Source organism: Pseudonocardia nantongensis (genome assembly GCF_046546495.1).
GTDB classification, from domain to species: Bacteria; Actinomycetota; Actinomycetes; order Mycobacteriales; family Pseudonocardiaceae; genus Pseudonocardia; species Pseudonocardia nantongensis.
On sequence record NZ_JBKGXT010000029.1, the window covers coordinates 1 to 56,666 of the forward strand.

At 73.6% G+C, this 56,666-nt stretch carries 53 protein-coding genes, 1 tRNA gene, 1 rRNA gene and 1 pseudogene (1 of these 56 running past the window's edge); 40 read left to right on the top strand and 16 right to left on the bottom strand.

Annotated features, from left to right (window positions below):
- The first annotated feature begins 7 nt into the window (after positions 1 to 7).
- From rrf to ACLFMI_RS24495, 11 genes are all read left to right on the top strand, one after another.
- Positions 8 to 124: ribosomal RNA gene (gene rrf / locus ACLFMI_RS24445) — 5S ribosomal RNA — on the top strand.
- Between the two features lie 1,565 nt (positions 125 to 1,689).
- The gene (locus tag ACLFMI_RS24450; protein ID WP_410950299.1) at positions 1,690 to 2,607 is read left to right on the top strand and encodes a tetratricopeptide repeat protein; all 918 of its coding nucleotides are present in this window, start codon (positions 1,690 to 1,692) and stop codon (positions 2,605 to 2,607) included.
- Positions 2,604 to 3,608, top strand: coding sequence for an HAD-IIA family hydrolase (locus ACLFMI_RS24455; protein WP_410950300.1), 1,005 nt, complete (start codon positions 2,604 to 2,606; stop codon positions 3,606 to 3,608). The genes ACLFMI_RS24450 and ACLFMI_RS24455 overlap by 4 nt, the downstream gene beginning before the upstream one ends.
- Before the next feature lie 139 nt (positions 3,609 to 3,747).
- Positions 3,748 to 3,957, top strand: a complete 210-nt coding sequence (locus ACLFMI_RS24460) for a hypothetical protein (protein WP_410950301.1) — start codon at positions 3,748 to 3,750, stop codon at positions 3,955 to 3,957.
- 1 nt (position 3,958) lies between these two features.
- Positions 3,959 to 4,768 carry a TlyA family RNA methyltransferase gene (locus ACLFMI_RS24465; protein WP_410950302.1) on the top strand — a complete coding sequence of 270 codons (810 nt, stop codon included), beginning with the start codon at positions 3,959 to 3,961 and terminating at the stop codon, positions 4,766 to 4,768.
- Entirely contained in the window at positions 4,765 to 5,877 is a 1,113-nt protein-coding gene (locus tag ACLFMI_RS24470) for an NAD kinase (RefSeq protein WP_410950303.1), read from the top strand. The genes ACLFMI_RS24465 and ACLFMI_RS24470 overlap by 4 nt, the downstream gene beginning before the upstream one ends.
- 123 nt (positions 5,878 to 6,000) lie before the next feature.
- A complete protein-coding gene (recN, locus tag ACLFMI_RS24475; protein ID WP_410950304.1) occupies positions 6,001 to 7,998 on the top strand; it encodes a DNA repair protein RecN in 1,998 nt (665 codons plus the stop codon).
- A 119-nt stretch (positions 7,999 to 8,117) separates the two neighbouring features.
- Positions 8,118 to 9,290: a putative cytokinetic ring protein SteA gene (gene steA, locus ACLFMI_RS24480; protein ID WP_410950305.1), complete on the top strand. Its 1,173-nt coding sequence runs from the start codon at positions 8,118 to 8,120 to the stop codon at positions 9,288 to 9,290.
- A complete protein-coding gene (locus ACLFMI_RS24485) occupies positions 9,287 to 10,258 on the top strand; it encodes a copper transporter (RefSeq protein ID WP_410950306.1) in 972 nt (323 codons plus the stop codon). Before steA ends, ACLFMI_RS24485 begins: the two co-directional genes overlap by 4 nt.
- 6 nt (positions 10,259 to 10,264) lie before the next feature.
- Positions 10,265 to 12,046: a CTP synthase gene (locus ACLFMI_RS24490; protein ID WP_410950307.1), complete on the top strand. Its 1,782-nt coding sequence runs from the start codon at positions 10,265 to 10,267 to the stop codon at positions 12,044 to 12,046.
- 107 nt (positions 12,047 to 12,153) lie between these two features.
- Positions 12,154 to 12,792 (top strand): NUDIX domain-containing protein, encoded by a 639-nt coding sequence (locus ACLFMI_RS24495; protein ID WP_410950308.1) that lies wholly within the window; start codon positions 12,154 to 12,156, stop codon positions 12,790 to 12,792.
- Positions 12,793 to 12,926: 134 nt separating this feature from the next.
- Here the strand turns inward: ACLFMI_RS24495 and ACLFMI_RS24500 are convergent, their stop codons facing one another.
- Positions 12,927 to 13,946 carry a DUF1707 domain-containing protein gene (locus ACLFMI_RS24500; RefSeq protein WP_410950309.1) on the bottom strand — a complete coding sequence of 340 codons (1,020 nt, stop codon included), beginning with the start codon at positions 13,944 to 13,946 and terminating at the stop codon, positions 12,927 to 12,929.
- A 137-nt stretch (positions 13,947 to 14,083) separates the two neighbouring features.
- Here ACLFMI_RS24500 and ACLFMI_RS24505 point away from each other — a divergent pair, with 137 nt between their 5' ends.
- Both ACLFMI_RS24505 and ACLFMI_RS24510 read left to right on the top strand, forming a co-directional pair.
- Entirely contained in the window at positions 14,084 to 15,076 is a 993-nt protein-coding gene (locus tag ACLFMI_RS24505; RefSeq protein WP_410950310.1) for an LLM class F420-dependent oxidoreductase, read from the top strand.
- Positions 15,077 to 15,086: 10 nt separating this feature from the next.
- Complete coding sequence (locus ACLFMI_RS24510; protein ID WP_410950311.1) at positions 15,087 to 16,010, top strand: site-specific tyrosine recombinase XerD; 924 nt, start codon at positions 15,087 to 15,089, stop codon at positions 16,008 to 16,010.
- 58 nt (positions 16,011 to 16,068) lie between these two features.
- On the opposite strand, the gene ACLFMI_RS24515 is transcribed toward ACLFMI_RS24510, so the two are convergent.
- Complete coding sequence (locus tag ACLFMI_RS24515) at positions 16,069 to 16,932, bottom strand: type IV toxin-antitoxin system AbiEi family antitoxin domain-containing protein (RefSeq protein ID WP_410950312.1); 864 nt, start codon at positions 16,930 to 16,932, stop codon at positions 16,069 to 16,071.
- A 148-nt stretch (positions 16,933 to 17,080) separates the two neighbouring features.
- Here ACLFMI_RS24515 and ACLFMI_RS24520 point away from each other — a divergent pair, with 148 nt between their 5' ends.
- From ACLFMI_RS24520 to ACLFMI_RS24585, 14 genes and pseudogenes are all read left to right on the top strand, one after another.
- Positions 17,081 to 17,770 (top strand): DUF4097 family beta strand repeat-containing protein, encoded by a 690-nt coding sequence (locus ACLFMI_RS24520; RefSeq protein WP_410950313.1) that lies wholly within the window; start codon positions 17,081 to 17,083, stop codon positions 17,768 to 17,770.
- A gap of 190 nt (positions 17,771 to 17,960) precedes the next feature.
- Positions 17,961 to 18,848, top strand: a complete 888-nt coding sequence (locus ACLFMI_RS24525; RefSeq protein WP_410950314.1) for a ParA family protein — start codon at positions 17,961 to 17,963, stop codon at positions 18,846 to 18,848.
- A pseudogene (locus tag ACLFMI_RS24530) lies at positions 18,845 to 19,732 on the top strand (segregation and condensation protein A); the annotation flags it as partial. The gene ACLFMI_RS24525 and the pseudogene ACLFMI_RS24530, both read left to right, overlap by 4 nt.
- 151 nt (positions 19,733 to 19,883) lie before the next feature.
- A complete protein-coding gene (scpB, locus tag ACLFMI_RS24535) occupies positions 19,884 to 20,873 on the top strand; it encodes an SMC-Scp complex subunit ScpB (protein ID WP_410950315.1) in 990 nt (329 codons plus the stop codon).
- A gap of 7 nt (positions 20,874 to 20,880) precedes the next feature.
- Positions 20,881 to 21,642, top strand: a complete 762-nt coding sequence (locus ACLFMI_RS24540; RefSeq protein WP_410950316.1) for a pseudouridine synthase — start codon at positions 20,881 to 20,883, stop codon at positions 21,640 to 21,642.
- 2 nt (positions 21,643 to 21,644) lie between these two features.
- Positions 21,645 to 22,007, top strand: coding sequence for a chorismate mutase (aroH, locus tag ACLFMI_RS24545; RefSeq protein WP_410950317.1), 363 nt, complete (start codon positions 21,645 to 21,647; stop codon positions 22,005 to 22,007).
- Between the two features lie 51 nt (positions 22,008 to 22,058).
- Positions 22,059 to 22,784 (top strand): (d)CMP kinase, encoded by a 726-nt coding sequence (cmk, locus tag ACLFMI_RS24550; protein ID WP_410950318.1) that lies wholly within the window; start codon positions 22,059 to 22,061, stop codon positions 22,782 to 22,784.
- Complete coding sequence (locus tag ACLFMI_RS24555) at positions 22,781 to 23,458, top strand: lysophospholipid acyltransferase family protein (protein WP_410950319.1); 678 nt, start codon at positions 22,781 to 22,783, stop codon at positions 23,456 to 23,458. Before cmk ends, ACLFMI_RS24555 begins: the two co-directional genes overlap by 4 nt.
- 102 nt (positions 23,459 to 23,560) lie before the next feature.
- Complete coding sequence (gene der, locus ACLFMI_RS24560) at positions 23,561 to 24,973, top strand: ribosome biogenesis GTPase Der (protein ID WP_410950357.1); 1,413 nt, start codon at positions 23,561 to 23,563, stop codon at positions 24,971 to 24,973.
- 109 nt (positions 24,974 to 25,082) lie between these two features.
- Complete coding sequence (locus ACLFMI_RS24565; RefSeq protein WP_410950320.1) at positions 25,083 to 25,355, top strand: hypothetical protein; 273 nt, start codon at positions 25,083 to 25,085, stop codon at positions 25,353 to 25,355.
- Between the two features lie 4 nt (positions 25,356 to 25,359).
- Positions 25,360 to 28,416 (top strand): helix-turn-helix transcriptional regulator, encoded by a 3,057-nt coding sequence (locus tag ACLFMI_RS24570; RefSeq protein WP_410950321.1) that lies wholly within the window; start codon positions 25,360 to 25,362, stop codon positions 28,414 to 28,416.
- A gap of 123 nt (positions 28,417 to 28,539) precedes the next feature.
- Positions 28,540 to 29,325, top strand: coding sequence for a DUF5995 family protein (locus tag ACLFMI_RS24575; protein WP_410950322.1), 786 nt, complete (start codon positions 28,540 to 28,542; stop codon positions 29,323 to 29,325).
- An 80-nt stretch (positions 29,326 to 29,405) separates the two neighbouring features.
- Complete coding sequence (locus tag ACLFMI_RS24580; protein ID WP_410950323.1) at positions 29,406 to 30,089, top strand: LuxR C-terminal-related transcriptional regulator; 684 nt, start codon at positions 29,406 to 29,408, stop codon at positions 30,087 to 30,089.
- Between the two features lie 26 nt (positions 30,090 to 30,115).
- Positions 30,116 to 30,189: transfer RNA gene (locus tag ACLFMI_RS24585), tRNA-Pro, on the top strand.
- Between the two features lie 158 nt (positions 30,190 to 30,347).
- On the opposite strand, the gene ACLFMI_RS24590 is transcribed toward ACLFMI_RS24585, so the two are convergent.
- From ACLFMI_RS24590 to ACLFMI_RS24625, 8 genes are all read right to left on the bottom strand, one after another.
- Positions 30,348 to 30,932: a site-specific integrase gene (locus ACLFMI_RS24590; RefSeq protein ID WP_410950324.1), complete on the bottom strand. Its 585-nt coding sequence runs from the start codon at positions 30,930 to 30,932 to the stop codon at positions 30,348 to 30,350.
- A gap of 637 nt (positions 30,933 to 31,569) precedes the next feature.
- Positions 31,570 to 31,893 (bottom strand): DMT family transporter, encoded by a 324-nt coding sequence (locus tag ACLFMI_RS24595; protein WP_410950325.1) that lies wholly within the window; start codon positions 31,891 to 31,893, stop codon positions 31,570 to 31,572.
- A 3-nt stretch (positions 31,894 to 31,896) separates the two neighbouring features.
- Positions 31,897 to 32,277, bottom strand: a complete 381-nt coding sequence (locus ACLFMI_RS24600) for an alpha/beta hydrolase family protein (RefSeq protein WP_410950326.1) — start codon at positions 32,275 to 32,277, stop codon at positions 31,897 to 31,899.
- Complete coding sequence (locus ACLFMI_RS24605) at positions 32,217 to 32,414, bottom strand: alpha/beta hydrolase family protein (protein WP_410950327.1); 198 nt, start codon at positions 32,412 to 32,414, stop codon at positions 32,217 to 32,219. The genes ACLFMI_RS24600 and ACLFMI_RS24605 overlap by 61 nt, the downstream gene beginning before the upstream one ends.
- A 7-nt stretch (positions 32,415 to 32,421) precedes the next feature.
- The gene (locus tag ACLFMI_RS24610) at positions 32,422 to 33,510 is read right to left on the bottom strand and encodes a DUF418 domain-containing protein (protein ID WP_410950358.1); all 1,089 of its coding nucleotides are present in this window, start codon (positions 33,508 to 33,510) and stop codon (positions 32,422 to 32,424) included.
- A gap of 119 nt (positions 33,511 to 33,629) precedes the next feature.
- Positions 33,630 to 35,873: a S9 family peptidase gene (locus ACLFMI_RS24615; protein WP_410950328.1), complete on the bottom strand. Its 2,244-nt coding sequence runs from the start codon at positions 35,871 to 35,873 to the stop codon at positions 33,630 to 33,632.
- Between the two features lie 912 nt (positions 35,874 to 36,785).
- On the bottom strand, positions 36,786 to 37,286 hold the full coding sequence (locus ACLFMI_RS24620) for a polyketide cyclase (protein WP_410950329.1): 501 nt from the start codon (positions 37,284 to 37,286) through the stop codon (positions 36,786 to 36,788).
- A gap of 562 nt (positions 37,287 to 37,848) precedes the next feature.
- Positions 37,849 to 38,370: a tyrosine-type recombinase/integrase gene (locus ACLFMI_RS24625; protein ID WP_410950330.1), complete on the bottom strand. Its 522-nt coding sequence runs from the start codon at positions 38,368 to 38,370 to the stop codon at positions 37,849 to 37,851.
- Between the two features lie 398 nt (positions 38,371 to 38,768).
- Here ACLFMI_RS24625 and ACLFMI_RS24630 point away from each other — a divergent pair, with 398 nt between their 5' ends.
- Positions 38,769 to 39,452: a DsbA family oxidoreductase gene (locus tag ACLFMI_RS24630; RefSeq protein ID WP_410950331.1), complete on the top strand. Its 684-nt coding sequence runs from the start codon at positions 38,769 to 38,771 to the stop codon at positions 39,450 to 39,452.
- A gap of 86 nt (positions 39,453 to 39,538) precedes the next feature.
- On the opposite strand, the gene ACLFMI_RS24635 is transcribed toward ACLFMI_RS24630, so the two are convergent.
- Positions 39,539 to 39,961: a winged helix-turn-helix transcriptional regulator gene (locus tag ACLFMI_RS24635; protein WP_410950332.1), complete on the bottom strand. Its 423-nt coding sequence runs from the start codon at positions 39,959 to 39,961 to the stop codon at positions 39,539 to 39,541.
- Positions 39,962 to 40,095: 134 nt separating this feature from the next.
- Here ACLFMI_RS24635 and ACLFMI_RS24640 point away from each other — a divergent pair, with 134 nt between their 5' ends.
- Complete coding sequence (locus ACLFMI_RS24640) at positions 40,096 to 40,740, top strand: FMN-dependent NADH-azoreductase (RefSeq protein WP_410950333.1); 645 nt, start codon at positions 40,096 to 40,098, stop codon at positions 40,738 to 40,740.
- A 9-nt stretch (positions 40,741 to 40,749) separates the two neighbouring features.
- On the opposite strand, the gene ACLFMI_RS24645 is transcribed toward ACLFMI_RS24640, so the two are convergent.
- Positions 40,750 to 41,331: a hypothetical protein gene (locus tag ACLFMI_RS24645; RefSeq protein ID WP_410950334.1), complete on the bottom strand. Its 582-nt coding sequence runs from the start codon at positions 41,329 to 41,331 to the stop codon at positions 40,750 to 40,752.
- Positions 41,332 to 41,435: 104 nt separating this feature from the next.
- Between ACLFMI_RS24645 and ACLFMI_RS24650 the strand changes: the two genes are divergently transcribed.
- Both ACLFMI_RS24650 and ACLFMI_RS24655 read left to right on the top strand, forming a co-directional pair.
- A complete protein-coding gene (locus tag ACLFMI_RS24650; RefSeq protein WP_410950335.1) occupies positions 41,436 to 41,669 on the top strand; it encodes a hypothetical protein in 234 nt (77 codons plus the stop codon).
- 853 nt (positions 41,670 to 42,522) lie between these two features.
- Positions 42,523 to 42,675 carry a hypothetical protein gene (locus tag ACLFMI_RS24655; RefSeq protein ID WP_410950336.1) on the top strand — a complete coding sequence of 51 codons (153 nt, stop codon included), beginning with the start codon at positions 42,523 to 42,525 and terminating at the stop codon, positions 42,673 to 42,675.
- A gap of 3 nt (positions 42,676 to 42,678) precedes the next feature.
- Here ACLFMI_RS24655 and ACLFMI_RS24660 read toward each other — a convergent pair whose 3' ends face one another.
- Positions 42,679 to 43,332 (bottom strand): TetR/AcrR family transcriptional regulator, encoded by a 654-nt coding sequence (locus ACLFMI_RS24660; protein WP_410950337.1) that lies wholly within the window; start codon positions 43,330 to 43,332, stop codon positions 42,679 to 42,681.
- Positions 43,333 to 43,473: 141 nt separating this feature from the next.
- On the opposite strand from ACLFMI_RS24660, the gene ACLFMI_RS24665 reads away from it, so the two are divergent.
- The 5 genes from ACLFMI_RS24665 to ACLFMI_RS24685 are packed head-to-tail and all read left to right on the top strand — an operon-like array spanning position 43,474 to position 49,377.
- Entirely contained in the window at positions 43,474 to 44,613 is a 1,140-nt protein-coding gene (locus tag ACLFMI_RS24665; RefSeq protein WP_410950338.1) for an acyl-CoA dehydrogenase family protein, read from the top strand.
- Complete coding sequence (locus tag ACLFMI_RS24670; RefSeq protein WP_410950339.1) at positions 44,610 to 46,139, top strand: acyl-CoA carboxylase subunit beta; 1,530 nt, start codon at positions 44,610 to 44,612, stop codon at positions 46,137 to 46,139. The genes ACLFMI_RS24665 and ACLFMI_RS24670 overlap by 4 nt, the downstream gene beginning before the upstream one ends.
- A 20-nt stretch (positions 46,140 to 46,159) precedes the next feature.
- Positions 46,160 to 48,094, top strand: coding sequence for an AMP-binding protein (locus ACLFMI_RS24675; protein ID WP_410950340.1), 1,935 nt, complete (start codon positions 46,160 to 46,162; stop codon positions 48,092 to 48,094).
- Positions 48,095 to 48,547, top strand: a complete 453-nt coding sequence (locus tag ACLFMI_RS24680) for a MaoC family dehydratase (RefSeq protein WP_410950341.1) — start codon at positions 48,095 to 48,097, stop codon at positions 48,545 to 48,547.
- The gene (locus tag ACLFMI_RS24685; protein ID WP_410950342.1) at positions 48,544 to 49,377 is read left to right on the top strand and encodes an HpcH/HpaI aldolase/citrate lyase family protein; all 834 of its coding nucleotides are present in this window, start codon (positions 48,544 to 48,546) and stop codon (positions 49,375 to 49,377) included. Before ACLFMI_RS24680 ends, ACLFMI_RS24685 begins: the two co-directional genes overlap by 4 nt.
- Positions 49,378 to 49,453: 76 nt before the next feature.
- Here ACLFMI_RS24685 and ACLFMI_RS24690 read toward each other — a convergent pair whose 3' ends face one another.
- On the bottom strand, positions 49,454 to 49,906 hold the full coding sequence (locus tag ACLFMI_RS24690) for a riboflavin biosynthesis protein RibD (protein ID WP_410950343.1): 453 nt from the start codon (positions 49,904 to 49,906) through the stop codon (positions 49,454 to 49,456).
- 150 nt (positions 49,907 to 50,056) lie between these two features.
- Between ACLFMI_RS24690 and ACLFMI_RS24695 the strand changes: the two genes are divergently transcribed.
- Positions 50,057 to 52,603 (top strand): FUSC family protein, encoded by a 2,547-nt coding sequence (locus tag ACLFMI_RS24695; protein WP_410950344.1) that lies wholly within the window; start codon positions 50,057 to 50,059, stop codon positions 52,601 to 52,603.
- A 603-nt stretch (positions 52,604 to 53,206) separates the two neighbouring features.
- Here ACLFMI_RS24695 and ACLFMI_RS24700 read toward each other — a convergent pair.
- Together ACLFMI_RS24700 and ACLFMI_RS24705 are read right to left on the bottom strand one after the other, a co-directional pair.
- Positions 53,207 to 53,941 (bottom strand): FAD-binding protein, encoded by a 735-nt coding sequence (locus ACLFMI_RS24700; protein ID WP_410950345.1) that lies wholly within the window; start codon positions 53,939 to 53,941, stop codon positions 53,207 to 53,209.
- Positions 53,938 to 54,066, bottom strand: a complete 129-nt coding sequence (locus ACLFMI_RS24705) for a hypothetical protein (protein ID WP_410950346.1) — start codon at positions 54,064 to 54,066, stop codon at positions 53,938 to 53,940. The genes ACLFMI_RS24700 and ACLFMI_RS24705 overlap by 4 nt, the downstream gene beginning before the upstream one ends.
- Before the next feature lie 93 nt (positions 54,067 to 54,159).
- Here ACLFMI_RS24705 and ACLFMI_RS24710 point away from each other — a divergent pair, with 93 nt between their 5' ends.
- The 3 genes in view from ACLFMI_RS24710 to ACLFMI_RS24720 are tightly spaced (at most 1 nt apart) and all read left to right on the top strand, a layout consistent with a single transcriptional unit that may run on beyond the window.
- Positions 54,160 to 55,191: a tripartite tricarboxylate transporter substrate binding protein gene (locus ACLFMI_RS24710; protein ID WP_410950347.1), complete on the top strand. Its 1,032-nt coding sequence runs from the start codon at positions 54,160 to 54,162 to the stop codon at positions 55,189 to 55,191.
- Entirely contained in the window at positions 55,188 to 55,712 is a 525-nt protein-coding gene (locus ACLFMI_RS24715; RefSeq protein ID WP_410950348.1) for a tripartite tricarboxylate transporter TctB family protein, read from the top strand. Before ACLFMI_RS24710 ends, ACLFMI_RS24715 begins: the two co-directional genes overlap by 4 nt.
- Position 55,713: 1 nt before the next feature.
- Positions 55,714 to 56,666, top strand: partial view of a tripartite tricarboxylate transporter permease gene (locus ACLFMI_RS24720; RefSeq protein WP_410950349.1) — the 5' portion only. It continues 562 nt past the right edge of the window; the window shows 953 of its 1,515 coding nt (coding positions 1-953); its start codon is at positions 55,714 to 55,716; the stop codon falls past the right edge of the window.

Below are 56,666 nucleotides of genomic sequence, written 5' to 3' on the forward strand. Positions count from 1 at the left end.
TAGTGTTGTCGGTGGTCATAGCGGTAGGGGAACGCCCGGTCCCATTCCGAACCCGGTAGCTAAGCCTTCCTGCGCCGATGGTACTGCACTCGTCAGGGTGTGGGAGAGTAGGTCGCCGCCGACATTCAACATTTCAGAAGGGGAGCCCGTCCCGGTCATAGTACCGTGCGGGCTCCCCCTTTTTTTCGTGTATCTGCGGCCGTTCCCGGCGGGGTCGGGTCCGGCGGGTTCGGTGCGGTCGTCGACCGCGGAAGTGACGGTGTTCGTTTGTACCCTGAGCGCGTGACGGACGGGGAACGTCCCGGCGGGGACCGAGCGGGAGACGGCGGTCGGCGGCCCGAGCAGGGCGGACGCACACCGGGGACCGGGGCGGGTCGGCCCCGTGGGGGTGGTGATCGCGGCCGGGATCCTCGGGACGATCGGGGACCGCGGCAGGACGAGACGCGAGCCGAACGGCGAGGCCGGGACGATCGGCCGGACCGCGGGGATCGTGGCCCCCGCGACGGGGCGCGAGGCGGCGGCCGTCCGCGCGACGACCGGTCCGGGGGCTACCGGGGCCGCGCCGAGGGTGGCGGCCCCCGCGGTGACCGTGACGGCGGCCGACGTGACGACCGGGGCGGCTTCCGTCAGGATGACCGGCCCGACGGCGGCCGTGGCGGCGGGTACCGGAACGATGACCGCGGCCGTGGTGACCGCGGTGGAGCTCCGCGGCCCGGTGGCAGGGACCGGGACGACCGTGGAGGAGCGCGGGGGGCCGACCGGGGTAGCAGTGGCTCCGGCGGCTACCGCCGTGACGACCGCTCCGGCGGCGACCGCCGGCGGGACGACCGCGGTGGGGTCGGTGCCGGGGAACGGTCCGGTGGCGGGTGGCGTCGGGACGAGCGCGACGGCGCCCGGGGCGCGGACCGCGAACGCGACGACCGCGGCGGCTCCCGTGGGGGCCCGCGGGGTGACCAGCGGAGCGGCGGGGGCCCGCGGGGCGACCGCGACCGTGGGGGCGCAGGGCGCGACCAGCGTGGCGGGACGCGCGGCGACTACCGCGGCTCGCGGCAGGGCCGTGACGACCGGGGCCGTGACGACCGGCCCGGGGGCGGTGGCCGCGGTGGCGCCGGTGGCTCCGGTGGGCGGTCCGGGTACCGGCGGGACGATCGGGGTCCGGCCGGCCGGCCGTCGTCGGACCGGGACGGTCGCCGGTCGGATGACGACCGTGGCGGCTTCCGCGCCGGGGCCCGCAGGGACGGCCCGAGCGATGGCGGCCGGGGCGGACGTCCCTACCGAGGGGACGACCGTCCGCAGGCGGACCGTCCCGCGCGCGACCGGGGACCCGGCGGCCGCGGCGATCGTCCGGGGCCCCGCGGTGACCGTCGTGAACGGGACGTCGGTGGCGGCGCTGGTGACCGCCCCGGGTACGACAGGGAGACCCGCGGGCCGCGTGACAGCGGGGAGCGCCGCGGGCCGGGAACCCCACGGGACGGTGGCGCCCGTCGCGGGCCCGGCACGGATCGGCGGGACGACCGGCGCGGTCCGGGCAGCACCGCCGGCTACCGTAACGACGACAGGGGCCGTGGCGACCGGGGTGGTGCTCCGCGGACCGGCGGCCGGGATCGCGACGACCGGCGTCCGGCCGCTCGTGACGACCGCCGGCCGGCCGGCCGTGACCAGGCCGGCGACCGGCGGATGCCCGGGCGCGTGCCCGAGTCGGCCGAGCGCAGCTTCGTCGCGGAGCCCGCACTTCCGGACTCGATCGACGCCGCCGAGCTGGACCCGAGCGTCCGGCGGGATCTGCGCGGGCTCCAGAAGGAGACCGCGGAGGTCGTCGCACGCCACCTGGTGGCCGCGGGCGTGCTCGTCGACGAGGATCCCGCGCTGGCGCTGCAGCACGTTCGCTATGCCCGCAAGCGGGCCTCGCGGATCGCGGTGGTCCGTGAGGCGGCGGGCATCGTCGCCTACCACGCGGGGGAGTGGAACGAGGCGCTCGGCGAGTTCCGCGCCGCCCGGCGGATGGGCGGTGGACCCGGTCACGTGCCGGTGATGGCCGACATCGAGCGTGCCCTCGGCCGTCCCGAGCGGGCGCTCGACCTCGCCCGCAGTCCCGAGGCCAAGGACCTCGGCCAGGAGGAGCGGGTCGAGCTGCTGATCGTCGCTGCTGGCGCCCGCCGGGACCTCGGCGAGCTCGACGCCGCCGTGGTCGGGCTGCAGAGCGCCGAGCTCGATGCGAAGCGGCGTGACCCGTGGAGCGCGCGGCTCTTCTACGCCTACGCCGACAACCTGCTCGCGGCCGGTCGGGAGTCCGAGGCGGTGCAGTGGTTCGTGCACGCCCACGACGCCGACACCGACAGGCAGACCGACGCGGCGGACCGGATCGCCGAACTGACCGGGGAGGAACTGCCCGGGGCGGTGGACGAGGGTGTCAGCATCGGGTACGAGGACGTCCCGGTGGACGAGCGCCACGATGCCGAGGCCGGTGCCGAGTTCGACCGGGCGGGCGAGGACCGCGCCCGCAGTGCGGACGAGGCGCCCGCGACCGGCGACACGTCGCTCAGCGAGGAGACGCCGGCCACGGACCGGACCTCGGACGACGCTGCCGTGGAGCCGGGGGACCGGTGACCGACGACCTCCTGTCCCGGTTCGACGTCCTGCTCGCCGACCTCGACGGCACGCTCTACCGGGGACCCGACCCGATCCCCGGTGCCGCCGAGGCGATTCGCGCGGCGGGCGAGCGCGGGGTGTCGACGGTGTATGTCACCAACAACGCCTCCCGCAGTCCCGCCGACGTCGCGACCCAGCTCGCCGGGCTCGGCTTCCCGGCCGGCGACGGCGACGTCCGCACCAGCTCGCAGGCCGGCGCGACGATGCTCGCCGAGCAGCTGCCGTCCGGCGCGGCGGTGCTGGTGGTCGGCACCGCGGCCCTCGCCGACGAGGTCCGGGTCCGTGGGCTGACCGTCGTCGACGCCGCCGCGGAGGCGGCCGCCGTCGTCCAGGGGCACTCGCCGGACACCGGCTGGCGGGAGCTGGCCGAGGCCGTCGTCGCGATCCGCGGCGGGGCGTTGTGGGTGGCCACGAACGTCGACCGAACCCTGCCCACCGAGCGCGGGCCGCTGCCCGGCAACGGTGCGATGGTGCAGGTGGTGCGGACGGCCTCCGGGGCCGAGCCGCAGGTCGCCGGGAAGCCGGCGGCCCGGCTGCTGCGCGAGGCGCAGGGCGACCACGTCCGGCCGCTGGTCGTCGGGGATCGCCTCGACACCGACATCGAAGGCGCCAACGCGCTCGGCGCGCCGTCGCTGCTGGTCCTGACCGGGGTCAGCGACGCCGCGGAACTGCTGACCGCACCGCCGGAGCTGCGCCCCGACTACATCGGCGCCGACCTGGCCGCGCTCACCCGCCGTCCGGACGAGCTGTCCCCCGGACCGCGTCCCGGCTGGACGGTCCAGCGGGACGCCGCAGGCCTGCTGCTCACCGGCACCGGCGACGGCTCCGCCGACCCCGTGCACGACGCCCTGCGGGCACTGTGCGCGGCAGCCTGGGACGGCCGCCCGCCGGGCGGCGTGCGGGCAGACGGTGACGCGGCGGCGTCCGTCCTGCGTGAGCTGGGGTTCACCGGCGGCTGAACAGGTACGACGCCGCCCGCACGGCCGGCCCCGGCGGGCCGCCGGTCCCGCTCGCTCGGGCGGGCCCCGGCCGCCGCCTCCGACGACCGTCGGAGGGTTCGGCTACCGTGACCGCGAGTCCCTCGTCCACGGAGATCGAATGACCGTCCCCCCGCCCGGCGCACCCCCGCCCGGCGATCCTCGGCCGCCCGAGCAGCAGCCGGTCTCGGCGCTGCGCGCGGACGTCGAGCAGGCCGTCGCCGCGCTGGCCGACCTGTCCGACCGGCCGATCACCGAGCATCCGGCCACGTTCGAGCGGGTGCACGCCGCGCTGGGCCGCGCGCTGAGCGCCGGCTCGGAGCGGACCTGAGGTGGCCGTCACCCGCGCCCGGCTGGACGCCGAGCTGGTCCGCCGCAAGCTCGCCCGCTCGCGGGGCCAGGCGGCCGAGCTGATCGCCGCCGGCCGCGTCACGGTGAACGGGATGCCGGCCGCGAAGCCGGCCACCTTCGTCGAGCGGGACACCCCGGTCGTCGTCGCGGACGACGACGGGCCGGACTGGGCCTCGCGCGGGGCCAAGAAGCTGCTCGGCGCGCTGGAGGCGTTCCCGGGCGTCGACCCGGCCGGGTGGCGCTGCCTGGACGCGGGGGCCTCCACCGGTGGGTTCACCGACGTGCTCCTGCACCGCGGAGCGCACGAGGTGGTGGCCGTCGACGTCGGGTACGGCCAGCTGATCTGGCGGCTGCAGAGCGACGAGCGGGTCCGGGTGCACGACCGCACCAACGTCCGCACCCTGACCCCGGACGACATCGGCGGCCCGGCCGAGCTCACCGTCGCCGACCTGTCGTTCATCTCGCTGCGGACCGTGCTGCCCGCGCTCGCCGCGTGCACCGCGCCGGGCGGGGACCTGCTACCGATGGTGAAGCCGCAGTTCGAGGTCGGGAGGTCCCGGCTCGGTGCCGGTGGGGTCGTCCGGGATCCGGACCTGCGGACCGCGGCGCTGCGCGAGGTCGTGGACGTCGCCGCGCGGCTGGGACTGGCCGTGCGCGGTGCCGCCGCCAGCCCGCTGCCCGGGCCGTCCGGGAACGTCGAGTACTTCCTGCACCTGCAGCACACCGGTGCCGGAGCAGGCACCGACGTCGAGCGGATGCTCGCCACCGCCGTCGCGGAGGGACCGGCATGAGGGAGATCCTGCTGGTCCTGCACACCGGCCGGCCGGACAACCGGCGGACGGCACTGCACGTCATCACCGAACTCGGCCGGCTCGGGGTGCGCACCCGGGTGCTCGCGGACGAGTGGGCGGTGCTCGGCGAGGAACCGGCCCTGCCGGACGATCTCGCCCCGCTCCCGGTGCCGGTCGGCCCGGACTGCGCCGGTGGCGCCGAGGCGGTGCTGGTGCTCGGCGGCGACGGCACCCTGCTGCGCGCCGCCGACCTCGCCCGCCCGGCCGGTGTGCCGCTGCTCGGGGTCAACCTCGGGCACGTCGGGTTCCTGGCCGAGGCCGAGGAGGACACGCTCGACGAGGCGTTGCGGGCGCTGGCCGCTGGTGACTACTCGGTCGAGGAACGCACCACCCTCGAGGTCGTGGTCCGGTCGAACGGGCATGCCCTCGGCCGGGCCTGGGCGCTGAACGAGGCGGTCGTCGAGAAGACCACCCGGGGCCGGATCCTCGAGGTGGTCCTGGAGGTGGACGGACGCCCGGTGTCGTCGTTCGGCTGCGACGGCGTCCTGTGCTCGACGCCGACCGGGTCGACCGCCTACGCCTTCTCCGCCGGGGGCCCGCTGATCTGGCCGCAGGTGCACGCCCTGCTGGTGGTGCCGAGCAACGCGCACGCGCTGTTCGCCCGCCCGATGGTGATCGCCCCGGACAGCGTGGTGGCCATCGAGGTGTCTGCCGGCGGCCAGTCGGCGGTGCTCGACTGCGACGGCCGACGCACCGTCTCCGTCCCGTCCGGCGCGCGGGTCGAGCTGTCCCGGGCCGCGGAGCCGGTGCGGATGGTCCGCCTCGCGGCACAGCCGTTCGCCGACCGGCTGGTCCGCAAGTTCGACCTCCCGGTACGCGGCTGGCGCGGAGCCCAGCAACTGCGCCGTGACCAGATCCGCGGCACCGGTGACGCCCGGGCCCGCGAGGACACCGGGGTCCCGCCGCCGCCGTCCGGCTCCGCGGGGGCTCCCCCGGCCGCGGCACCGACCGTCGACGGCAACGGTGCCGCACCGACCCGCCGCACCGGCGGAACCGGGACGCCCGAGGGCGCCGACGATCCGGCGCGCCCCGGCCGCCCGGGCGGGTAGCGACACCTCGCCCGCGGCGGGCGGTGACCGTTCGCCGCACCGGACCGACCGTACGAACACATGTTCGGGATTCGTGCGTGTCGACGGTGCCCGCCGTCGGTGCCGGGCCGTATGGTCCGCCGCATGTTGGCCGAGATGCGGATCCAGGGACTCGGCGTGATCGACGATGCCACCCTGGAGCTGGACCCGGGCCTGACCGTGCTGACCGGTGAGACGGGTGCCGGCAAGACGATGGTCGTGACCGGTCTGAACCTGCTCGGTGGCGGTCGGGCGGAGTCCTCGCGGGTGTCGGCGGGGGCGAAGCGGGCCGTCGTCGAGGGCCGGTTCGCGGCCTCGTCCGCGGCGCTGGGACTGGCCGAGGAGCTCGACGCCGAGCCGGACGACGACGGCTCCCTGATCGCCGCGCGGACCGTGTCCGCGGACGGTCGGTCCCGGGCGCACCTGGGCGGCCGGTCGGTCCCGGTCGGCGTGCTGGGGCGGCTCGCCGAGGCCCAGCTCGCCGTTCACGGCCAGAACGACCAGCTGCGCCTGCTGCGCGGTGCGGACCAGCGGGCCCTGCTCGACCGGTTCGCCGGTGCCGCGGTGGCGACCCCGCTGGCCGCCTACACCGAGATCCGGACGGCCTGGCTGGAGGTCGTCGGCGAGCTGGCGGAGCGCCGGGACAACGCGCGCCGGCTGGCCCAGGAGTCCGACATGCTGCGGCACGGTCTCGCCGAGATCGAGTCCGTCGATCCGCAGCCGGGGGAGGACCGGGAGCTCGTGGAGCAGGCCCGCCGGATGGCCGAGGCCGACGACCTGCGCTCGGCAGCCGAGGGCGCCCGGCTCGCGCTGTCCGGCTCCGAGGACGGGGAGTCGGCGGGAGCGCTCGGGCTCGCCGGGCAGGCCCGCTCGCTGACCGAGGGCAGCGGCGACCCCGAGCTGGAGGAGCTGGGCCCGCGGCTGGCGGAGGCGGCCTCGGTACTGGCCGATGCCGCCGCTGAGCTGTCCGGCTACCTGGACCGGCTCGACGCCGACCCGGAGCGGCTCGGGCAGGTGCTCGCCCGGCAGGCCGAGCTGAAGTCGCTGACCCGCAAGTACGCCGCGGACACCGATGGCGTCCTGGACTGGGCGCAGCGGGCCCGCGAGCGGCTCGAGGGCCTGGACACCTCGGAGGACGCGCTGGCCGGGCTCGCCGCCCGCCGGGACGAGCTGGCGACCGAGCTGGCCGGGCACGCGGCCGCGCTCACCGCGGCGCGCACCGAGGCCGCGGGCCGGCTCGCCGAGGCCACCACCGCCGAGCTCGCCGGGCTGGCGATGCGCGACGCCCGGTTGCAGGTCGGCGTCGCACCGCGACCGGCCGGGGACGGCGGGCCGGCGCTGGTCGTCGATGGGCGGGAGTGCCACGCCGGATCCGGCGGCGTCGACGAGGTGGAGATCCGGCTCGTCCCGCACGCCGGCGCCGCCGCCCAGCCGCTGCACAAGGGCGCCTCCGGCGGCGAGCTGTCCCGGGTGATGCTGGCCCTCGAGGTGGCCCTGGCCGGGTCCGACCCGGTCCCGACGATGGTCTTCGACGAGGTCGACGCCGGGGTCGGCGGCAGGGCCGCGGTCGAGATCGGACGCCGGCTGGCCCGGCTCGCGGCCTCGCACCAGGTCGTCGTCGTGACCCACCTGCCGCAGGTCGCGGCCTACGCCGACCGGCACCTGGTGGTGCAGAAGGCGTCGGACACGGGGATCACCCGTTCCAGCGTGCGCCGGCTGGGCGCCGACGAGCGCACCGGTGAGCTGGCGCGGATGCTCGCCGGGATGGACGACACCGACACCGGCCGGGCGCACGCCGAGGAGCTGCTCGCCGCGGCCACCGCGCACCGTGAGGCAGACCGTGCCATCGGCGGCTCCGCCACCGAAGCCGGCACCGACACGGGGGCCGGCGCCGACACGGAGGGCGGTGCTGACACGGGGGCCGGCTCCCACACCGAGGCCGCCCACACCGAGGCCGCCCACACCGAGGCCGCTGCCGGCACCGACACCGGCGCCTCGTCGTCCGGACCGGCGGACCTGGCGGAGGCCCGCTCCCGCCGTGCGGGCACCGGCCGACCCGCGGCGCAGCGCGGGCGGCGGTCGCCACGGACCAGGGCGGGCTGAGCGACCCGGCCGGACTCCGGGACCGCGTGGACGGGCGGATGCACCCGGTCGGTGAACGTCCGGTCACGGTGCGGCGTGCCTGCGTCGCCGCACGCGCCCCGGGTGTCACAGTGCCCGGCATGAAGCTGTCCGGCCTGCTGCACCGCTCGCGACCCGAGCTGCCCGGACTGACCGGGACCGCCCGCACCGACCGCCGCACCGAGGCACTGCTGCGCCGCCTGCGGCCCGGCGACATCGCGGTGCTCGACGCGGTCGACCTGGACCGGGCCACCGCGGACGCCCTGGTCGCCGCGCGCGTCGCGGCCGTGGTCAACGCCTCGCCGTCGATCTCCGGCCGGTTCCCGAACCTCGGCCCGCAGGTGCTGGTCGAGGCCGGCATCCCGCTGGTCGACGACTGCGGCACCGAGATCCTGCGGGCCGTCAAGGACGGCGCCCGGGTGCGGCTGTCCGACGGTGTGCTCTACACCGGCGAGCAGCCGTTGGGCGAGGGCCGGGAGCAGACCGAGGACTCGGTCGCCGACGCGCTGGCCGAGGCCAAGTCCGGGCTCACCCACCAGCTCGAGGCGTTCGCCGCGAACACCATCGAGTTCATGCGCCGCGAGCGCTCGCTGCTGCTCGACGGGTACGGCGTCCCCGACCTCGACATCACCCTCGACGGACGTCAGGTGCTCGTGGTCGCGGCCGGCTTCGAGCACGCGCCCGTGCTCAAGCGGCTCAAGACCTACCTCAAGGAGTACCGGCCGGTGATGATCGGCGTCGGGGCGGGCGCGGACGCCCTGCTGAGCGCCGGGTACAAGCCGGACCTGATCGTCGCCGACCCCTCCGAGGTGTCGAACCAGGCGCTGACCGGCGGCGCGGACGTCGTCGTCCCGGCGTTCCCGGACGGGCACGCGCCGGGCCTGCACCGGGTCCAGGACCTCGGGGCGAGCGCGGTGACGTTCCCGTCGATGGCGAACCCGGAGGACCTGGCGTTGCTGCTGGCCCACCACCACGGCGCCTCGATGATCGTCACGGTGGGGCTGTCCGCGTCGATGGCCGAGTTCCTCGACCGGGGCCGCTCCGGGGGCAACGCGTCGACCTTCCTCACCCGGCTGCAGGCCGGCGGCACGGTCGTGGACGGGGCGATGATCGCCCAGCTCTACCGGGCCCGGTCGTCGCTGTTCCCGCTGCTGCTGCTGGTCGCGGCGGCGATCGTGGCGGTGGTCGTGGCGGTGCTGGTCTCCGGGGCCGGGGACGCCGTGCTCGCCTGGTGCCAGGGCCTGATCGAGGGCGTCCGGGGCCTGTTCGCGTGATCTCGCGCAGCCGCAACCGGATCACGCTGGTCGCGGTGTTCGTGCTGGCCCTCGCGGCCGGCATGGTCATCGCCACCCTCGGGCTGCCAGACCGGATCGCCACCGCGGTCACCGCGGACCGGGACGGGGAGGCCGCGCAGGTCCGGCAGCTGACCGCGGAACGCGACGCCCTGGCCGCCCAGCAGCGTGCCGCCGACGACTTCGCCGCCCGGGTCGCTCCGGGCGTGGTCCGCGACAGCCTCACCGACGTCCCGGTCACGCTGGTGTCGGTCGGCGGCGACCAGGCCGACACCGCCGCGGTCGCCGAGCTCGTCACGGCGGCCGGCGGGACCGTGAGCGGCCGGATGCGGCTCACCGAGGCCGTCGCCGATCCGGCCCGGGCGGAGCAGCTGCGCGAGCTCGCCGCCCGGCTGCTGCCGGCCGGGGCCCAGCTGCCCGCGTCGTCCGATGCCGGGACGCTGGCCGGTGGTCTGCTCGGTGCCGCGCTGCTGGACCCGGGGACCGGGCCGGCGCCCGACCCCGGGCAGGCCGAGGCGGTGGTCGCCGGGCTCGCCGCGGCCGGCTTCGCCGAGCAGCCGGCGACGCCGCCCACCCCGGGGCGGCTGGCCGTCGTCGTCACCGGGGGCGCCGCGCAGGGCGTCGACGCGACCGAGTCGGCGACGACGACCGCGCGGCTGGCGGCCGAGCTGGACCGGCGCGCCGGTGGTGCGGTGCTCGCCGGACGGACCGGATCGGCCGGCCCGCAGGGTGCGATCGGCGTGGCCCGCGGCGACGACGCCGTCATCCGCGACCTGTCCACCGTGGACGGTGTGCAGAGCGGGGCCGGCCGGGTCGCGACGGTGCTCGCGCTCGGCGAGCAGAACGCGGGCCGGGCCGGCCAGTACGGCTCCGGTGACGGGGCGTCCGGCCCGGTCCCGGCGGCCGTCGCGGGCCCGGGTACGGCGCCGGCGAACCCGCCGGTAGGCTGAGGCTCCGTGCAGACACGCGCCACCCGTCATCTGTTCGTCACCGGCGGGGTCGCTTCCTCGCTGGGTAAGGGTCTGACCGCGTCGAGCCTGGGCCAGCTGCTCACGGCGCGCGGGCTCCGGGTCACGATGCAGAAGCTCGATCCCTACCTCAACGTGGACCCCGGGACGATGAACCCGTTCCAGCACGGCGAGGTGTTCGTCACCGAGGACGGTGCGGAGACCGACCTCGACATCGGCCATTACGAGCGGTTCCTGGACCGCGACCTGCAGGGCCGGGCGAACGTCACCACCGGCCAGGTCTACTCCGAGGTGATCGCCAAGGAGCGCCGCGGCGAGTACCTGGGCGACACCGTCCAGGTGATCCCGCACATCACGAACGAGATCAAGGACCGGGTCCTGGCGATGGCCGAGCCGGACGCGGAGGGGATCGCGCCGGACGTCGTCATCACCGAGGTCGGCGGCACCATCGGCGACATCGAGTCGCTGCCGTTCGTCGAGGCCGCCCGGCAGGTCCGGCACGAGGTCGGCCGGGACAACTGCTTCTTCCTGCACGTCTCGCTGGTGCCCTACCTGGCGCCGTCCGGGGAGCTGAAGACCAAGCCGACCCAGCACTCGGTCGCGGCGCTGCGCAACATCGGTATCCAGCCGGACGCGCTGGTGCTGCGCGCGGACCGGGAGATCCCGGACACGATGAAGCGCAAGATCTCGCTGATGTGCGACATCGAGGTCGACGGTGTCGCCGCCTGCCCGGACGCGCCGTCGATCTACGACATCCCGAAGGTGCTGCACGGCGAGGGGCTCGACGCCTACGTCGTCCGCCGGCTGGGCCTGCCGTTCCGGGACGTCGACTGGACCGTCTGGGGCGACCTGCTCGACCGGGTGCACCACCCGCACGAGACGGCGACGATCGCGCTCGTCGGCAAGTACGTCGACCTGCCCGACGCCTACCTGTCGGTGACCGAGGCGCTGCGCGCGGGCGGCTTCGCCCACCACGCGAAGGTGGCACTGCGGTGGGTGCCGTCGGACTCGTGCGAGACCCCGGCGGGCGCGGCCGATGCGCTCGACGGCGTGGATGCGGTACTGGTGCCGGGCGGGTTCGGGATCCGCGGCATCGAGGGGAAGCTCGGCGCGGTCCGGCACGCCCGGACCCGCGGCATCCCGACCCTCGGGCTCTGCCTGGGCCTGCAGTGCATGGTGATCGAGGTGGCCCGCGACCTCGCCGGCCTCGATGGGGCCAGCTCCAGCGAGTTCGACCCGGACACCGAGCACCCGGTGATCTCGACGATGGCCGAGCAGCGCGACGTCGTCGCCGGGGAGCGGGACATGGGCGGCACGATGCGGCTCGGCGCCTACCCGGCGATGCTGGCGCCCGGGTCGGTCGCGGCCCGCGCGTACGGCGGCAAGGAGGTCTCCGAGCGGCACCGGCACCGGTTCGAGGTGAACAACGCCTACCGGCAGCAGCTCGCCGACGCCGGGCTGGTGTTCGGCACCTCGCCGGACGGGACGCTCGTGGAGTTCGTCGAGCTGCCGGCGGCGCAGCACCCGTTCTTCGTCGGCACCCAGGCGCACCCGGAGCTCAAGAGCCGCCCGACCCGCCCGCACCCGCTGTTCGCGGCCTTCGTGAAGGCGGCACTGCGCTACCGGGCCGAGGACCGGCTGCCGGTGGAGCTGCCGGGACGCAACGGCAGCAGTGCCGACGCCGGCGAGGACGGCACCGACGCCGCCGCCGAGACCGAGGGGTCGAGCGCGAACGGTGTCGCGCCGGTGGAGAGCAGCTCCGGCTCCTGACCCCCCCGGTCCGGGACGGACGCGGTCGTCGGGCCCCAGGGGTCCCGGGCGACTACTGTGCGACAGGTGATCGTCATGCACAGCGACGCGACCCCGGCGGTGCTCCGGTGACCCGGCCGGGCGAGCACGACTTCCCGGTCCGCTCGGCCACCGACCTCTACTCCGGGCGGGTCATGGCCCTGCGCTCGGACCGGGTGGTGATGCCCGGCGGCCGGGTGACGACGCGGGAGATCCTGGAGCACCCGGGCGCGGTCGCGGTCGTCGCCGTCGACGAGCAGCGGCGGGTGCGGATGCTGCACCAGTACCGGCACGCGGTGCGGCGCAGGCTGTGGGAGCTCCCCGCCGGGTTGCTGGACGTCGCGGGGGAGGACCCGGCGGTGACGGCGGACCGCGAGCTCACCGAGGAGGCCGGGCTGACCGCGGCCGACTGGGCGGTGCTGCTCGACGTCGTGCCCTCGCCCGGATTCTCCGACGAGTCGGTGCGCATCTTCCTGGCCCGGGACCTGGCCGAGCGGCCGCGCCCGGTGCTGGGGGACGACGAGGAGGCCGACCTCGAGCTGCGCTGGATCGCGCTGGACGACGCCGTCCGGATGGTGTTCACCGGCGACATCGTCAACGCGGTGTCCTGCGCCGGGCTGCTCGCCGCCCGGGCGGTGTTCGCAGGCGAGGCCGAGCCGCGTCCGATCGGGACCCCGTGGGAGGACCGCCCGGAGCGTTTCGCGCGCCGCCGGGACGGCGACGACTGAGGACGACCGGCTCCATGGTCGACGGCGCACCATTGCTGTCCGGGCATCGTCCGACAACGCTGGGGTGCCGTTGAGCATGACGAAGCGCACCCTGACTGATCCATACCCGCAGCCGGTCGTGCCGGACCGGCGGGTCAGGGCCGCAGTGGCCGGCCCTGCGGGTCGACCGGGCTCCCAGCGAGGATCACGATGCCGTCGATGAACGACCAGACCCCGCCCAGGCCGAAGGTCAGGAACGTGACCAGCAGCTGCGCGATCGCCATGCCGGTGTGCCCGGAGTAGAACCGGCCGATCCCGAACGGCAGGAACACCTGCAGCAGTCCGGCGACGACCTTCTGCTTGTCGGAGTACGGCAGGCCCGTGTGCAGCTCCCGGCCGAACGGCGCGGACGGGTCGTACCTGCCGTACGGGCCGGGCACCGGCGGCCCGCCGTACTGCTGCGGGTGGCCGGCACCGTACGGACCCGAGTCGTACGGACCCGAGCCGTACGGGCTCGCGCCGGGTGCGCCCGGGTACGGGACACCGCCGGGCGCTCCCGGGTACGGGGCACCGGCGGTGCCACCGGGATACGGCGGCGGGTATGCCCACGGGTACGGGTTCCCGTGCGCGTACGGGTCGCCGGCCGGGTACTGCCCGGGCACCGGCGGTTCCTGGGCGGACCCGTGGGGGTGGGGCGGTGACCACGCCGCCGGGCCCGCCGTCGTGGGCGACCCGTCGGGCAGCGGCCCGGCGGCGGGGTGGCCGGAGGCGTCCGGGTCGGCCGGGTACTGCCGCGTCGGGTCCGGGGAACGGAACCGGCCGGTCGCCTCGGCGTCGGACGGCCCGGCGGCACCGTCATCGGGTCCTGCGGCCGGCGGCTCCGCGGCCGCGCGGGCCGTCGCGGCGTCCGGCGCCGACGTCTCGTCGCCCGCACCACCCCGGGTGGGTCCGGTATCGGCGGCAGTGGCTCCGGACGTGGCGATCGCCGGGTGCGGCCCGGGCAGGTCGGTGAACAGCGCGGCGAGCTCGCCCGGCGTCGTGGCTGCGCGGGCCCGGCGCACCCGGTCGTCGAACGCGTCGACCTCCAACCTGCCGTCGGTGTAGTGCCGGGACAGCGCCCGCACCACCTCCTCCTGCTGCGCGTACCCGACCTCCGGACTCCCGCCCCCGCTCATGACTCCGACGGTAGCCGTCCGCACCGACAACTGCGGACGACTCCCGCGTGCCGGCCGGTACCGACACCGCATCGACACCCGGCCGGGGCCGTCCCGCCAGGCCGTCGTCGTCGGTGCCCGGGACTAGGGTGCGCCGCATGCGCTTCGGACTCTTCGTTCCCCAGGGCTGGCGGCTCGACCTGGTCGGGATCGATCCCGGCGCCCAGTGGGACGTCATGCGGGGGATCGCCGAGCAGGCCGACCGTGGGGACGCCTGGGAGTCCGTGTGGGTCTACGACCACTTCCACACCGTCCCGGCACCCACCGACGAGGCCTGCCACGAGGCGTGGAGCCTGATGGCCGCGCTCGGTGCCACCACGGAGCGGGTGCGCCTGGGCCAGATGTGCACCTGCATGGCCTACCGCAACCCCGCCTACCTGGCGAAGGTCGCCGCGACCTGCGACGTCATCTCCAAGGGCCGGATCGAGATGGGCATCGGCGGCGGCTGGTACGAGCACGAGTGGCGTGCCTACGGCTACGGCTTCCCGCGGCCCGGTGAGCGCCTCGGCATGCTCGACGAGGGCGTGCAGATCTTCGCGCAGGCGTGGCAGGAGGGCCGGGCCTCGCTGGACGGGAAGCACTACCAGGTCGACGGCGCGATCGTCGCGCCGAAGCCGCTGCAGGACGGCGGGATCCCGCTCTGGATCGCCGGTGGCGGGGAAAGGGTCACCCTGAAGATCGCGGCGAGGTACGCGCAGTACACCAACTTCGACGGCACGCTCGAGGGCTTCACGCACAAGTCCGAGGTGCTGGCCGGGCACTGCCGCGACGTCGGCACGGACTACGACGCGATCGTCCGCTCCGCCAACTACAACGTCGCCATCGGCCGATCCGAGGCGGAGGTGGAGGACCGCCTGCAGCAGCTCGTCGCCCGTCTCGAACCGGTCGTCGGCCGGGAGAAGGCGGAGGGTGCGCTCGGCGCGTTCCGCGGGATGCCGGCCTGCGGAACACCCGAGCAGATCGTGGAGAAGCTCGCCGCGCTGCAGGACCGGGGCCTGAGCTACGGGATCTTCTACTTCCCCGAGCTCGCCTACGACCGGTCCGGCATCGAGCTGTTCGAGCGCGAGGTCGTCCCGGCACTGCGCGGCTGAGCGGACGCCGGTGTCGTCCCCCGAGCGCGTGGTCGAGGACTACCTCGGCCACCTCGCCGTCGAACGCGGGCGGGCGCAGAACACGCTGCGTTCGTACCGGCTCGACCTGGACCGCTACACCGCCCACCTGGCCGGCGCCGGGATCGGCGACCTGGCCGCCGTCCGCGAGACGGACGTGTCCGGGTTCGTGACGGCGTTGCGGACGGGGGAGCGGCCGCTGGCCGCGTCCTCCACGGCGCGGGCGCTCGCCGCGGTGCGCGGCCTGCACCGGTTCGCCGTGCGGGAGGGGCTGGTGCCCACCGACGTCGCGGCACCGGTCGCGCCACCCGCACTGCCGTCCCGGCTGCCGGCTGCGCTCTCGGTCGACCAGGTCGAGCAGCTCATCGCCGGCTGCGTGGCGGACGGCCCGACCGGGCTGCGAGACCGGGCCCTGCTGGAGCTGCTCTACTCCACCGGAGCCCGGATCTCCGAGATCACCGACGCCGACGCCGACGACCTCGACCAGGATGCGCGGACGATCCTGCTGCGCGGCAAGGGGAACAAGCACCGCATCGTGCCGGTCGGGCGGCCCGCGCTGGCCGCGATGGACGCCTATCGGGTGCGGGCCCGGCCGACGCTCGCGGCCCGCGGTACCGGCAGTCCCGCCCTGCTGCTCAACGCGCGTGGCCGGCGGCTGTCCCGGCAGAGCGCCTGGCACGTGCTCCGCTCGGCCGCCGAATCGTCCGGACTGGAGCCCGCGGTGGTCGCCGCGATCTCGCCGCACACCCTGCGGCACTGCTTCGCCACGCACCTGCTCTCCGGCGGCGCGGACGTCCGGGTGGTGCAGGAGCTGCTCGGGCACGCCTCGGTCGCGACCACCCAGGTCTACACCCACGTCACCGTGGACACGCTGCGCGAGGTCTACGCCACCGCGCACCCGCGCGCCCTCGGGTGATCGACGATCGGGCGGCGAACCCGGTCGTCGGTGGCCGGATCGACCGCCCGATGGTCGATCACCCGCGGCGGAGGGCGTACCGGATCTCCGCGACGACGCGGCCCGGTGCGCCGTCGAGGTCGTGCCACGTGACGCGGAGCAGCGACCAGCCCGACAGGACCAGGTCATTGCCCTTGCGCCGGTCGCGGCGGAACCGCTCCTGATCGGTGTGCCACGCCCAGCCGTCGAGCTCGACCGCCACTCGCCGGTCCGGGAACGCCAGGTCCAGGGTGTACGGGCCGACCTCATGGTTCAGCACCCAGCCGGTGATCCCCGCGGCGCGCAGCAGGCGCACGAGCCGGCGTTCCGACTCGGCCGCGGAGCGGTCGGCGGCGGCCCGCAGCAGTCGTCCGGCGCGGGCGGAGCCGGTCGAGGAGAGCATCCGGCAGTAGGCGGCGTGGACCGACGCGAACCCGACGTAACGCTGCAGCGCGCGATCGAGGAAGGCGGCGCCGTCGTCCAGGGCCGCGGCCGTTTCCAGGGCCGTGAGCGGACGGGCGGTCAGGCGGAGCCCGTGGCGCTCGCTGCGGTCCTCCGGCGCGACCTCCCGGCGTCGCACCCGGGTCCCCGCCCGTCCGGCGAGCCCGGACGACCGGGGCACCGTGATGCCGATCTCGGTCGGCGGGGTGTCGAGGAATCCGTGCCAGTACGCTGCGGCGGGCCCGCTGACCAGGGCGGACGGTCCCGCCCACAGCCAGGCGGCCCGGACCCGGGCCGCGGAGCCGAAGCGGTGCCCGGCGGCCAGGTGCACCCGGGGATGCGGGGACCGCCAGCGCCCCGACGCGATCCGGCGGCGGACCGTGCGGGCCGAGATCCCGCACGCCCGTGCCTGGGCGGTCGTGACGACGCCGTCCTGGTCCCGCAGCACCGACGCCAGATCCACACGGGGAGCGTGGGCCGCCCCGGGGGCCCGTCACACCGGATCCGCGGGCCGCGTCGCGACCGCGAACCGGTGATCGACGATCGGGCGGCCGAAGCGGTCACCGACGGCCGGAACCACCGCCCGATCGTCGATCACTACGTTGGGATCGATGCGGTACGGGATGTGGTTGGCCGGGGCGGTGGCGGGACTGGTGCTCGCCGGGTGCGGGACCGCGAGCAGCGGCCCCGAGCAGCGGGAGTCGGGGACCGAGCCCGTCGGTGGGGCGGTGAGCCGGGTCGAGGTGGACTCCGACGCCGGCGACGTCCGGCTGGTCGCGGGCGGGCAGCCCTCGGTGGCCCGGGAGCTGCGCTGGACCGGGGACGCGAAGCCGGTCGTCGAGCAGCGGGTCGAGGGCGACGTGCTCCGGGTGACCGCGCGCTGCCCGGACTCCACGACCGAGCGGTGCCAGGCCGGGCTGACGATCACGGTCCCGGAGGCGTCGTCGTCCCGGGTCGATCTGGGCGCGGGCGGCATCGAGGTCACCGGGCTGAGCGGGGACCAGGACGTCCGGACGGCCGCGGGCGACGTGCGCGGCTCCGGGATCGGGCCGGGGGCGGTGACCGCGAGTTCCAGCGGCGGCGACGTCGACCTGACGGTCGCGCAGCCGGCCCGGGACGTGACGGCCGAGTCGACGGCCGGCGACGTCGACGTCCGGGTCCCGGCCGGGCCGGTCTACACGGTCGGGGCCGAGACGACGGCGGGTGAGACCCGGGTCGACGTCCCGGACGCCCCCGGCGCCGAGCACCGGGTCACCGCACGCAGCACGGCCGGTGACGTCGTGGTCACGCACGGGTCGTGACCGCGACACGCCGGGATCGAGCCGGGCACGGTCCCGGTGGGCGCCGCCGGTAGGGTGAGCCGAAACGGATCGCGACACGCCCGGCGAGGCGCGTTGCCGCACGTGGGGCCGGTTCCTACAGTGCGGTCGGGGTCGACCGGCAGGTCGGGACCCGGACCGGTACGGCACCCACGACGAGACCGGAGACCGCATGGACCCGAGGCGGCCGGAGCCCGACGGCCCGCACGACGGCACGGCCGAGGAGGCCACGGCGGCGCCGGGGAGAGGACGACATCGGTTGAGCGCTCCCGAGCCCGCCCCGCTGACCAGCCACGGTCCGGCCCGCGTGATCGCCGTGGCGAACCAGAAGGGCGGCGTCGGCAAGACCACCTCCACGATCAACCTGGGGGCTGCGCTCGCCGAGTACGGCCGCAAGGTGCTCCTGGTGGACTTCGACCCGCAGGGTGCGCTCTCGGTAGGGCTGGGTGTGCAGCCGCACCAGCTGGAGTCCACGATCTACAACCTGCTGATGGACCGGGACGTCGACCCGCACGACGTCCTGCACGACACCGGCGTCGAGAACATGGACATGCTGCCGTCCAACATCGACCTGTCCGCGGCCGAGGTGCAGCTGGTCACCGAGGTCGGCCGGGAGCAGGCGCTGGGCCGGGCGCTGAAGCGCTTCCTGTCCGACTACGACATCGTCCTCATCGACTGCCAGCCGTCGCTGGGACTGCTCACCATCAACGCGCTGACCTGCGCGGACGCCGTGCTGATCCCGTTGGCCTGCGAGTTCTTCTCGCTGCGCGGGGTGGCGCTGCTGATGGACACGATCGACAAGGTCCAGGACCGGCTCAACCCGGACCTGAAGCTGCTCGGCGTGCTCGCGACCATGTTCGACACCCGGACGCTGCACACCAAGGAGGTGCACGACCGGGTCGTCGAGGCGTTCGGCGAGAAGGTGTTCGAGGCCGTCATCAACCGGACGATCAAGTTCCCGGAGACGACGGTGGCCGGTGAGCCGATCACCGCGTGGGCGCCGACCTCGCACGCGGCGGAGGCGTACCGGATGCTGGCCCGCGAGGTCATCGCGCGGTGACGCTCCTCGCCGGCGATCCCGCCGGGGCGGTCCCTCCGGAGAACACGGCTCCTGCGGAGCACCTCGACGACGGTGACGTCGCCGCACCCCGGAGCCGGCGGTTCACCGTCCGGCTCTACAACTTCGAGGGTCCGTTCGACCTGCTGCTGCAGCTGATCGGCAAGCACGAGCTCGACGTCACCGAGATGGCGCTGCACAAGGTCACCGACGACTTCATCGCGCACCTCACCGATCTCGGTGACGACGCCGACCTGGACGAGACGACCGAGTTCCTGGTCGTCGCGGCGACGCTGCTCGACCTGAAGGCGGCCCGGCTCGTGCCCGGCGCCGAGGTCGACGACGAGGGGGACCTCGCGCTGCTCGAGGCGCGGGACCTGCTGTTCGCCCGGCTCCTGCAGTACCGCGCCTACAAGGAGGCGGCGCAGCTGTTCGTCGAGCTGGAGAACGGCGCGATGCGCCGGTTCCCGCGCTCGGTGTCGGTCGAGGACCGGTACGCCTCGCTGCTGCCGGAGGTGCTGCTCGGGGTCGACGCGCAGGCGTTCGCCGAACTCGCCGCGACGGTGTTCCGGCCGCGCCCGCCGGAGGAGGTGGGGGTCGACCACCTGCACGCGATGCACGTGTCGGTTCCCGAGCACGCCGAGCTGCTGCGGGAGCGACTCGCCGAGATGCGGGAGGCGAGCTTCGCGACGCTCACCGCGGACTGCGTCGCGACGATCGAGGTCGTCGCCCGGTTCATGGCGTTGCTGGAGCTCTACCGGGAGCGGTCGGTGGCGCTGGAGCAGCCGGAGCCGTTCGGGGACCTGACCGTGACCTGGACCGCGGACCGCACCGACGACCCGGTCGCCTACGCCGCGGCCCTGGAGGACGAGGCCGCCGCGGCCGAGGAGGCCGTCCGTGCCCGGCGTGCGCGGCGCCGGAAGAAGCGCACCGACTCCGACGAGCCGGGGGAGTCGGAGCACTCCGGGGGCGACGAGGAGCCGGCCGCGGGCGGTCCGGACAATGACGACGTGGAGAGCGAGGGGACCGGGGCCACCGGTGACTGAGCCCGTCGAACGCCCTGGCTCGGACGACCCGGAGGACCCGTCAGAGCTGCAGCGGTTGATCGGCCGCACCGTGCCGCGCAGCCCGCACGCCGGCGCCCGCCGCTCCGTCGGTGACTCGGCAAGCCCCGGCTCCGCCGACGACCCCGCCGACGATCCGGCCGTGCAACCCGCCGGCGAGCGCTCGGCCGCGGGATCTCGCGCCGATGAGGCCCGGCCCGACGGCGCCTCGGTCGAGGGTGCTCCCGCGGACGACGCCGCTGACGAGGCCTCGGCTGACGGCGCTCCGGCTGACGGCGCTCCGGCTCACGATGTTCCGGCCGAGGAGACCTCGGCCGACGAGGCGTCCTCCGACGCGTCGCCGATCGATGGGGTCGCGGCGGGGACGCCACCCACCCGCGACGGCGAGGAGCCGATCGACCCCGTCGACGAGCTGGCCGACGACACCGACCTGGAGCACGCGCTGGAGGCGTTGCTGCTGGTCGTCGACTCCCCGGTCGACGAGGCGTCGCTGGCCGCCACGCTGGACCAGCCGGCGTCCCGGATCCGGGCCACGCTCCACCGGATGTCGGTGGCCTACACCGCCGACGCTCGCGGCATCGACCTGCGCCGGGCGGGCGGCGGCTGGCGGTTCTACACCCGCGACCGCTACGCCCCCTACGTCGAGAAGATGCTGCTCGACGGCCAGCGCGCCCGGCTCACCCGGGCGGCGCTGGAGACACTCGCCGTCGTCGCGTACCGGCAGCCGGTGACCCGGGCGCGGGTGTCCGCGGTGCGCGGCGTGAACTGCGACGGCGTGCTGCGCACCCTGCTCACCCGCGGGTTGGTGGAGGAGGCCGGAGCCGAGGAACAGACAGGGGGGACACTGTTCCGGACGACCGAGCTGTTCCTGGAACGGCTCGGGCTCTCGTCGGTGGCGGAGCTGCCCCCGCTGGCGCCCCTGCTGCCCGACATCGACGCGATCGACGACCTGGACGGAAGCTAGAGAACGAATGACTACCGCACACGACCCGGACGGCGTCCGGCTGCAGAAGGTGCTGGCCCGCGCGGGTGTCGCGTCCCGGCGCGCGGCCGAGGAGCTGATCGCGCAGGGCCGGGTCCAGGTGGACGGCGAGACGGTTCGCGAGATGGGCCGCCGGATCGACCCGGACACCGCCGTGCTGCACGTCGACGGCGCCCGCGTCGCCCTGCGCGACGACCAGGTGTACCTGGCGCTGAACAAGCCGCGCGGCCTGCTGTCCACGATGTCCGACGACCTCGGCCGTCCGTGCGTCGGCGACCTGCTCGCCGACCGGGTCGAGCTGATGAACTCCGCGCAGCGGCTGTTCCACGTCGGACGCCTGGACGCCGACACCGAGGGCCTGCTGCTGCTCACCAACGACGGCGAGCTCGGGCACCGGCTGATGCACCCGTCCTACGAGGTGCCCAAGACCTACCTCGCCGAGATCGAGGGGAAGATCGCCCGCGATCTCGGCAAGCGGCTGCGCGACGGCGTCGAGCTGGAGGACGGCACGGTCCGGGTGGACGCGTTCAAGCTGGTCGACGCGATGCCCGGCCGGGCCACCGTGCAGCTGGAGCTGCACGAGGGACGCAAGCACGTGGTGCGCCGACTGCTCACCGCGGTGGGGCACCCGGTGCAGCGGCTGGTCCGGACCGCCGTCGGCGAGGTGCGGCTGGGCAACCAGAAGCCGGGCAAGCTGCGCCCGCTGGACCGGGTCGAGGTCGGGAACCTCTACAAGGCGGTGGGGCTGTAACCGTGGCGGTGCGAGCGTTGCGCGGCGCGACCCAGGTCGACGCCGACGACCGGCAGCAGATCCTGGACCGTTCCGCCGAGCTGGTGAGCGCGGTCCTGGAACGCAACGAGCTGGTCTCCGACGACATCATCTCGATCTGGTTCACCGCGACCCAGGACCTCACCGCGGAGTTCCCGGCGTACGCGGCCCGGCTGCTCGGGCTGACCGACGTCCCGCTGATGTGCGCCACCGAGATGGCGGTGCCCGGCGCGCTGCCGCGGGTGCTGCGGCTGCTCGCACACGTCGACACCCCGAAGGCCCGCTCCGAGCTGCGACACGTCTACCTGCACGGGGCTCGCGCGCTGCGCACCGATCTGCCCCGGTAGGACACCCCGCCCCGGGGCATCGGCGCCGGACCGGCGAGAATGCCGGACGTCATGGGTGCGAGCGAGAGGCGGGGAGACGTGGCCTTGCGGGGGGTCGTGGCGATGGACGGTCCGTCCGGGACGGGCAAGTCGACCGTCTCGCGACGGCTGGCGCAGGCGTGTGCGGCGGCCTACCTCGACACCGGGGCGATGTACCGGGCGGCGACGCTGGCCGTGTTGCGGGCCGGGCTCGACGAGCACGCCGACTGCGGCGAGATGGGGCGGGCCGCGACCGGTGCCCGGCTGGAGTCCGGCACCGACCCGGCCGCGCCGACCGTCACCCTGGACGGTGAGGACGTCTCGGCCGAGATCCGCGGCCCGGAGGTGACCGGGCTGGTGTCGGCGGTGTCCGCGGTCCCCGAGGTGCGGACCGAACTGGTCGCCCGCCAGCACGCGCTGATCGAGGCGGCGGTCACCGGGGGCGGCGGCATCGTCGTCGAGGGCCGCGACATCGGTACCGTGGTGGTGCCGGACGCGCCGCTCAAGGTCTACCTGACGGCGTCGCCGGAGGTCCGGGCGGCGCGGCGCGGCCGGCAGGACGCCAAGGCCGGGCGGGACGCCGACCTGCACGCCACCCTCGCCGACGTCGAGCGCCGGGACCGGCTGGACTCGTCGCGGCGGGTCTCGCCGCTGTACGCGGCGGCGGACGCGCTGGTGCTCGACACCGACCGGCTCTCCGCGGACGCCGTGCTGGACCGGCTGCGCGAGCTCGTGGCGCAGCGGGGGTTGGACGGGTGAGCCGGGACCGTGCGGGCGCGGGTGGGCTGCCGCACGGGAGCCTCGGGTGGCTGCACGACCTCGGGCGGTGGCTCGGGACATGGATCTTCGCTCCGTTCCTGCGGGTCCGGATGCGGCACGCCGAGCGGATCCCGGGGGACGGTCCGGTGGTCGTCGTCGCGAACCACACCGCGCTCGTCGACGGGCCGCTGCTGTTCGGCATGTTCGGGCGGCGCGTGGTGTTCCTGGTGAAGGCCGAGATGTTCACCGGCCCGCTGAAGGTGCTGCTGCCGGCGCTGGGGCAGCTGCCGGTCCGCCGGGAGGTGGTCGACCGCCGCCCGCTGACGGCGGCGGCCGGAGTCCTGAGTGACGGCGGCATGGTCGCGGTGTTCCCGGAGGGGACCCGCGGCACGGGTGAGCTGACCGGTGCCCGGCAGGGTGCGGTCTGGCTGGCCCGTTCGACGGGCGCGTCGGTGCTACCGGTGGCCGTGCGGGGTACCCGCCGGCCGGACGGGGCCCGGCGGCGATTCCGGCCGCGGGTCGACGTGCTGGTCGGCGAGCCGCTGCCGGCGCCGACCGCACCGGGCCGGGACGGCCTGGCCGCCGCGACCGCGGACGTCACGGCGGCCCTGCGGATGCTGGTCCGCGAACTGGACGTGGAGAACGAGAGGCCGGCTGGACCGGCCGGGACGTGAGTTGACGTGACCGAGAGTAGCGAACGCGGACCGAGCATCGGTGCCGAGAACAACACCGGGCCGGGCGCCGTCGAGATCGGTGACGCGGCCGACCGGGCCGAGATGGACCGGCTGGGACTGGACCCGGCCGAGTTCGTCGCGGTCGACGAGGAGGGCCGCGTCGCGGCCGGGATCGACCCGGACGAGGTCCTGGCGACGCCGACGCTGGCCGTCATCGGGCGGCCGAACGTCGGCAAGTCGACGCTGGTCAACCGGATGCTGGGGCGCCGCGAGGCGGTCGTGCAGGACGTGCCGGGCGTGACCCGGGACCGGGTCGTCTACGACGGGCTGTGGAACGGCCGCCGGTTCAAGCTGATGGACACCGGCGGCTGGGAGCCGGACGCCGGCGGCCTGCAGGGCTTCGTCGCGCAGCAGGCCGAGACCGCGATGCGCACGGCCGACGCGGTGCTGCTCGTCATCGACGCCTCGGTCGGGGCGACGGCGACCGACCAGGCCGTCGCCCGGGTGCTGCGCCGGTCCGAGGTGCCGGTGCTGCTGTGCGCGACCAAGGTCGACGACGACCGGCTGACCTCCGACACCGCCGAGCTGTGGCGGCTCGGGCTCGGCCAGCCGCACCCGGTGTCCGGTCTGCACGGCCGCGGCTCCGGTGACCTGCTGGACGCGGTGCTCGACGTGCTGCCGGAGACCCCGCGCGACGACTTCGGCGCCTCCGGGGCGGGCCCGCGCCGGGTCGCGCTGGTCGGCAAGCCGAACGTCGGCAAGTCCAGCCTGCTCAACAAGCTGGCCGGGGAGACGCGCTCGGTGGTGCACGACATCGCCGGCACCACCGTGGACCCGGTCGACTCGCTGGTCGATCTGGACGGGCAGGTGTTCCGCTTCGTCGACACCGCGGGCCTGCGCAAGCGGGTCAAGATGGCGTCCGGGATGGAGTACTACGCGAGCCTGCGGACCAGCTCCGCGATCGAGGCCGCCGAGGTCGCGCTGGTCCTGATCGACGCGAGCGAGCCGATCGCCGAGCAGGACCAGCGGGTGCTGTCCATGGTGTCCGAGTCCGGCCGCGCGCTGGTGATCCTGTTCAACAAGTGGGACCTCGTCGACGACGAACGCCGGCACCAGATGGCCCGCGAGCTGGAGCGCGACCTGATCAGCGTCCGGTGGGCGGAGCGGGTGAACGTGTCCGCCCTGACCGGGCGGGCCACCCAGCGGATCGCGCCCGCGATGCGCCGCGCGCTGGAGTCCTGGGACACCCGGGTTCCCACCGGGCGGCTCAACCAGTGGCTGTCCGACCTGGTCGCGGCGACCCCGCCGCCGGTCCGCGGCGGCAAGCAGCCGAAGATCATGTTCGCGACCCAGGCGGCCACCCGGCCGCCGACGTTCGTGCTGTTCACCAGCGGCTTCCTGGAGGCGGGTTACCGTCGCTTCGTGGAGCGCAAGCTGCGGGAGGAGTTCGGGTTCGCCGGGTCGCCGATCCGGCTGTCGGTGCGGGTGCGGGAGAAGCGCCCCCGGAAGAAGTGAGGGCGCACGTGGGATGGCTCCGGCGACGTCATCGGAACGGTCCTCGACGTCACCCGATCGTGTCCGGCTGCGACGTAACCGTCCGCCCGGCTCCGGCGAGTGTGCCGGTGTGACGGTCCTCGAGCGCCTGTGGTTGTGGCAGGTGCGTGGGGTGTGCGAGATCGCGCTGGCGCGCACCGGCGGCTGCGAGCTGGTCGGCGACGCGCGCACCGAGGCGTCCTGGTACGCCGACATGCTGTTCCCGTGGGACGGCGCCGGACCCGAACCGGACGCCCGGGTGTTCGCCTGGCTGAGCATCCTCGTCGCCCGCCGGCTGCTGGCCGGTGCCGACGTTTCCGGGCCCGGTGACCCTGGAGAACCGGACGTGGTGTCACTAACCTGATCGGGTGCCCGACGAGCTCGGATCCGTGGTCTTCCGCGGCCGCACCGCCGAGCTGCAGCTGCTCGCCGAGGCGCTCCAGCGCAGCACCGCGGGCGGTGCCGGGGCAGTGCTGCTCGGCGGCGACGCCGGCGTCGGGAGGACCCGGCTGGTCACCGAGTTCACCCGGACCGCCGCCGCGCGCGGCGCGGCCGTGCTCGTCGGGCGGGTCCTCGAGCTGACCGGCGCGCCGCCGTTCTGGCCGGTTCTGTCGGCGTTGCGGGCACACGTCCGGGACGGCGACGGGGCGGTCGTGCAGGAGATCGCGGACGGGCTGAGCCGCCTCGACGACGCCCGGCACATGCTCGGCGAGCTGTGCGACCTGGTCGGGCGGGTCGCCCGGTACGGGCCGGTGGTGCTCGTCGTCGACGACCTGCACTGGGCCGACCGCTCCACCCGGGACCTGTTCGGCCACCTGCTCGCCGGGCTCGCGGCCGCGCCGGTGCTGCTGGTCGGCACCTACCGCGACGATCCGGCCGGCGGTGTCCCGCCGGTGCTGGCGCCTCTGTTCCGGGAGCTGTACCGGCACCGCACCGTGGCGTTCCGGCGGGTCGAGCCGATGACCCGGACCGAGCTCGCCGCACTGGTGGCCGCGTGGGTGCCGGACCGCCCGGAGCTCGAGCCGCTCGTGTGGCGGCACTCCGAGGGCAACGTCCTGCTCGCCGAGGAGACCGTCCGCGCGGTGCTGGACGGTGATCCGCGGGGGGTGCCGACGACGCTGCGGGACCTGATCCGGGCCGCTGCGGGCGGGTTGTCGGCGCCGGCCCGCGACGTCGTCCGGACGATCGCGGCCGGGGTCGGGGACGTCCCGCACCCCCTGCTGGCCACGGTGCTGGACCGGCCGGGCGGCGAGCTGGCGGGCGCGGTCCGGGAGGCGGTGGAGGCCGGGTTCGTCGTCGTCGCTGGCGGCGAGACGTACCGGCTGCGGCACGGGTTGATGACCGAGGTGGTGGCCGCGGACCTGGTCCCGGCCGAGCGGGTCGAGATGCACACCCGCTACGCCCGCGCGCTCGCCGCCGGCCCGGACGTGGACCGGCCGGGGACGGCCGCCCGGCTCGCGCACCACTGGTACCGGGCCGGGTATCCGGCCGAGGCGCTGGTCGCCACGCTGGCCGCGGCCGAGGAGGCGGAGCGGCTGCGCGGCTACGCCGAGGCGCACCGGCACTGGCTGCGGGCCGCCGCGCTGCCGGTACCGGACGAGCGTTCCCGCGGGCACTACCTGGAGCGGGCGGCCGCGGCCGCGGACCTGGCCGGGGACCACGACGCGGCGATCGCGCTGCTGGCCGAACGGCTGGCCGGCCCCGCCGCGCCGGCCGGGGTCGAGGGGGCGGTGCTGCGGGCCCGGCTGGGGACCTACCTGCTGGCGTCCGGGCAGGCGGCCGAGGCTGTGGAGGCGTTCCGGCGGGCGGACGCGGCGCTGCCACAGCCGCCCGGCCCGCCGTCCGCGGAGGCCGACCCCGCGGTCGCGCTCGCCGAGGTGGCCGCCCCCGGACTGCCGGACCCCGGCCCGGCGGACGGCCCGGCGGACGGCCCGGGGTCCGCGCCCGGTGCCGGGCCGGGGACCCCGCCGCCCGGGGACCTCGATCCCACCGACGCGGCCCGGGCCGAGGTGCTCGCCGGGTACGCGTCGGCGCTGCTGGCCCGCGCCGACTTCTCCGCCGCCCGGGAGGTCGCGCAGCGCGCCCTCGAACCGGCCCGGCGGGTGGGGGAGCCGCGCGCCCTGGCGTCGGTACTCGGGGTGCTCGGCTTCGGCGCCGCCTACACCGCGGACGCCGCGGGCGGGCTCGCGGCGCTCTCCGAGGCGGTCACCCTCGCGGAGGGGACCGGGGACCCGGTGCCCCTCGGGCAGGCCCTGCTGCGGCGCGCCGAGCTGCTGTCCGGCCCGCTCAACGCGATCGACGACGGCGTGGCCGAGGCCCGTGCCGGTGCCGAACGGATGGCCGAGCTGGGGCTCGCGCGGACGGCGGCGGTGTCGCTGCGGGCGTCGGCGGCCAACGGGTTGTTCCGCAAGGGTGACTGGGACGCCGCGGAGACCGAGGTCGCGCGGGCCTGGGCGGCCGCGCCCGCCGGGGTCGAGGCGATCGAGGTGCGGCTGGCCCGGGCGCGGCTGCGGATGGGCCGTGGCGACCTGGACGGCTCCGAGGAGGACCTGGCCGCGGTCGAGCTGGTCGCCGGCGCGGCCGGGACGCCCGGGTTGCGGCTGCCGCTGCTGATCCTGCGGGCCGGGCTGGAGATGTGGCGGGGCCGTCCGGAGGTCGCGTGGACGCACGTCGGGACCGGGCTGGACGTCGTCGAGTCCGGGGTGGACGACGTCTGGGCGGTGGCGCCACTGCTCTGGCACGGGGCCCGCGCGCACGCCGAGGCGGTGCTCGCCGGGCGGACCCGGGTCGCCGGCGAGGTGCGGCGGCTACGCCGGCACCGGCGGGCGCTGATGGGCCGGGCGGACCACTCGGCGCCGGCGCTGCGCGCGGTGCTGGCCACCTACGAGGCGATGTGCACCGCCGAGGACGGGCGGATCACCCCCGGTGCCGAGCCCGGGACCTGGGCCGAGGTGGCCGACCTGCTCGAGCGGCTGGGCCAGCCGTACCCGACGGCCTACGCCCGGCTGCGCAGTGCCGAGGCGCAGCTCGGGCGACGGCGTACCGGCGCGGGCACGGCCGAGCTGCTCCGCGCGGCAGAGGGGGCGGGTGCCCTGCGGGCGGAGCCACTGTTGGCCGAGATCGGCGTGCTGGCGCGTCGCGCGCGGGTGTCGCTGCCGCACGAGGTTCCGGTGCCCGCGGCCGGCACGCGGGCACCGCAGGTCGATGGCCCGCTCACTGCACTGACCATCCGGGAGCTCGAGGTCCTGGAGGTGCTGGCCCGCGGGGCGACGAACCGGCAGATCGCCGAGACGCTGTTCATCGCTCCGAAGACGGTCGGCGCGCACCTCGCGCGGGTCTTCGCCAAGCTCGGGGTCACGAACCGGACCGGCGCCGCCGCGATCCTGCACCGGCACCGCCCGGGCCCGGCCGATCCGCGGCCCTGACCCGGGCTCGACCGGTCGGCGACTCGGGTGGCTGGCACGGCGACGTAGGGCATTCGCCCGATGGCGTCGACCGACCGCCGCGACAGGGTGGTGACCTCACCGTCGTCCCAAGGGGAGGCCCGGGTGACCACCACGATCGAGCGCCCGCCGCCGGAGGGCGCCGCCGACCGGCCGGAGCACCGTGCCGAGGTCGCCGCGCTGCTCGCGACCGGCCCGGAGGACGTGCCCGGCGTCGTCGCACGGCTCGCGGAGCTGCAGGAGGTGCTGGAGCGGGGATGGGGCAAGGAGGACGGGCTCAGCTGCTTCAACCACGTGTACACCCAGATCACCCGGGGGATCGCCGAGCAGCTCGCCACCGACCTCTTCGCCGATCGGGAGTTCCTGGAACGGTTCGACGTCGAGTTCGCCCGCCGCTACCTCGCCGCAGTGCGGGCCGACGCGTGCGGTGACACCCCGCCGCGGGCGTGGGCGGTGCTGCTGCGGCAGCGGTCGAACCCGCGGATCGACCCGATGGGGTTCGCCGTCGCGGGGGTGAACGCGCACGTCAACTACGACCTGGCGCCGGCGCTCGTCCGGACCTGCACGGTGCTGGGACGCCCGTCGCTCGGCCTGGACGAGCGGCAGGGGTTCAACGCGGTCAACTCGGTGTTCGCGCTGCAGATGCCGAGGTTGCTGGAACACTTCGAGGGTTGGTTGCTGCGAACGCTCGACGCGACGCTGCTGGAACAGCTGATCGGTGCGGTCGCGGACGTCCCGGTGGTGCTCGCCCGCGAGGTCGCCTGGCGGCAGGCGCTGGAGCTGTGGGAGCGGCGCTCCAAGCCGGCCGAGTACGAGCTCGAGTGCGAGGCCCTGGACAAGCGCACCGCGCTCGTCGGGCGGGGCCTGCTGACGATCGCGGGTCTCTGGTGACGCCCGCTCGGGTGGGCGCGGGAAGGGCGGTTCCTCCGCCGCGTGCCGCCGACCGCGGCGGCGTCCTGCCCAGTGACACCGTGCTGATCCTCGACGACCATGAGCTCGTCGGGACCTCGCTGGCCGCGGCGCTGCGCGGGGAGGGGGAGCAGGCGAGCTTCCGGGCGGCGCACTCGATCGCCGACGTGCGGGGCGCCGCGGCAGTGGCCGGGACCGGACTGCTCGTCCTCGACCTGGATCTGGGCCGGGACGCGCAGGGTCGGCGGGTGGACACGATCCCGCTGATCCCGGAGCTGCGCGCCGCCGGCTGGCGGATCCTGGTGCTGTCCGGCAGCTCGAACCCGGTGCGGATCGGCGCCTCGCTGCACGCCGGGGCCTTCACCTGGGTGTCGAAGGTGTCGCCGATGCCGATGCTCGTCGGCGCGGTCCGGGAGGCCCGCGCCGGGAGGTCGCTGCTCGCGCCCACCCAGCGGCAGCTTCTGATCGAGCGGTACCTGGAGTGGGACCGCACGCAGCGGGAGCTGCGAGAGAAGCTCGCAACGCTGACCCGCCGCGAGCGTGAGGTCCTCGACCTGCTCGCGGACGGGAAGCGGGCGCAGGCCATCGCGGACACCTTCGTGGTGTCCCTGCCGACGGTCCGAACACAGGTCCGCGCCGTCCTGGGGAAGCTCGGGGTGGGGTCTCAGCTGGAGGCCGTCGCCCTCGTCCGGGCCCTGGACGGTACGGGGACCACCCCCGACGGCGGTGGGCGTGGGGTGCGGTAACCTGACGGAGCCCCGCGAGGGGCGGCCGGGACGTGGCGCAGCTTGGTAGCGCACTTGACTGGGGGTCAAGGGGTCGCAGGTTCAAATCCTGTCGTCCCGACAGACACAAGGGCCGGTATCCGTGAGCATCGGATACCGGCCCTTAGTCGTGTGACATGCACTTATGCGGTTTCGCCGTGGTCCGGAAACTGTCCCCGCCCCTGCTGCGTTGTGGACCTCTCAGAGCCGCCGGACCGGGCTGAGTGACTAGCCGAGTGTCTACGGGTCGGCGACCGGGAAGACGTCGTCCATCGCGGTCGCGCCGTGCTCCAGGACGGGCCGGAGCTGCTGCCGGTACACGGCCTCGGTGATCGCGGTGCCACTGTGCCCAACGAGCCGCGAGATGTGCTCCAGTGGCATCCTGGAGTCGGAGAGCAGCGAGACGAAGCTGTGCCGCATCTCCCGGGGAGCCCACTCAGCCGCGTTCAGGCCGGCGTCGGCGGCGACCTTTCGGAACGAGCGCCGGACGTTGTGCGCGTCCATCTCCGAGCCGGTCCGGGTGGCGAACACGAGCGCGTTCGGCGAGGTGTCCGCACCCGGCCGTTCCGCGTGGTCTCGGAGCACCGTGACGCATCGCTGGGGCATCCCGAGCCGTCGCCGGGACTTGCGGGTCTTGGTGTCCCCACCGATGCGTACCGAGCGGATGACCGAGATCGACGGCGGCAGCGGGGGAGTAACACCCGGCGCGCCGATGAGGTCCACATCGTCCCAACGCAGCGCACGCAACTCCTCCGTCCGGGCACCGGTCAGGAGCGACAGGACGATGTAGGCGCGGAGTGGACTGACCTCGGCGGCGCCGAGCAAGGGCGGTTGCCTGCTCCAGCCGACCACCTGATCTCTGCCGCTCGGCGCCTGCGACCCGCAACCGGAGCGCGCCGGTGTCGAAACTCTCCATCCATCATTAGGGCGGCGCCTCCGGCGCCGCGCGGCGCTGTGTCCGATACAGCCGCAAGCGCTCGCGCGGGGCGTGCGGCCTCCGGCCGGTCCCCGCGCGGCGCGCGGCTGCAGAGGGGCCGCCGCGGTAGGCGGAAGCTGACGGCCGAGCCTGAACCAAAGTCACGAACGACATCGGGCCCTCGCCGGGCGGGCAGGTCTCGGAGATGGTCGGCAGTGCGCACCGGTGTTGGGTGGGCTGAGGGTGCGCGTCATCTCCTCGACCTCCCAGAGGGCTATCACGCCGCTGACCGGGGGCAAGCCTGGCAGCGCACGCGGCGGCATCGTGGAGGGGTGCCCCCGGCCAGCGGCGTGATCGGGCTACGCCAGGTCGAGGAGATGACGCTTCGGCCTCTCTGTGGGGGCGGAGCAGTCCGGGAGCGAGCCGCGCAGTCGCGCTCGACCCTTCGCTTGCGCGAATTGTCCCCACCCGGCAGACCACGGCCAGGAACTGCCAGATGGCACGAGCATCTACGCGTGGGTGAGTCTCGGTGAGCTCGGTTAAGGCTCAGTGTGTGGCCCCGAGCTCCAGGGCGAGGACTCCGGCGATGACGAGGGCGATCCCGCCGAACTGGATCGGGGTCAGGGTGTCGCCGAGGAACACTGCGCCGATGATGGCGACCAGCGCCACCCCGGCCGCGGCCCAGATCCCGTAGGCGAGTCCTACCGGTACACCGGCTTTCAGTACCTGCGAGAGCAGGCCGAATGCCCCCAGGTAGCCGATCACTACCAGGATGGACGGGACGAGCCGGGTGAAGCCGTCGGACAGGCGCAGATTGATGGTCGCCATCACTTCGAGCGCGATCGCACCGGCTAGGAGTAGGTAGTGCATGGCTCAGTCCTTCTCGGTGGTGCGTCCGTCGAGGTTGCGGGCGAGGAACTGCTCGAGGGTCCGGTAGAGCTCGATGTTGCTGTCGGGGTTGATGAACCAATGCCCTTCGCGCTCGTTGAGCAGGTACTCGACCTCGGCGCCGCGGGCACGCAGTGCCTCGGCGACCCGGTCGGAGTTGCTGCGGTGGACCCGCAGGTCGTTCGCCCCGTGCACGAGCAGCAGGGGGGCAGTGATGTCGTCGACCCGGGTGATCGGGGACCGGGCGCGCATGTCGGCTTCCTGGGCCGGGTCGTCGGGGTCGCCCATGTAGCGCACGTAGTTGTTCACGACCGAGCGCCGGGCGAAGGGGACGACTCGTCTACTGAGGTCGACGAGGTCGGACATGCCGGTGTAGCTGATCGCTGCGGCGAATCTGCCGGGGTGAACGCGGCGCCGACGAGTGCGGCGTATCCACCGTAGGAACTGCCGTAGATCGCGACCCGGGCCGGGTCGGTGTGCGGTGCCCTCGAGAACCAGAGCACTCCCAGGTCACGCAGCCGGTCGTGGGCGCGGGCGGCCGCGGTAGGTCAGGTGGCGCAGGAGTGCCTCGAACGGTCCGCGTCGCCCGGTGCGTTCCAGGGCGTGGGCGATGACGACGGTGCCCGCCCAGGTGGCGACGGCGACCGCGGCGGCGGTGGCAGCACCCAGTTTCCCGCCGAGGTCGAGCAGCGATGGTTCGCTGAGCAGCAGCCAGACTGGTGACTGGGCAATGTAGAAGGTCATCGAGCGCCGGCCGCATGCGACCAGTGCGGTCGTGAGCGGGCCTCGCCGGTCACCGAGTCGGTAGGCGAAAAGTGCGATCGTGGCCAGGAACGCGAGCCCGCCGGCGATCCCGGTGGCCGCCCACACCGCCAGGCCGACCGTGTCGATGCCGGGGCTCCCGGGGGTCCAGAGGCCCACGGCCTGCAGGGCCACCGGCTGCGCGCCGAGCACTGCCACCGGGAACCCGATCAGGGCGAACCGGCGAAGCAGCGACCGATAGCGGTCGGGCTGTTCCAGCAGGCGCATACGCGCGGTCAGGACTCCAATCAGGACTGACGGCGCCATCGACACCGCGGCGATAGGCAGTACCGGGAGCGCCGACGTGCGCATGATCGCGCTGTCGAGCAGTGTCGGGCCCACGGCCAGTGGTGCGTCGGAGGGCGTCACGAGCTGGAGCAGGGAGGCGGCCGCGACCCCGAAGACGAGGGTGATCGTCATGACCGTCCACAGGCGACGGCTCGACCAGGACACGACCCCGGCGAACATCACGGCGAATGCGCCGTAGGCGCCGATCACATCGCCGCCGTAGAGCAGGACGACGTGGGCGATGCCGAACACGATCAGCCAGGCCCCGCGCCTGCGGATCAGGAGCCGGGCCTGCGCCGGGTCGCCGTTGGGGCCTGAGTAACGCCGGGTCATCTGCACGAGGCCGTAGCCGAACAGGATCCCGAACAGTGGGGCGGCGCGCCCGTCCACGAAGGAGGTCAGCAACCACTGGACGGCCACGTCGACGGGGCCGCCACCGGCAGGTGTGGCGAGCGAGTTACCACCGGCGTGCAGCTGGCGGGAGTGGGCCAGCGCGATGAGCAGCAGCATCACGCCCCGCGCGAGGTCCGGCGCCAGCAGTCGTTGCGACGGCGGCGTGGGAGAGAGCGGCCCTGCGAGGGGTTGAGGAGAAGCTGACACGACGATCCTTACGCGAGGGGGAGCTGCGGTCAGACGGGCAGGCTCGGCGGGAGCGGGGTGAGGCGGTAGGAGGGTGGCTCGGCGCCGTGCAGGTGGCGGACGAAGTAGTCCCAGGTGCGGCGCAGGACGTAGTGCTTGCTGCCGTTGAACAGATGCTCGGCGCCGGGGACGACGAGCATGTCGACGTCCTTGTCGGCCTTCACCAGCGCGTCGACCAGGCGCAGGGTCTGGGCGGGCAGGACGTTGTCGTCGAGCTCGCCGTGGATCAGCAGCAGCCGGCCCTGGAGGTTCGCAGCGAGGTGTGCGTTGTCGAGGTCGCGGCGGGAGTCGTCGTCGAGGTCGCCGTAGTAGCGCTCACCCCAGTAGGGGTAGTAGCTGCCGATGTCGTTGGGAGTGGCCCGGGCGACGCCGACGCGGAAGAAGTCGGGGTGGGCGAGCAGCGCGCGAGCGGTGGCGTACCCGCCCCCGGAGCTGCCGGTGATCCCGACCCGGGTGGTGTCCAGCCACGGGTGTCGCTCGACCATCTGGCGGATCGCTGCGATGTGGTCGACGAGGAAGCCGGCGGCTGAGAAGTTGCGGTAGGAGTGGTCGTGGAAGGCCTTGCTGCGCCCGGCGGTGCCTCGCCCGTCGATGGCGACGACGGCGAACCCCAGCGCGGCCAGCGCTTCGGCCTCCCCGGTGAACGGCGGCGCGTCGAAGGCCGGAGAGGCGCGGTAGACCATCGGCCCGGGGTAGACGTGGTCGATCACCGGGTAGCGTCGTTCCGGGTCGAACCCGTGCGGGCGCCACAGCAGCCCGTAGATCGGGGTTCGGCCGTCGGCGGCGGTGGCCCGGAATCGTTCCGGCGGTGCCCAGCCGCGGGACGCCAGCGCGGCGGTGTCGGGGGCCTCGAGCTCGACGAGTACCCGGCCGTCTCCATCGAGCACCGACGACCGCGGAGGCGTCGTGACGGTCGAGGCCCGGTCGAGGACGTACCCGCCCTCGGGCGGGCTGATCGCGTCGTGGTCGAGCTCATCGTCGGTGAGCCGGGTGAAGCCCGTGCCGTCCAGGTCGATGCGGCAGATCTGGCGCAGATAGGGGTCTGTCTCGTCGAGCCCGTTCGCGAGGAACCAGACCCGGCGGGCGTCCTCGTCAACCCACAGCACGCGGCGCACCAGCCACTCGCCCGAGGTGACCTGGACGTGCTTCCCGCCGTCCGGTGAGTAGAGGTACAGGTGTCCCCACCCGTCACGCTGGGACCACCAGAGGACCTCCCCGGAGTCCAGCACCCGCACCTGCGCCGGTTCGACGGTCGAGGCTCCCGGGTCGACGCAGGTCCGCCCGGTCTCCTGGACCACGAGCGCGCTCGCCCCGGTGGCGGGGTCGAGGCGGTGCATCTCCAGGGTCAGCGCGTCACGGGAGTACCGAAGGAAGTAGACGGAGTCCCCGACCCACCACCGCGACCCCAGGCTGGTGGTGTGCACGATCGGGGTCGGTGGACCCTGCTGGTGCACGACGCTGCGAGCCGCGACATCGAGCACCACCCAGGACATCGTCGCGACCTGCTCGTCGCCCGGCACCGGGTAGCGCAACCGATGCTCCACCGGGCGGCCCCCGCCCGCGGGAGCCGACTCCACCAGCACCTGCTCGGGCAGCCCCCGCTGGTCGAGACGATGGGTGAGCAGCCGGGTGGAATCCGGCGACCACTCGGCGACGAACGGCGGATCGATGCCCAGCGCCCGCCACTGGAAGACCCCGGCCCAGTCGAGCATCGCCCCGTAGGAGTGATCGGGCTCGGCGTCCTCGGTGAGCGCGAACTCCTCGCCGTTGCCCCGTGACCGGACCCAGATGTTCCCGTCGCGGGTGAACGCGGCCCAGGCCTTGTCCGGAGAAACCAGCTCCACCCGGCTGGGCAGGCCGGCGCCCTCGACCCGTTCGCAGGTGCCGTCGCTGCCGGAGAACTCCCAGGACTCGCCGAAGGCAAAGAAGCGCACCACGTCCTCGTCGCGTCCGGGGAGCTCGAACTCCAGCAGCATCACCGGCAGGTCTGCGGCGTCCACCGCGTGCCCCGACGCCAGCGAGAGCGCGGCCGCGAGCCGGGCGTGGTCGAACGCGTCGCGACGCGTACCCGTCGCCGGGTCAACCAGCACGTGCCGGCCGCCGACCTCGTAGACGAAACGCCGGCCCCCGGCGAGCCACTGCGGCGCCACGGACCCGCCCGGCACCGCCTGCTTCCGGTACGGCGCGAGCATCGACTCAGCGCGCGCGTAGTCCTCGGCGCCCAGCGAAATCATCCTTGGTCCCCTCCCCGAAACTCCTTGACCATGCGGTGCCAGGTCACACCCGGCCGCCGCGGCACAGTCAAGTAGATAAGATGTAGATCATCCGTTGGTGGGATGCGCCGCGGGTCCGTCGTTCTCGTTTCGAAATGCCGGTGCACCACGGTCAGCGGCAGGTCGTGACGTCATCCATTCCTGTAGGTGGACCTCGGAGAGCGCCAGTCTGGTGAGGCCTTCCAAGCTGGGGATTCCGGTGCCGCCCAAGCGTTGAACGGTGAACTGCGGGCCCTCGCCGGGCGGGCAGGTCTCCAGGATGACGGGACCGTGCCATCCCGCCGACATCCCGGAGGACGTACCGCACGGCCACCCGTGGGCGGAGCGTGGCATGGCCGGGTGCGGTTGCATCGAGGGGCCGGCCTACGGGAGTCCGCACGGTCGGTCTGGCGCCAGGTCGACAGGATGGCACTCGGAAGGTGCGGGGAGCCGAATCTCCCCAGAGAACCCCCGGAGATCAACGACAGAAGCTGACGACGAACCAGAACTCGCGGCAGGCGTGTCTGCGGATCTGTGCAGCGTACGAGGAGTAACGGCAAGCGTCGGGTGTCGACCGACGTAGTGGATCTTGTCTCCGCGGATTGAGGGTGCCCGACGGGGACGGCGCGCCCGGCGGATTCGCGCTGTCCTCGCGTCCGTGGCCGGATTGGCGAGGTTGCGGGTGCCGCGTGACGAGCTGAGTGACGACCGCCCTTGCCGCACGTAGGGCGTTGGTGGACACGCGGGGGCTCTGGTATTCCGCTGCCTTGCCACTATTCGCCGGTCGAGTGGTTCTTCCGGTTGATTCACACTGCAGAGACAACTGAATTGATCGCACCATCGCGCACAGTGGGAGGCTGCCAGGGCATTCCCGGAGTGGGGCTCTGCTGCCGCTCAGTCCTGGTATCGCTCGGCGAGTTTCTTTAAGTTCAGCAATTGCCGTCGGGCCATGATCAGATCGCCGACGGACAGCCCCATGCCAACCCAGCGATTGGTTTGTATAACGACCTTGAGTAGGAGGCGCGTCGTGTCGTGGTCCTGAGGTACGACGACATAAGACATGAATGCGCCGATGATGGTGCCGGTCAGCTGTTTCCCTGGGGCGACCGAAACGATCCGACCCAGTTCCCACCCACCAGCGGTAGTGAATCTTTCTCCGACTTTAGGGTCAGGCAGGCCTACTAGTTCGCGAGGTGAGCGCCGGCCGAGATTGTCGACCCAGTCGTACGAGTACGGCGCCAGTCTGACCTGCGCAACCCACGGCCATACCGCTTCGGCGGGCGCCTCGACGGTCACGCCCCGCCACACCTGCAGCGCGGAGGCGGTGACGAAGTCGTCGCATGGGTAGGAGCGCGAGACCTCACCGTCGCTCACGCCCCATCGGTCACCGATCATGCCTCCACTCTCCACCATCCCGGTGTCTGAAGTAGGTGGATGGGATAGCCCTGGCACGCGCGCGAGGGAGCAAGTAGGCCCCTGGGGCACATCATGCTCGAAACAGCCCAGTACCCTTGGCACGACTTGGCAGCAGGTGGGCTGGCGATCGGTGCCGTTGGCGTAGGCGTGCAGGCAGCCGACGAGCCTGGTTCGCGTTAGGAGAGCGGTGCACGTAGCACTCCCGGTAGGAGAGCGTGGTGCCGGCCTCGAAGGTCGGAGGGAACCCGGAGCCGGAGCAGCTCCCGGGCCGCGGGCCTCCCGCGAGCTGTAGAGCCGGAGCGAATCCGGAGCGGATGGACAGGGACTGGCCGCCACACCGAACAATGCTCCGGCACGAACAGCCAGGTCAGCGGGTACTCGATATCACCAGACGACACCAACTGCTCGTGCGTCGCCGCCTTCACGCCGAAGAGGTCATTGGTTCGATCCCAGTATCGCCCACGCAGGTCAGAGGCCCAATCTGACGCAATCGGGTTGGGCCTCAGTCGTTCCCGGGGAACATTTGGGGAACATGCCCGAATCACCGCAGCACCGCCATTGCGCCCGCCGGCCCGTCGTCCGGGTCGTCGTCATCCGGGCCGTCCGCGCCGAGCATCGAGCCGCCCAGGGCGTCGAGGATGCGACGGTGGTTCTCGGTCCGCCGGGTGTAGAGCTGCAGCGTCGTCGTGACGCTCTCGTGGCCCATCACCCGCTGCACCATGTTCGGCGGGACGCCGTCGTCGACGAGCCAGGTCGCGTACGAGTGCCGCAGGTCGTGGAACCGCAGCCCGGTTCCCGCCACGCTTGCCACCGCCTTGACCGCCGCCGCGTAGGTCTCGCGGACCAGGGCGTTCGCGCGTCCCTCGTCGTCGACCCAGCGGCCGGTGAACTCGTGCGAGCCGGTGTGTTGGACCGACCCGAGCAGCCCGGCCCGGACCAGCGACGGCCGCCAGATCCGCGAGCGGAACAGCGTGCGCCGCAGCGGCTTCCCGACGGCGTTGGGGAACACCAGGCCACGCTCGCCGAGCCCGTAGCAGGCGACGTGGTCGCGTAGCTGCGGCACGAGACAGCGGGGGAGCGGCAATACATCCGGTCGATGCACTCAACCTCGAAGCTCACGTGCTCAGTCAGGACATCGGCGACGCTGCGGGCTACAGTCATCACTGGCTCCGGTCGGACCGGCGGCCAGCAGGCCCATCAACCGCCTCGATACGGTTCATAACACCGTGACCGGCCACCGGCCATGGTCTTCACCCGCCCGGCCGGAGCCCCGCACACCAAGCCGACCCACGCATGACTCGTCGGGCTGGGGCGCAGCCCCGGTTAGACCTTCTGGGGCTCTTCGCGGGCGAGGTGTAAGCGCCTGTCGGGCGGTGCCTACGCACGTAAAGGTGCCTTTTGTAAACCTTCTCTCGCTCACTCACGATGGTGTTACGCACTACCAGTGAGGTGAAGAGGAAGATGTTTGAGCAGGTAACGCAGCCCGAGGGGTCGCAGATCGTCATCGAGGTGTGGTCCGACCTGGGCTGCCCGTGGTGCTACGTCGGTCAGCACCGACTCCAGGCCGCGATCGAACAGCGCCCGGATTCGGACAGGTTCGACATCAGGATCCGGTCCTTCGAGCTGAACCCGTCCGCACCGCAGGAGCCGGAAACGATCGAGAAGGCGTTCATCCGGGCCAAGGGCGGCAGCGCCATCCACGTCCTCCAGGTCGAGCGCCAGGCCCAGGCGATCGCACACGGGGAGGACCTCGAGTTCTCCCTGGACCGTCTCAGCGCCAACACCTTCGACCTGCACCGCGCGGTGCAGTACGCAGGCGACCAGGGCCGCGGCGTCGAGTTCTTCTCCGACGTCCAGGACGGCTACTTCGCGGGCACCCTCAACCCCTACGACTCCGACACCCTGGCAGACGTCGCGGAGTCGGTCGGGCTGGACGGGCAGCGGGTCAGCGAGATCCTCGCAAGCAACGAGTACGCCGACCGCGTGCGCGCCGACCGAGCCGAAGGCCTCGAACTGGGCGCCACCGGCGTCCCGTTCGTCGTCCTCGACCGCCGGGTGGCTGCCCCGGGCGCCCAGAAGGTCGCCGGCTACGGCCTGTTGCTGGAGCAGGTGGTCGGGCCCGTGCCGATTGAGCGTGTCTCATGAGCGGGGCCAAGGACGGGCTCCAGATCGTGGCGGCCCCTGCCGACGGGTGGTGCGAGCCCGACACCGGGGTGTGCCACATCGACACCTCAGCCGGCCGACGCCCTGACCGCGACCCTGCCTCGACCGACCCCGGTCAGGTCGCTGGCGGCCCGGTTGCCGGCGATCTCGCCGTGGTGAACGGCAGCCCACCCGGCCATCGCCATCACCGCGTCCTTCAGCGACCGGCCCAGGTCCGTCAGCTCGTACTCCACCCGAGGCGGGACCTCGGCGTACGCGGTCCGGATGATCAGGCCGTCGCGCTCCAGATGCTTGAGGGTCTGGGTCAGCATCCGCTGGGAGATCCCCGGGACGCTCGCTTGCACGTCGGAGTAGCGCAGCGAGCCGGCACCCAGGGTGCTGATGACCAACATCGTCCACTTGTCGCCGATGCGGTCGAGCACCTCACGGATGAAGGCACTGTCCTCGGGCCATGCCTGGCACGGACCACTGACCTGTCGCGCTGACGCCATCTCGACACCTCTCCTCCGCATGCAACCGCACTACCAGTATGTAACGCCCACGGGGAACCACCAATCCACGCCACGGCTCGCTCTCCGATCCGCCCGAGAGCGCTCTCAAACGACTCTGAAAAGGAGCCCAACCCATGTCCTACCTGCTGCACATCGACTCCTCCTCGCTCGGCGAGGCCTCGGTCTCCCGCCAGGTCGCCCGGTCCTTCCTCGAAGGCTGGGACGGCAAGGTCGTCCACCGCGACCTCGCCGCCGCACCTGTACCCCACATCAGCGCGGCCGGCGTCACCGCACGCGACACCGACCCCGCCCGATACACCGACGAGCAGGCTGCCGCAGCCGCGATGCAGGACACACTGATCGAGGAAATCCTCGGCGCGGGCGCTTACCTCTTCACAGTGCCGATGTACAACCTGACGCTGCCCTCGGCGTTCAAGGCGTGGCTCGACCAGATCCTCGTCCATGGCCGCACCATCGGAGGCTCCTCCCCCGTCGCCGGGCGTCCTACCGTGGTGGTCTCGGCTCGGGGCGGCAGCTACGCCCCCGGCGCGCCCAGGCACGGTTTCGACTATGTCGTACCCGTCCTCGACGCACTGCTCGGTCACAAGGACATGCTCGGCCTGGACGTCACCACCGTGATCCCCGAGCTGACCATGGCCCCCCACTCGCCGGCGCTGGCCGCGCTGCTCCCGAAGCACGAGGCATCCATGGCCGACGCCCACGACCGTGCCCGTGAACTCGCCGCGACGATCACCGGCCGCACGGCGGCCGCCGCCTGAGCTTGCATCTTAACCTTGGTTGTTTCGGCTCGTCGCGGCGGTAGTCGCGCGTTTCCCGACGTCGTGGTGGGTGGCGCGGTGCCGGTTGTGGGAGCCGGGTGGGCGGCCGGGGCCGGGTCGGCTGGGTTTCGGTGCTCTGGCGGGACGGCTGGTCTTCGTGCGCAGGTGGCGGAACCCGCGGCGGACCCGGGTGGGCGTCAGCCGGCCCGGGTCGGCGGGTCGTTCCCAGGGCCGTCGGAGGTCGGCTGTGAGGGGGCTGGCCAGCTGTAGCTGGGTGTAGGCGGCCACCAGGAGCCAGGTCCAGCGGTCGGCCGCGGCCGGGGTCCGGACCTTCGGTGCGGTCCAGCCGAGGGTCTGCTTGAACAGCCGGAAGGTGTGTTCGAGATCGAACCGGCGCAGGAAGGACTGCCACCATCGGTCCACATCGGCGGCACTCGCGCCGATCACCGAGGACCACAGCCAGACCGGTTTCGGGGCGTGCTCGCCCGGCAGGTGCTCGACCTGCAGACGCAGCAGGGTGCCGGCGATGATTGGTAGCTCGCCGGGATGCTCGACCCACACGCCGCGGTGGGCCAGGCGGGGGTAGAGCACGTCCCAGGCGGTGGCGACCGCGCGGCCGTAGCGGCGGGCGTCGGTCGTGGTGGTGTGGGTCGGTGCCCACCACGTGCCGGGGTCGGAGAGGGTGAAGTCGGGCCGTGCCGTGGCGGCCGTCCGGGCGACGGGGCGGCGCCGAGCAGCAGCACGGCTCGTCGTCGCGCGTGCAGGCGCTCGATCGGCCGAGGCGCGAGCCGGTCGAACGCGAACAGGGCAATAACCGCCACGATGCCACCGAGCACAGCGCCGGCCGCGACGTCGTGCGGGCAGCGGTGGGGGGCATCGACGTCCCTACCGCGTTCGACGCCGTGGATGCGGTCGTGGTTCTCGCCTGAGTGACTAACTGAGTGACAACCGACTTGCGCATCGGCGGACGTCCATGGACGCCGATGGACCGTAGACCTGCACGAACGCCGAGCGGCACTGCTGGCAGGCACCCGCCCTCAGGTGCCTGGGGGTCAAGGGGTCGCAGGTTCAAATCCTGTCGTCCCGACGGTGTGGATGAGGCGGTGTCAGCATCTGGTGGCGCCCCCTGCTGCGTCTCTGACCTGCTGTAACGCCGCAGTCGTGATCACTGAATGATCGTCATGAGATGACCTTGTCAGAGTCTACTGTGGTCCAATTCTGGAGAGAATCTGGAGCACGGGGTTCGGGCGGGTGAAATGTTGTCAGGCTCCTGCTCCAAGATTCGAGTGCAGTACGCCACATCTCGATGCGGTCGGGCCCGCTCGGTCTGTGTTCCGGGTGTTGTTCGACGCTGGGACTGTCGGGGGCGCTGGCGCTTCGGGCGCCAGTAGAGGGGTTCACGCGATGCCGCACGGGGTCGGGCTCGTAGGGGAGCGGGTGGGTCATGTCGTGCGGCGTGATGACCACGGCGCGGCCAGCACTCGGGAACATCGCAGGGCGGACCTCGTCGCCGTGGGCTCCGGCCACCGCCGACCTGATGGCGCGGCGACCGCTCCGAGCTGGTCGTACTCTTATCCCCGCGGTTCGAGAACGGCTCGCACGTCTCGGGCGACGCTAGTGCCTCGTTCAGGAACGTTGGGGTCGTAACCGCGTCCGCCTGATCCATCCTGGTCTGGCGCAGGAGGCTGTCTGCCGGAGGTGGTGGGGCATGCCGCGACGGCCCGAGGTGTTCGTCCGGGAGTTGACTCCGGACGAGGTGACTCGGGACTTGCGGTGTCCTCGGTGACCTACGACGGCCTCGAGGTCATGGCACGCAGCCGTGACCGGGCGGACGCGTCGCGGGAGTCCGGGGCGTGGGAGGCGGGTGTGGAGATCGTCGAGACCTGTGAGTTCGAGCTGGCTCTCGCGCACCTACGGGTACCCGGGTTGGCGTGACGCTCAGGGCGTGATGCCGGCGGTGAGTGCGGCGGCGATCCGCTCGCCCAGGCGTTCCGGGTCGTCCGGGCCGGACGGGCGGAACCACTTGTAGGTCCAGTTCGCCGCGCCCAGGCACATGTTCACCCACACCTTGGACGGCATGCCCAGCTCGACCGCCGGGTGCGCGGCCAGATGCTCCTCCAGCGTGGCGACGACCAGTTCCTCGAACGCGTGCCGGCGGCGCAGCAGTTGCTCGGCCAGCTCGGCCGGCAGCTCGTGCTCCTCCTCGAAGCAGACCTTGAGCAGTGCTTGGTTCCGGCAGGTATAGGCCACCCGGGAGCTGATCAGCTCGCGGACCCCGGCCAACGGGGTCGGTGCGGCGCCGACCACCTCGCGGGCCATCCGCAGGCTCTCGTCCAGCACGTCGGAGTAGAGCCGCACCAACAGCTCCTCCTTGCTGTGGAAGTAGTGGTAGAGCGTCGGCTTGGACAGCCCGACCGCGGCCGCGATCTCGTTCATCGAGGTGGCCCGAAAACCGCGTCGGCTGAAGATCTCCGCGGCGACGGCGAGCACCCGGGACCGCTGCCGGTCGGCCCGGCTCGGTTCCGGCGACGACGGCGTCCCGGCAGCGGGAGCGGTGCTGGTGCTCGGTCCGCTGTCGCTGCTCTCGGCCACCCCGCACCCTCCTGACAGGACTGCTGACGGGCTCACGGTAGACCGGCGTCCCGGTGACCCCTGCGGTTGACACCCCGGCCCGGGGCTCGCTCTACTGTAGCCGACCGTCCGGTCGGTCGGGCAGCACGACGAGGGGGTCGGATGAGCTGGGAGCTCGACGAAGCACACGCGGACTTCGCCGCGACCTGCCGCGCGTTCGTGGATCGGCAGGCCCGCCCGCTGGTGGACCGTGCCGAGACGACCGGGACGTTCCCCCAGGAGCTGTGGCGTCAGCTCGGAGCGGCCGGGATGCTCGGACTGGTCACGCCGGAGGAGTTCGATGGCAGCGAGGGCGACAGCCTGGCCGTCGCGCTGCTGGCCGAGGAGCTCGCCAGGGCCAGCGGCGGGATCGCGGTCGGGCCGCTGGTCAGCGCGTACATGGCCGGTACGCACCTGGTCCGGCACGGCAGCGAGGCCCAGCAGCAGCGCTGGCTCGCGCCGATCGCCACCGGCGAGGCCGTCGCGGCGATCGCGGTGACCGAGCCGGGCACCGGCTCCGACGTCGCCGCCATCACCACCCGCGCCCGGGCCGGCGACGACGGCTGGCTGCTGGACGGGCGCAAGATGTTCATCACCAACGCAGGGCTGGCCGACGTGCTGGTCGTCGGCGCCCGTACCGGCGAGCCCGGGCGCGGGGGGCTCACGCTGTTCGCGGTGGAGTCCGGCGCGCCCGGCCTGTCGTTCTCGACGCCGCTGCCGAAGATGGGCTGGCACTCGTCGGACACCCGCGAGGTCGTGCTGGACGGCGTGGCGGTCACCCGCGACGACATCGTCGGCGCCGAGGGGCGCGGCTTCTACCAGATCATGGAGGGCTTCCAGCTGGAGCGGATCGCGCTGTCCGGGATGGGGATCGGGCATGCGGCCGAGTGCCTCGACCTGGCGCGCGGCTACGTCGCCGAGCGGGAGGCGTTCGGGTCACCTCTGGCCGCGTTGCAGACGGTCCGGCACACAGTCGCCGAGATGGAGATCGAGCTGGAGGCCGCGCGCCTGGTGACCTACCAGGCCGCGCACCGCCTCGACACCGGTCACCCGGAGGCGGCGCGGTCGGTGGCCCGGGCGAAGTACCTGTCCGCGGTGGCGGCCAACCGGGTCGCCGACGACGCGGTGCAGCTCTTCGGCGGCGCGGGGTTCCTGGACGAGAGCCCGGTGGCCCGGCACTACCGGGACGTGCGCGTGCTGCGGATCGGCGGCGGCACCGACGAGATCCAGCTCGAGATCATGACGCGCGGGATGGTCTCGTGACGGAGGTCGACGGCGCCCCGTCGGTGAACGACGTCGAGCGCGCGGCGGAGCGGGCCCGCGCCGGGGGCGACCCGGCGCGCTGGCCGGGCAAGCTGCCGGTGCGCGACCGGCTCGCGGTGCTGTTCGACCCCGGCACGTTCGTCGAGGACGGCTTGCTGGCCACCGCCGTCGACGCCGGGCTGCCGGCCGACGGCGTGATCACCGGGGTGGGCCGGGTGGAGGGCAGGCCGGTCGCGGTGATCGCGCACGACTTCACCGTCAAGGCCGGCTCCTGGGGCGAGCTGACCTGCGAGAAGCAGATCCGGATCCTCGAGCGTGCGGACCGCGACCTGCTCCCGGTCGTCTACCTGGTGGACTCCGCCGGCGGCCGGCTGACCGACCAGATGGGTTTCTTCCCGGGCCGGCGCGGCGCCTCGGCGATCTTCAACCTGCAGGTGCGGCTGTCCGGGCGAGTGCCGCAGCTGTGCTGCCTGCACGGGCCGAGCGCGGCCGGCGGGGCCTACATGCCGGCGTTCTGCGACTGGGTCGGGATGGTCGACGGCCACGCCTCGATGTACCTGGCCAGCCCGCGGGTCGCGGAGAAGGTCACCGGGGAGAAGACCACCCCGGAGGAGATGGGCGGCGCGATGATGCACGCGACCGTCTCCGGCTGCGGCGACGAGGTGTTCGACGAGGACTGGGAGGCCGTCGCGGCCGCCCGGCTGCTGCTGTCCTACCTGCCCGACGACTTCCGCTCCCCGCCCGCCGCCCGGTCGTCGCGCCCGCCGGAGCGCGACGACTGGGCGGACCTGGTCCCGACCGACCCGAACACCGCCTACGACGTGCGGGAGGTCGTGGACCGGCTGGTCGACGCGGGCACCTTCTTCGAGATCAAGGCCCGCTGGGCGGAGGAGCTGGTCACCGGGCTGGCCCGCCTGGACGGCCGCGTGGTCGGGCTCGTGGCCAACCAGCCTGCCGTGCGCAGCGGTGCGATCTTCGTCGACTCCGCGGACAAGGCGGCGCGGTTCGTGTCGCTGTGCGACGCGTTCAACGTCCCGCTGGTGTTCCTGCAGGACGTGCCCGGCTTCATGGTCGGTGTCGGGGTGGAGCGGCAGGGAATCATCCGGCACGGCGCCAAGATGATCACCGCCATGGCCTCGGCCGAAGTCCCCAAGTTCACCGTGGTGCTGCGCAAGGCCTATGCGGCCGGGTACTACGCGATGTGCGCGCCCGGGTTCGAGCCCCGGGCCGCGCTCGCGCTGCCCACCGCGACGATCGGCCCGATGGGCGCGCAGGCGTCGGTGAACGCCGTGTACGCCAACAAGATCGCCGCGATCGACGACGACGAGGAGCGCGCCGCGTTCGTCGCCGCCCGCACGGCCGAGCAGCAGGCCGACATCAACCTGCTGCGGATGGGCTCCGACCTGGTCGTGGACGCCATCGTCGAGCCGGAGCGGTTGCGGGCCGAGCTCGTCGCCCGCCTCGTCGACGCCGACCGCTGGACCCGCGAGCCCGGCCGCCGCCACCACCCGATCAGCCCCGTGTAGTCAACCTCGGGAGGACAACGATGTCCGACGCAGGAACCGACAGTCTGGCCCAGCTCCTGGACACCCCGACCGTCCCGCTCCCTCCGGAGTGGACGGTCCCGGATCGGGTACGAGAGCTCGCCGAGGCCCGGGCGCTGGGCGGCCCGGACGCCTACTGGGAGTGGGTCGCCGGCAAGCAGCGCTGGTCCACGCCGTGGACGACGGTGCGCACCGGGGAGATCGACGACTTCCGGTTCTTCGAGGGCGGGAAGATCAACGTCGCGGACAACTGCGTGGACCGGTGGGCGGAGGACCCGGCCACGGCCGGGCGCGCCGCAGTCGTCTGGGAGGGCGAGCCGGGCGACACCCGCACGCTGACCTACGCCGAGCTCGCCGACGAGGTGGACCGACTGGCCGCGGGCCTGGCCGGGCTCGGTGTGGCCAAGGGCGAGGTGGTGGCGATCTACATGCCGAACCTGGTCGAGGCGTTCACCGCGATCCACGCCTGCAACCGGATCGGCGCGATCTACACGGTGCTGTTCTCCGGCTTCGGCGAGGAGGCCGTGGCGTCCCGGATCCAGGCGGCACGGGCGAAGGTCGTGGTCGTCGCGGACGCGATCTACCGGCGCGGCAAGCCGGTCGAGCTGCTGTCCACGCTGCGCGCGGCGCGCGGGCGCACGCCCTCGGTCGAGGCGACGGTCGTGGTGGACCGCACCGGCGATGCCGTGCCGCTGGAAACCGGCGAGCACGGCTACGCGGCGATCTGCGAGTCGGGCTCGGCCGGGATCGACGCCGTGCCGCTGGACCCGAACGAGCCGTCGTTCCTGATCTTCACGTCGGGCACCGAGTCGAGACCGAAGGGTGTCGTGCACTCGGTCGGCGGGTTCCTGCTCGGGACCTGGGCGAACGCGCACTGGCAGGCCGGCTACGAGCCCGGGGACGTGTACTGGGTGGCCGCGGACGTCGGGTGGCTGACGTTCCCGATCCAGGCCGTCGTCGGCGGGCTGGCCTGCGGGATGACGATCGCCTGCTTCGAGGGCGCGCTGGACACCCCGACCACGGCGCGGTTCTACGAGGTCTGCGAGCGCCACGCGGTGACGAAGGTCCTCTGTGCACCGACGCTGGTCCGGATGTTGCGCAAGTTCGGCGACGAGCTGGCCGCCGAGCACCCGCTGCCCCGGCTCAAGCTGGTCACCGTGCAGGGCGAGCCGCTGGACGCCGACACGTTCGGCTGGGCGACCTCCACACTGGGCGTGCCGGTGGTGAACGCCTACGGCCAGACCGAGACCGGGTCCACCTGGACCTATCCGGTCTACGGCGCGGAGGACCTGAAGCCGGGCTCGGTAGGCACCCCGGTGCCCGGGCACGCCTACGAGATCCTCGACGACCACGGCAACCCGGTCCCGGCCGGGACCAAGGGGCACCTGGTGCTGACCGCGCCGTTCCCGACACTGGCCCGCACCGTCTGGGACGACCACCAGCGCTACCTGGACACCTACTTCTCCCGGTTCCCGGGCAAGTACGCGACCAACGACGAGGCGGTGCTCGACCACGACGGGCACATCTGGGTGCTCGGCCGGGCCGACGATGTGATCAACGTGGCCGCGCACCGGATCTCCACGATGGAGATCGAGGCCGTCGTGACCGCGCACCCGGGCGTGGTGGAGGCGGCCGTGGTCGGCGTGCCGGACACGACGAAGGGGACGGTGCCGGTCGCGTTCGTGACGCTCGCGCCGGACGCGGACGAGACCGCCGTCCGGGCCGAGGTGGACGCCGAGGTGATGACCGAGATCGGCGGGTATGCCCGGCCGGCCGCGATCCACGTGACCCCGTCGATGCCCAAGACCCGCACTGGCAAGCTGATGCGGCGGCTGCTGCGCGACGTGATCGTGTACGGCGGGGCGACCGGTGATACCAGCGCGATGGACGACCCGGCCGCGCTGGACACGGTCATCGCCGTGGTGAAGGACACCTAGATGGCAGGGCTCTGGTTCGAGCAGCTCGGGGTCGGCACGACGGTCGCGCACGCCACCCGGCGGACGGTGACCGAGACCGACAACGTGCTGTTCACCACGATGACGATGAACCCGGCGCCGCTGCACCTGGACGCCGACTACGCGTCGCGCACCGAGTTCGGCCGGCCGCTGGTGAACTCGATGTTCACGCTGGCACTGGTCGTCGGACTGTCGGTGCCGGAGCTGACGCTGGGCACGATCGTGGCCCAGCTCGGCCTGGACGGCGCCACGTTCCCGGCGCCGGTGTTCGCCGGCGACACGGTCCGGGTGGAGACCGAGGTGGTCGAGGCTCGGGCGTCGAGGAGTCGCCCGGACGCGGGTCTGGTGGTCTTCTCCCACCGGGCGTACAACCAGCGCGACGAGCTGATCTGCACGGTCCGGCGGACCGGCCTGATGCACCGGCGGCCGGCATGAGGACACCGTTCTCGCCACGCAGCCTGCTGTTCGTGCCGGCGACCCGACCGGACATGGTGGCCAAGGTGGAGCGGGTCCGGCCGGACGCGGTCGTCCTCGACCTGGAGGACGCCGTCGCGCCGGGGGAGAAGGACACCGCCCGCGAGACCGCGGCCGAGACCCTGAGCGCGGCCCGCCCCGGCGCCGGCACGGTGCTCGTCCGGGTCAACACACCGGGTACGCGCTGGCACGACGACGACGTGCGGGCCGTCGCGGATCTCGTCGCGGCCGGGCATGCGGACGGCGCCGTGCTGCCGAAGTACGAGGACGCTGGCCAGCTGTCCTCGCTGCGGGCCGCGCTGCCCGACGGTGCACGCGTCGTCGGCGGCCTGGAGAGCGGGCTCGGCGTGGCGGACGCCCGCCAGTTGCTGGCCGCGGGCCCGGACGCCGCCTACTTCGGCGCGGAGGACTACGTCGCCGACGTCGGCGGGCGACGCACCGTCGCCGGCACCGAGGTGCTCTACGCACGCAGCCGGGTGTGCCTGTACGCCGCGCTGGCCGGGGTCGCCTCGCTGGACCAGGTCGTCACCGCCGTGCGGGACGCCGACGGGTTCCGGGCCGACGCGGAGCAGGGCCTGTCGCTGGGCTTCCGCGGCAAGGTCTGCCTGCACCCGGCACAGGTCACGGTCGCGCACGAGGTGTTCACTCCGACCGCCCAGGAGGTCGAGCACGCGCACAGGGTGCTCGCTGCAGGGGAGGCCGGCGTCGGCGTGGTGGACGGCGAGATGGTCGACGCGGTGCACCTGACGCTGGCCCGCTCCGTCCTCACCCGCGCCGGTGAGACCACCTGACCACTCCTGGCCCGCAGCTGCCCGTCACGCGAACACGACCTGCACGAGTACGGCGACAGCGCCCGCCCCGCGACCGTCAGCACCGCGGGGCAGCTCCACTCCCGGTCGACCAGGCCTCGCGCAGGTCCGGAGAACTCCGGTCAACCAATGTCGACCCTGCGGTAGCGGATGTGCGTGGCAAGCGGTGAATGGAGCGGTCGCCGGCCGTCTCGGACGCCTGCGCGTAGGCGGCCTCGAAACCCCCGGTGACGAAGTAGAAGGTCGTCCCACCTTCCATCTCGATCGGTTCGTGGGCGTGATGGGTGAGCACGAACACCGGCGCGTGGTACGGCGGTTCGAGCCCCCACCAGCCGCGCCAGTCCTCGTCCCACTGGCCGCGGATCGGCCCGAACATGTTCCGGCCCATGACGTAGGCCCCGCGGGAGCGCATGAGCCACCCGTTCGCGACCTCGTCGGCCTCGTTTGCTCGTGAGTCTCCGATATGCCAGCCGTGCAGCTCGACGCCACGCTTCCCGAGCGGCGAACTCATCGGCGGTGAGCGGCACTTCCTGCGCGAGCTCGTTCCGGCCGGACCGAAGGCGCAGAAGGGGATCGAGCGGGTGTCTGCCGCGAGACGATCACCCATGCCTTATCGTTAGCATGTGCAACGTTCTCTCGTGGTAACCGTTCGAGGGGCCGGGTGAGTGCCCCCGTCACCGACGTCGTGACCGAGCGCGACCGCAGCGTCCCGGGGTACCTGCGCCGTACCCGGGACCGGCTCGTCGCCTCCGACCCCGGATCGGTGCGGCTCGTCTCCGCCCTCCGGGCGGTCCTGGCCATCGCGTCCGCCCTCGGCGTCGAGTTCCTCGCTGCGAGCGTCACCGGGCAGCCGCCGATGATGCCGATGATGATCGGTGCCGTGCTGGCGATGCTCGCGAGCTTCGGGATCCTGGATCCCACGCGGGGTGGGCAGGCCGTCACCCTGTGCTGCCTGCCGTTGTCGGTGCTGCTCGGGATGGGGGCGGCGCTGCTCGTCGACCGGAGCCGGGCCGCGTCGCTGGCGGCGTTCGTCGTCGTGGTGTTCGTCGCGGTGTGGGTGCGGCGCTTCGGCATGCGGGCGTTCGTCTGCGGTATGGGCGGGTTCATGGGCTATTTCTTCGCCCTGTTCCTGAACCTGCGTCCGGCGATGTTGCCCGGCGTGGCGGAGGCGGTCGTGCTGGCGGTCGTCTGGGTGATGCTGCTGACGCTGGTGCTGCTTCCGACCCGCAACGACCGCGTCCTGCGCCGGATGCTGCGCTCGTTCGAGGCGCGGCTGTCCGGGCTGGCCGGAGCGGTCCTGTCGGTGGCGGAGACGGCCCCGGGCGGCATCGAGCACCGGCGCGCCTCGGCCCGTGTGCAGAGCCTGCTCGTGCGGCTCAACGAAGCGACCCTGGTCATCGACGGCCAGCTCGGCACCCCGGCCGCGGTCGCCGACGACGACACGGCCCGCACCGTCCGTCGCGCCGTCTTCGACGCCGAGCTGGCCGCCACCGCTCTGGCGCGGGTCGCCCCGGACGCGCTGCGTGTCGAGGGGGACGGCGCCGAGGGGAATGCGGCCCGTGCCGTGCTGTCCCCGCTGTGGCGGGGCGACTGGGCCGCGGTGCGGGAGCGGGCCGACGGGGCGTCCGCAGGCGGCGCGGCGCCGGTGCAGCGGCTCGCCGTCGACGCGATGCTGCTCGCCACCGCACGCGGCGAGTGGACGACCGCGCTGGACGCCGCTCCCGGCGGTCCCGAGGCCACCGGCCGGGAACAGCGCGACGGTGACGACGAGTCCGGGTTCGCCCCGGCGGTGCAGCTGTTCGGTGGGAACCTCCCGGGCTCCGCGGGTACCGTCACGCGGCTGCACCGGCCTCCGGCGGCCACCGTCGACCGGCCGGCGTCCCGGCTGTCGCTGACCACCCGCCAGGCGGTCCAGGTCGCCGTCGCGACCGCGGTCGCGATCGCCGTGGGGGACGCGTTGTCCGAGCAGCGCTACTACTGGGCGGTGCTGGCCGCGTTCATCGCCTTCACCGGCACCGCTACCGTTGCCGAGACGGTACGCAAGGCTGCGAACCGGATCGTCGGCACCATGATCGGGCTGGTCGCCGCGATCCTGCTGGTCCCGCTGCTCGGCACGAACCCGGCGGTCGTGCTGCCGGTCATCCTTCTGAGCATCTTCGGTGCGCTGTACCTGTTCCGGGTGTCCTACGCGGTGATGATCTTCTTCATCACGCTGATGCTCGGTGGGCTCTATGCGCTGCTCGGCAGCTTCTCGGTCGACCTCATGGTGCTGCGGCTGGAGGAGACGGTGGCCGGCGGCCTGGTCGGCTGCGTGGTGTCGGTGCTGGTGCTCCCGACCCGCACCCGGTCCGCGGCGGAGGAGGCGCGGCGGGGGCTGCTCGATGCGCTCGCGGAGCTGCTCACCGCGACCGACCGAGCGCTGCGACGTCCGGGCCCCAGCGACGACCTGCACGCCGGCGCCCGTGCGCTCGACGCGGCACTGCACCAGACCCTGCTGCTCGGGCGCCCGCTCACTCGCACCTGGCTCGGCGCGCCCAACCCGGACGTCGTGCGCGAGCTGACCACCTGCACCGCGGTCGCCGAGCACGCCCGCAGGCTCGCCCGCGCCGTCGAGGACGCCCGCGGCACCGTGTCGGGGCCGGGTGCCGCGGCGCTGACCGGGGCCTGCGCGCGTCTGGAGCAGCTCGTGTCCGCGGCCGTGGCCGGACGCCCTGTGCCCTCGGGGAGCTGTGTCGCCGTGGTCGAGATGCTGGTGGCGCCGGCCGCGGCGCACGGGGGGCGGGCCGTCGCCGCCCGGGAGGCCGGGTTGCTGGCCGCCGAGCTTCCGGCGTTGCTCGAGTCCGCAGCTGCGCCTGCGGAGCCCGCCCCCGCGGTGGGCCGGGTCCGCGGGACGGACGGTGGCCTCGTCGAGGCCACCGTCACCGTCGTCGGCCGGACCGGCGGTCAGCTCGCCCGCGCCGTCACCGGCGACGACGGCCGGTTCGTTCTCGAGGCGCCGGCCGGCGCCCACCTGCTCGTCGCCGCACCGATCGGAGCCGGTCCGGCTCCATACGGTGAGCACGTTCACCTCGGTCCGGGCACGGTGCTACCCGACTTCGTGCTCGACGAGCAGCCGACGCGCCGGGAGCCCGCGGTGCCGGTACCGCAGCGGGGGGCGTCGCGGGGCCCGGCCCGTGCCGTCGGGCGGGGGTGTGTCGGGCACGGGTGAGGCGGCAGAGCGGCAGCGGACGGTCGAGCGCAGCCTGCGGAACCTCCATCCCGATGTCGCTCCGGTCCGGTCGGCCGCCGGCACATCGATCGGGTGCAGGACGTCGTCGCCCGCCGTGGCGCCCGTCAGGGTCAGCTGCGCCCTCTGGGCGTGACCGGTGGGGCCTCCGGTCACACGGATGTCGCCGTCGCTGCCGTGGATGTCCCACACCAGCCCGTCGGTGCCGAGCACCCGGCCGTGGGTGTCGGCGCGCAATCGGCCGAAGGTGAAGGTGATGTCGCAGGTCACCGGGAACCCGTAGTACGGCGGCTGCTCGAGCGGGGTCGCCCAGTTCGACTTCGGCGGGGCGACCCGTGCCACGCGACCGTCCTTCACGGCAAGGTCCAGCGGGACGGACGGATGGATCGAGGCGTTGAACCCCTTCACCGTCGCGATCAGCGCGACCGCGTCCACCCCCAGCCCGGCGGCCAGTTCCTCGACCGAGTCTGCCGTGACGACCGACGCGCCCGGCATGTCGTACTCCTCGCGACGCAGGCTCGGTCGGGTGCGGGCGTCGAAGATCTGGAATGCGACGCCGCCGGGCTGGGCGAGGACCGACGAGCCCTATCGGGCGTAGGTGTAGTTGCGGAAGTCGGCGCCTTCGTCGACGAACCGTTCCCCGCGCGCGTTGACGACGATCCCCAGCGGGTAGCCGCAGCGGGTGAGCTGGTTGGTGAGCTCGCGGTTGCTCTCGTTGTCGCCGAACCAGGCGTCCCAGGCGACGCTGTGGCAGGTGCTCCAGTCGCCGAAGGAGTCGGCGCCGGCGGCGATCGCGGCGGTGAGCATGTCCCCGGTGTTCAGCGGGGTGCCCCGGACCTTCGCCCGCTCCCAGTCCGGGCCCAGGTGCTCGCGGCGCAGGTCGGCGTCGGCCTCGAAGCCGCCCGCGGCCAGCACCACCGATTCCGCCGCGACCGTGCCGGCCCCACCACGGTCGTCGGTCCAGGTCGTGCCGGTCACCCGGTCGCCGTCGCGGATCAGGTCCGGGGCCCGGACGCCGTAGCGCACGGTGATTCCGGCCCGCGCCGCGGCTGCGGTGTGGTCGGCGATCATGCCCTTGCCGCCGCCGGTGTTGCCGACGGCCAGCCCGCCCCAGAACACCTGGCGGCCCTCGGCGTCGGGGTAGGCCTGGCGCTCGTACATCAGCCGGTAGCGCAGCCCCTTGCCGTGCAGCCAGCGGATCGTGTCCTGGCTGTGGGCGATGAGCGCCTCGGTCAGCTCGGGGTCGTTGCGCCCGGAGGTCACCTTCGCCATGTCGGCGTGGAACGCCGCCGTGGGATACGGCGGCAGCTCGCTGATCATGTGCCGCTCGTCGGGATCGAGCAGGTCGGCGATCGCCTCAGGCCGTCGTGTGCGATCCGGACGGCTCCGGCGGTGTAGTAGCTGTTGCCGCCGCCGACCACCACGACGTCGAACCGCTCGTCCATCGATCCTCCTTGTCCCAACTGCACACGACTGTATACCGTCGGATGCAGTACCGGGGCGGTGCGCGTCGTCACCGGGGCCGGCAGGGAGGCGTGATGGAGCGACGAAGCTCGTCGAACGGATGGCGCCGGCGACCGGCGCCGGGGGCATGGATGCCCTGGGCGGTGGCCGTGCTGGCCACCGCAGCCGTGCTGGTGACCGCGCCGCCGGACGCGGCCGGAGCGGGCGCACGGAGCGTGTTCGCCGACGGCCAGCCGCGGATCATGGCCCCGGCCGCGCCCGGCGGTGGCTGGGACCAGACGTCGCGGGAGATGCAGGCCGCGCTGCGTGACCTGGTCGGGCGGAGCGAGGTCTACAACGTCGCCGGCGCGGGCGGCACCATCGGGCTGAGCCAGTTCGTACGCTTCGGCGACGACCCGACCCAGCTGATGACCACCGGGCTGATCATGCTCGGGGCGGTGGAGGCCAACGGCTCCGAGTTCTCGCTGGAGGACGCCACCCCGCTGCTGCGCCTGACGACCGACTACCAGGTCGTCGTCGTTCCGGCCGACTCGCCACTGCGCAGCACCGCGGACCTGGAGGCGGAGATGCGCGCCGACCTGCCCGCGGTGTCGATCGCGGGTGGCTCCGCCGGCGGCGTCGAGCAGATCATGGCCGGGTTGATGGCCAAGGCCGCCGGCGGGGACCCCGCGCAGATCAGCTACGTCGCGCACTCCGGCGGCGGGGAGGCGCTGACCACGTTGCTCTCCGGTCGGGCGACGATCGGGATCTTCGGGCTGTCGGAGATCGTCCCCCAGATCGAGGCGGGCACCGTGCGTGCGCTGGCGGTGTCCAGCCCGCAGCGGCTGCCCGCCATCCCGGACGTCCCCACCCTGCGTGCGGGCGGTCTCGACGTCGAGCTGGAGAACTGGCGCGGGGTCGTCGCACCCCGGGCGATCACCGACGACGAGGAACGCGCCCTGGAGGAGATCCTGGTGAAGATGACCCGTACCCCGGCCTGGCAGGACGCGCTGGCGCGGCGCGGGTGGGGTGACGCCACGCTCGCCGGGCCGGAGTTCGAGGAGTTCGTGCGCACCGAGCAGGCCCGGGTCTCGCAGGTCCTGACCGAGCTGGGGGTGAGCTCGTGACCGACGCCCGGTCCGAGGCGACGCACATCGAGGGCGACCCGGTGCACCCGGAGGTCGAGGACCGCCGGGAGCTGCGCGCCTCGGTCGTGTTGGGTCTCATCATGCTCGCCGCCGCGGTGCTCGTACTGGTGGATGCGGCCCGGCTGCCCGCCGCCGACGACGCCGTCGGCCCGGCCACGGTGCCGTTCGTGGTCGGGGTGCTGCTCGGCAGCATCGGCGCCGCCCTCGCCGTGCGCGCCCGGCTGCGGCTGGCCGCAGCCCCCGAGGGTCCGCCGCGGCCGCGGAACGGCGCGGTGCGGGTGACGGTGATGGTGCTGGCGCTGGTCGCGTTCGCGCTGGTCCTGCCGCTGCTGGGTTACGTCGTGTCGTCTGCCGCACTGTTCACGGTGACCGCGCTGTTGCTGGGCGCGCCCGGACCCGTCCGCACGATCGGCTACGGCTGGGCGCTCGCCGCGATCGTCTTCCTGCTCTTCGACCGGCTGATCGGGCTCACCCTCCCGACCGGGCCCTGGGGGTTCTGAGATGGACCAGCTCGGACTCCTGCTCGATGGTTTCGCCGCGGCGCTCACACCGGTGCACCTGCTCTGGGCGCTGGTCGGCGTCACGATCGGGACCGCCGTCGGCGTGCTGCCCGGTATCGGCCCGGCCCTGACGGTGGCCCTGTTGCTCCCGATCACCTTTCGGCTCGATCCGTCCAGCGCGCTGATCCTCTTCGCCGGCATCTACTACGGCGGCATGTACGGCGGCTCGACGACGTCGATCCTGCTCAACACCCCTGGTGAGAGCGCATCGATGATCTCCGCCCTGGAGGGCAACAAGATGGCCCGCGCGGGGCGGGGCGCGGCCGCACTCGCCACCGCGGCGCTGGGCAGCTTCGTGGCCGGGACCATCGGCACGATCGCGCTGACCTTCGTCGCCCCGCTCGTCTCGGATTTCGCGACCGGTTTCGGCCCGCCGGAGTACGTGGCGCTGATGGCGGTCGCCTTCGTGACGGTCAGCGCGCTGCTCGGGTCCAGCCTGCTCAAGGGAGCGGCGAGCCTGCTGATCGGCATCACCGTCGGCCTGGTGGGGATCGACTCGCAGGCCGGGCAGCCGCGGCTGGTGTTCGGTATCGACGCGCTGCTCGACGGCGTCGACGTGGTCATCGTGGTGGTGGCCCTGTTCGCGTTGGGCGAGACGTTCCGCCACCTGCTCACCGGCACCGGGCACTCGACGGTGGAGCCGCTGCGGGAGCGGGTCGTGCTGTCCCGGTCCGACCTGCGGCGCTCCTGGCCGGCGTGGCTGCGTGGCACCGCACTGGGGTTCCCGATCGGCAGCCTGCCCGCCGGTGGGGCCGAGGTGCCGACCTTCCTCAGCTACAGCGTCGAGAAGCGGCTCACCCGCCACCCCGAGGAGTTCGGGAAGGGGGCGATCGAGGGTGTCGCCGGGCCGGAGGCGGCGAACAACGCGGCCGCGGCGGGGGTGCTCGTGCCGCT

What these genes read in the sequence shown, in the direction of transcription:
- ACLFMI_RS24460 (WP_410950301.1), top strand. Translation starts at nt 3,748, where the DNA reads ATGACCGTCCCCCCGCCCGGCGCACCCCCGCCCGGCGATCCTCGGCCG.
- ACLFMI_RS24470 (WP_410950303.1), top strand. Translation starts at nt 4,765, where the DNA reads ATGAGGGAGATCCTGCTGGTCCTGCACACCGGCCGGCCGGACAACCGG.
- recN (WP_410950304.1), top strand. Translation starts at nt 6,001, where the DNA reads ATGTTGGCCGAGATGCGGATCCAGGGACTCGGCGTGATCGACGATGCC.
- steA (WP_410950305.1), top strand. Translation starts at nt 8,118, where the DNA reads ATGAAGCTGTCCGGCCTGCTGCACCGCTCGCGACCCGAGCTGCCCGGA.
- ACLFMI_RS24500 (WP_410950309.1), bottom strand. Translation starts at nt 13,946, where the DNA reads ATGAGCGGGGGCGGGAGTCCGGAGGTCGGGTACGCGCAGCAGGAGGAG.
- ACLFMI_RS24505 (WP_410950310.1), top strand. Translation starts at nt 14,084, where the DNA reads ATGCGCTTCGGACTCTTCGTTCCCCAGGGCTGGCGGCTCGACCTGGTC.
- ACLFMI_RS24520 (WP_410950313.1), top strand. Translation starts at nt 17,081, where the DNA reads ATGCGGTACGGGATGTGGTTGGCCGGGGCGGTGGCGGGACTGGTGCTC.
- ACLFMI_RS24525 (WP_410950314.1), top strand. Translation starts at nt 17,961, where the DNA reads ATGGACCCGAGGCGGCCGGAGCCCGACGGCCCGCACGACGGCACGGCC.
- ACLFMI_RS24540 (WP_410950316.1), top strand. Translation starts at nt 20,881, where the DNA reads ATGACTACCGCACACGACCCGGACGGCGTCCGGCTGCAGAAGGTGCTG.
- cmk (WP_410950318.1), top strand. Translation starts at nt 22,059, where the DNA reads ATGGGTGCGAGCGAGAGGCGGGGAGACGTGGCCTTGCGGGGGGTCGTG.
- der (WP_410950357.1), top strand. Translation starts at nt 23,561, where the DNA reads ATGGACCGGCTGGGACTGGACCCGGCCGAGTTCGTCGCGGTCGACGAG.
- ACLFMI_RS24595 (WP_410950325.1), bottom strand. Translation starts at nt 31,893, where the DNA reads ATGCACTACCTACTCCTAGCCGGTGCGATCGCGCTCGAAGTGATGGCG.
- ACLFMI_RS24600 (WP_410950326.1), bottom strand. Translation starts at nt 32,277, where the DNA reads ATGTCCGACCTCGTCGACCTCAGTAGACGAGTCGTCCCCTTCGCCCGG.
- ACLFMI_RS24610 (WP_410950358.1), bottom strand. Translation starts at nt 33,510, where the DNA reads ATGCTGCTGCTCATCGCGCTGGCCCACTCCCGCCAGCTGCACGCCGGT.
- ACLFMI_RS24615 (WP_410950328.1), bottom strand. Translation starts at nt 35,873, where the DNA reads ATGATTTCGCTGGGCGCCGAGGACTACGCGCGCGCTGAGTCGATGCTC.
- ACLFMI_RS24620 (WP_410950329.1), bottom strand. Translation starts at nt 37,286, where the DNA reads ATGATCGGTGACCGATGGGGCGTGAGCGACGGTGAGGTCTCGCGCTCC.
- ACLFMI_RS24630 (WP_410950331.1), top strand. Translation starts at nt 38,769, where the DNA reads ATGTTTGAGCAGGTAACGCAGCCCGAGGGGTCGCAGATCGTCATCGAG.
- ACLFMI_RS24635 (WP_410950332.1), bottom strand. Translation starts at nt 39,961, where the DNA reads ATGGCGTCAGCGCGACAGGTCAGTGGTCCGTGCCAGGCATGGCCCGAG.
- ACLFMI_RS24640 (WP_410950333.1), top strand. Translation starts at nt 40,096, where the DNA reads ATGTCCTACCTGCTGCACATCGACTCCTCCTCGCTCGGCGAGGCCTCG.
- ACLFMI_RS24665 (WP_410950338.1), top strand. Translation starts at nt 43,474, where the DNA reads ATGAGCTGGGAGCTCGACGAAGCACACGCGGACTTCGCCGCGACCTGC.
- ACLFMI_RS24675 (WP_410950340.1), top strand. Translation starts at nt 46,160, where the DNA reads ATGTCCGACGCAGGAACCGACAGTCTGGCCCAGCTCCTGGACACCCCG.
- ACLFMI_RS24680 (WP_410950341.1), top strand. Translation starts at nt 48,095, where the DNA reads ATGGCAGGGCTCTGGTTCGAGCAGCTCGGGGTCGGCACGACGGTCGCG.
- ACLFMI_RS24685 (WP_410950342.1), top strand. Translation starts at nt 48,544, where the DNA reads ATGAGGACACCGTTCTCGCCACGCAGCCTGCTGTTCGTGCCGGCGACC.
- ACLFMI_RS24690 (WP_410950343.1), bottom strand. Translation starts at nt 49,906, where the DNA reads ATGAGTTCGCCGCTCGGGAAGCGTGGCGTCGAGCTGCACGGCTGGCAT.
- ACLFMI_RS24700 (WP_410950345.1), bottom strand. Translation starts at nt 53,941, where the DNA reads ATGATCAGCGAGCTGCCGCCGTATCCCACGGCGGCGTTCCACGCCGAC.
- ACLFMI_RS24705 (WP_410950346.1), bottom strand. Translation starts at nt 54,066, where the DNA reads ATGGACGAGCGGTTCGACGTCGTGGTGGTCGGCGGCGGCAACAGCTAC.
- ACLFMI_RS24710 (WP_410950347.1), top strand. Translation starts at nt 54,160, where the DNA reads ATGGAGCGACGAAGCTCGTCGAACGGATGGCGCCGGCGACCGGCGCCG.